61 protein-coding genes (2 of these 61 only partly in view) are annotated in these 54,304 nt (G+C 69.5%); 30 read left to right on the forward strand and 31 right to left on the reverse strand.

What is annotated here, in order from left to right; genetic code table 11:
- The 4 genes in view from ETO60_RS02885 to coxB are tightly spaced (at most 50 nt apart) and all read right to left on the reverse strand, a layout consistent with a single transcriptional unit that may run on beyond the window.
- Positions 1-1,323, reverse strand: the 5' portion of a protein-coding gene (locus tag ETO60_RS02885; protein ID WP_130002495.1) for a pyrroloquinoline quinone-dependent dehydrogenase. It extends 1,209 nt beyond the left edge of the window; 1,323 of the gene's 2,532 nt are visible here — the first part of the coding sequence; it begins with the start codon at positions 1,321-1,323; its stop codon lies off the left edge, out of view.
- Positions 1,324-1,373: 50 nt separating this feature from the next.
- Positions 1,374-1,721 carry a hypothetical protein gene (locus ETO60_RS02890; RefSeq protein WP_130002497.1) on the reverse strand — a complete coding sequence of 116 codons (348 nt, stop codon included), beginning with the start codon at positions 1,719-1,721 and terminating at the stop codon, positions 1,374-1,376.
- Positions 1,718-4,228: a cytochrome c oxidase subunit I gene (ctaD, locus tag ETO60_RS02895; RefSeq protein ID WP_130002498.1), complete on the reverse strand. Its 2,511-nt coding sequence runs from the start codon at positions 4,226-4,228 to the stop codon at positions 1,718-1,720. The genes ETO60_RS02890 and ctaD overlap by 4 nt, the downstream gene beginning before the upstream one ends.
- Complete coding sequence (gene coxB / locus ETO60_RS02900; RefSeq protein WP_130002500.1) at positions 4,225-5,079, reverse strand: cytochrome c oxidase subunit II; 855 nt, start codon at positions 5,077-5,079, stop codon at positions 4,225-4,227. Before coxB ends, ctaD begins: the two co-directional genes overlap by 4 nt.
- Positions 5,080-5,157: 78 nt before the next feature.
- Between coxB and ETO60_RS02905 the strand changes: the two genes are divergently transcribed.
- Positions 5,158-5,667 carry a DUF2231 domain-containing protein gene (locus ETO60_RS02905; RefSeq protein ID WP_130002501.1) on the forward strand — a complete coding sequence of 170 codons (510 nt, stop codon included), beginning with the start codon at positions 5,158-5,160 and terminating at the stop codon, positions 5,665-5,667.
- On the opposite strand, the gene ETO60_RS02910 is transcribed toward ETO60_RS02905, so the two are convergent.
- From ETO60_RS02910 to ETO60_RS02935, 6 genes are all read right to left on the reverse strand, one after another.
- Positions 5,631-6,125, reverse strand: a complete 495-nt coding sequence (locus tag ETO60_RS02910; protein WP_199798818.1) for a CopD family protein — start codon at positions 6,123-6,125, stop codon at positions 5,631-5,633. The genes ETO60_RS02905 and ETO60_RS02910 overlap by 37 nt on opposite strands.
- The gene (locus ETO60_RS02915) at positions 6,122-6,844 is read right to left on the reverse strand and encodes a cytochrome c oxidase assembly protein (protein WP_130002503.1); all 723 of its coding nucleotides are present in this window, start codon (positions 6,842-6,844) and stop codon (positions 6,122-6,124) included. Before ETO60_RS02915 ends, ETO60_RS02910 begins: the two co-directional genes overlap by 4 nt.
- Positions 6,845-6,946: 102 nt before the next feature.
- Positions 6,947-7,393 carry a response regulator gene (locus tag ETO60_RS02920; RefSeq protein ID WP_130002504.1) on the reverse strand — a complete coding sequence of 149 codons (447 nt, stop codon included), beginning with the start codon at positions 7,391-7,393 and terminating at the stop codon, positions 6,947-6,949.
- 7 nt (positions 7,394-7,400) lie between these two features.
- Positions 7,401-9,344 (reverse strand): sensor histidine kinase, encoded by a 1,944-nt coding sequence (locus ETO60_RS02925; protein ID WP_130002506.1) that lies wholly within the window; start codon positions 9,342-9,344, stop codon positions 7,401-7,403.
- A 17-nt stretch (positions 9,345-9,361) separates the two neighbouring features.
- The gene (locus ETO60_RS02930) at positions 9,362-10,012 is read right to left on the reverse strand and encodes a response regulator (RefSeq protein ID WP_130002507.1); all 651 of its coding nucleotides are present in this window, start codon (positions 10,010-10,012) and stop codon (positions 9,362-9,364) included.
- A complete protein-coding gene (locus ETO60_RS02935; RefSeq protein WP_130002509.1) occupies positions 10,009-11,100 on the reverse strand; it encodes a sensor histidine kinase in 1,092 nt (363 codons plus the stop codon). The genes ETO60_RS02930 and ETO60_RS02935 overlap by 4 nt, the downstream gene beginning before the upstream one ends.
- 168 nt (positions 11,101-11,268) lie before the next feature.
- On the opposite strand from ETO60_RS02935, the gene ETO60_RS02940 reads away from it, so the two are divergent.
- The 4 genes from ETO60_RS02940 to rpsI all read left to right on the forward strand — a co-directional run bounded on the left by ETO60_RS02940 (position 11,269) and on the right by rpsI (position 13,889).
- Positions 11,269-11,877, forward strand: coding sequence for a phosphoribosyl-AMP cyclohydrolase (locus ETO60_RS02940; protein WP_130003047.1), 609 nt, complete (start codon positions 11,269-11,271; stop codon positions 11,875-11,877).
- Positions 11,878-12,035: 158 nt separating this feature from the next.
- Positions 12,036-12,689, forward strand: a complete 654-nt coding sequence (locus tag ETO60_RS02945) for a DUF2490 domain-containing protein (RefSeq protein ID WP_234026287.1) — start codon at positions 12,036-12,038, stop codon at positions 12,687-12,689.
- Between the two features lie 193 nt (positions 12,690-12,882).
- Positions 12,883-13,362, forward strand: a complete 480-nt coding sequence (gene rplM, locus ETO60_RS02950; protein ID WP_130002511.1) for a 50S ribosomal protein L13 — start codon at positions 12,883-12,885, stop codon at positions 13,360-13,362.
- Positions 13,362-13,889 (forward strand): 30S ribosomal protein S9, encoded by a 528-nt coding sequence (rpsI, locus tag ETO60_RS02955; protein ID WP_130003051.1) that lies wholly within the window; start codon positions 13,362-13,364, stop codon positions 13,887-13,889. Before rplM ends, rpsI begins: the two co-directional genes overlap by 1 nt.
- A 94-nt stretch (positions 13,890-13,983) precedes the next feature.
- Here the strand turns inward: rpsI and ETO60_RS02960 are convergent, their stop codons facing one another.
- The 3 genes from ETO60_RS02960 to ETO60_RS02970 form a co-directional block, all read right to left on the reverse strand.
- A complete protein-coding gene (locus ETO60_RS02960) occupies positions 13,984-14,844 on the reverse strand; it encodes a metallophosphoesterase family protein (RefSeq protein WP_130002513.1) in 861 nt (286 codons plus the stop codon).
- A complete protein-coding gene (locus ETO60_RS02965) occupies positions 14,834-15,661 on the reverse strand; it encodes a diacylglycerol kinase family protein (protein ID WP_165362094.1) in 828 nt (275 codons plus the stop codon). Before ETO60_RS02965 ends, ETO60_RS02960 begins: the two co-directional genes overlap by 11 nt.
- Positions 15,662-15,740: 79 nt before the next feature.
- Positions 15,741-16,025: a hypothetical protein gene (locus ETO60_RS02970; protein WP_234026288.1), complete on the reverse strand. Its 285-nt coding sequence runs from the start codon at positions 16,023-16,025 to the stop codon at positions 15,741-15,743.
- A 177-nt stretch (positions 16,026-16,202) separates the two neighbouring features.
- Between ETO60_RS02970 and ETO60_RS02975 the strand changes: the two genes are divergently transcribed.
- The 5 genes from ETO60_RS02975 to ETO60_RS02995 are packed head-to-tail and all read left to right on the forward strand — an operon-like array spanning position 16,203 to position 21,608.
- Complete coding sequence (locus ETO60_RS02975; protein WP_130002517.1) at positions 16,203-16,805, forward strand: protein-L-isoaspartate O-methyltransferase family protein; 603 nt, start codon at positions 16,203-16,205, stop codon at positions 16,803-16,805.
- A complete protein-coding gene (locus ETO60_RS02980; RefSeq protein WP_130003054.1) occupies positions 16,805-18,325 on the forward strand; it encodes a TolC family outer membrane protein in 1,521 nt (506 codons plus the stop codon). Before ETO60_RS02975 ends, ETO60_RS02980 begins: the two co-directional genes overlap by 1 nt.
- A 36-nt stretch (positions 18,326-18,361) precedes the next feature.
- Entirely contained in the window at positions 18,362-18,967 is a 606-nt protein-coding gene (locus ETO60_RS11480; protein ID WP_130002519.1) for a DUF2497 domain-containing protein, read from the forward strand.
- A 56-nt stretch (positions 18,968-19,023) separates the two neighbouring features.
- Positions 19,024-21,228: a S9 family peptidase gene (locus ETO60_RS02990; RefSeq protein ID WP_234026289.1), complete on the forward strand. Its 2,205-nt coding sequence runs from the start codon at positions 19,024-19,026 to the stop codon at positions 21,226-21,228.
- Entirely contained in the window at positions 21,225-21,608 is a 384-nt protein-coding gene (locus tag ETO60_RS02995) for a (2Fe-2S) ferredoxin domain-containing protein (protein WP_130002521.1), read from the forward strand. Before ETO60_RS02990 ends, ETO60_RS02995 begins: the two co-directional genes overlap by 4 nt.
- Before the next feature lie 27 nt (positions 21,609-21,635).
- Here the strand turns inward: ETO60_RS02995 and ETO60_RS03000 are convergent, their stop codons facing one another.
- Positions 21,636-21,929 (reverse strand): hypothetical protein, encoded by a 294-nt coding sequence (locus ETO60_RS03000; protein WP_130002523.1) that lies wholly within the window; start codon positions 21,927-21,929, stop codon positions 21,636-21,638.
- 122 nt (positions 21,930-22,051) lie between these two features.
- On the opposite strand from ETO60_RS03000, the gene ETO60_RS03005 reads away from it, so the two are divergent.
- From ETO60_RS03005 to ETO60_RS03020, 4 genes are read left to right on the forward strand one after another with little or no spacing between them, the layout of a single operon-like run.
- The gene (locus tag ETO60_RS03005) at positions 22,052-22,483 is read left to right on the forward strand and encodes a CBS domain-containing protein (protein ID WP_130002524.1); all 432 of its coding nucleotides are present in this window, start codon (positions 22,052-22,054) and stop codon (positions 22,481-22,483) included.
- Positions 22,484-22,514: 31 nt separating this feature from the next.
- Positions 22,515-22,844 carry a HesB/IscA family protein gene (locus tag ETO60_RS03010; RefSeq protein ID WP_130002525.1) on the forward strand — a complete coding sequence of 110 codons (330 nt, stop codon included), beginning with the start codon at positions 22,515-22,517 and terminating at the stop codon, positions 22,842-22,844.
- 11 nt (positions 22,845-22,855) lie between these two features.
- Positions 22,856-23,629, forward strand: coding sequence for an exodeoxyribonuclease III (gene xth / locus ETO60_RS03015; protein ID WP_130003058.1), 774 nt, complete (start codon positions 22,856-22,858; stop codon positions 23,627-23,629).
- Positions 23,630-23,684: 55 nt separating this feature from the next.
- Positions 23,685-24,095, forward strand: coding sequence for an META domain-containing protein (locus ETO60_RS03020; protein ID WP_130002528.1), 411 nt, complete (start codon positions 23,685-23,687; stop codon positions 24,093-24,095).
- 11 nt (positions 24,096-24,106) lie between these two features.
- Here ETO60_RS03020 and ETO60_RS03025 read toward each other — a convergent pair whose 3' ends face one another.
- The 9 genes from ETO60_RS03025 to ETO60_RS03065 all read right to left on the reverse strand — a co-directional run bounded on the left by ETO60_RS03025 (position 24,107) and on the right by ETO60_RS03065 (position 30,042).
- Positions 24,107-24,766 carry a cell wall hydrolase gene (locus ETO60_RS03025; RefSeq protein WP_234026290.1) on the reverse strand — a complete coding sequence of 220 codons (660 nt, stop codon included), beginning with the start codon at positions 24,764-24,766 and terminating at the stop codon, positions 24,107-24,109.
- A 173-nt stretch (positions 24,767-24,939) separates the two neighbouring features.
- Positions 24,940-25,302, reverse strand: a complete 363-nt coding sequence (locus ETO60_RS03030) for a DUF1491 family protein (protein ID WP_130002530.1) — start codon at positions 25,300-25,302, stop codon at positions 24,940-24,942.
- Between the two features lie 17 nt (positions 25,303-25,319).
- Positions 25,320-25,802 (reverse strand): PaaI family thioesterase, encoded by a 483-nt coding sequence (locus ETO60_RS03035; protein WP_234026291.1) that lies wholly within the window; start codon positions 25,800-25,802, stop codon positions 25,320-25,322.
- A gap of 31 nt (positions 25,803-25,833) precedes the next feature.
- Entirely contained in the window at positions 25,834-26,403 is a 570-nt protein-coding gene (gene hpf, locus ETO60_RS03040; RefSeq protein WP_130002532.1) for a ribosome hibernation-promoting factor, HPF/YfiA family, read from the reverse strand.
- Between the two features lie 39 nt (positions 26,404-26,442).
- A complete protein-coding gene (gene dnaQ, locus ETO60_RS03045; protein ID WP_130002534.1) occupies positions 26,443-27,123 on the reverse strand; it encodes a DNA polymerase III subunit epsilon in 681 nt (226 codons plus the stop codon).
- Positions 27,124-27,162: 39 nt separating this feature from the next.
- Positions 27,163-27,756, reverse strand: a complete 594-nt coding sequence (gene coaE, locus ETO60_RS03050; protein WP_130002536.1) for a dephospho-CoA kinase — start codon at positions 27,754-27,756, stop codon at positions 27,163-27,165.
- Positions 27,753-28,610: a shikimate dehydrogenase family protein gene (locus ETO60_RS03055; RefSeq protein ID WP_130002538.1), complete on the reverse strand. Its 858-nt coding sequence runs from the start codon at positions 28,608-28,610 to the stop codon at positions 27,753-27,755. Before ETO60_RS03055 ends, coaE begins: the two co-directional genes overlap by 4 nt.
- Complete coding sequence (locus ETO60_RS03060; protein ID WP_130002540.1) at positions 28,607-29,194, reverse strand: Maf family protein; 588 nt, start codon at positions 29,192-29,194, stop codon at positions 28,607-28,609. The genes ETO60_RS03055 and ETO60_RS03060 overlap by 4 nt, the downstream gene beginning before the upstream one ends.
- Positions 29,195-29,199: 5 nt before the next feature.
- Positions 29,200-30,042 carry a pyruvate, water dikinase regulatory protein gene (locus ETO60_RS03065; protein ID WP_130002542.1) on the reverse strand — a complete coding sequence of 281 codons (843 nt, stop codon included), beginning with the start codon at positions 30,040-30,042 and terminating at the stop codon, positions 29,200-29,202.
- Positions 30,043-30,373: 331 nt separating this feature from the next.
- On the opposite strand from ETO60_RS03065, the gene hemE reads away from it, so the two are divergent.
- The 10 genes from hemE (at position 30,374) to ETO60_RS03115 (ending at position 39,735) form a co-directional block, all read left to right on the forward strand.
- Positions 30,374-31,396 carry a uroporphyrinogen decarboxylase gene (gene hemE / locus ETO60_RS03070; protein ID WP_130002543.1) on the forward strand — a complete coding sequence of 341 codons (1,023 nt, stop codon included), beginning with the start codon at positions 30,374-30,376 and terminating at the stop codon, positions 31,394-31,396.
- Between the two features lie 31 nt (positions 31,397-31,427).
- On the forward strand, positions 31,428-31,871 hold the full coding sequence (locus ETO60_RS03075; protein ID WP_130002545.1) for a CopD family protein: 444 nt from the start codon (positions 31,428-31,430) through the stop codon (positions 31,869-31,871).
- A 186-nt stretch (positions 31,872-32,057) separates the two neighbouring features.
- Entirely contained in the window at positions 32,058-33,323 is a 1,266-nt protein-coding gene (gene rho, locus ETO60_RS03080; RefSeq protein WP_130002547.1) for a transcription termination factor Rho, read from the forward strand.
- A gap of 113 nt (positions 33,324-33,436) precedes the next feature.
- Complete coding sequence (locus ETO60_RS03085; RefSeq protein WP_130002549.1) at positions 33,437-33,817, forward strand: BLUF domain-containing protein; 381 nt, start codon at positions 33,437-33,439, stop codon at positions 33,815-33,817.
- A 99-nt stretch (positions 33,818-33,916) separates the two neighbouring features.
- A complete protein-coding gene (locus ETO60_RS03090) occupies positions 33,917-34,198 on the forward strand; it encodes a DUF6489 family protein (RefSeq protein WP_130002551.1) in 282 nt (93 codons plus the stop codon).
- Complete coding sequence (gene mnmE / locus ETO60_RS03095) at positions 34,182-35,498, forward strand: tRNA uridine-5-carboxymethylaminomethyl(34) synthesis GTPase MnmE (RefSeq protein ID WP_234026292.1); 1,317 nt, start codon at positions 34,182-34,184, stop codon at positions 35,496-35,498. The genes ETO60_RS03090 and mnmE overlap by 17 nt, the downstream gene beginning before the upstream one ends.
- Positions 35,499-35,520: 22 nt before the next feature.
- A complete protein-coding gene (gene mnmG, locus ETO60_RS03100; protein WP_130002555.1) occupies positions 35,521-37,350 on the forward strand; it encodes a tRNA uridine-5-carboxymethylaminomethyl(34) synthesis enzyme MnmG in 1,830 nt (609 codons plus the stop codon).
- On the forward strand, positions 37,347-37,979 hold the full coding sequence (gene rsmG / locus ETO60_RS03105; protein WP_130002556.1) for a 16S rRNA (guanine(527)-N(7))-methyltransferase RsmG: 633 nt from the start codon (positions 37,347-37,349) through the stop codon (positions 37,977-37,979). The genes mnmG and rsmG overlap by 4 nt, the downstream gene beginning before the upstream one ends.
- A 2-nt stretch (positions 37,980-37,981) precedes the next feature.
- Positions 37,982-38,761: a ParA family protein gene (locus ETO60_RS03110; RefSeq protein WP_130002557.1), complete on the forward strand. Its 780-nt coding sequence runs from the start codon at positions 37,982-37,984 to the stop codon at positions 38,759-38,761.
- Entirely contained in the window at positions 38,758-39,735 is a 978-nt protein-coding gene (locus tag ETO60_RS03115; protein WP_130002558.1) for a ParB/RepB/Spo0J family partition protein, read from the forward strand. Before ETO60_RS03110 ends, ETO60_RS03115 begins: the two co-directional genes overlap by 4 nt.
- 18 nt (positions 39,736-39,753) lie before the next feature.
- Here ETO60_RS03115 and ETO60_RS03120 read toward each other — a convergent pair whose 3' ends face one another.
- Positions 39,754-40,236, reverse strand: coding sequence for a GAF domain-containing protein (locus ETO60_RS03120; protein WP_130002559.1), 483 nt, complete (start codon positions 40,234-40,236; stop codon positions 39,754-39,756).
- A 100-nt stretch (positions 40,237-40,336) separates the two neighbouring features.
- Between ETO60_RS03120 and ETO60_RS03125 the strand changes: the two genes are divergently transcribed.
- Positions 40,337-41,812, forward strand: coding sequence for a PQQ-dependent sugar dehydrogenase (locus ETO60_RS03125; protein WP_130002561.1), 1,476 nt, complete (start codon positions 40,337-40,339; stop codon positions 41,810-41,812).
- Positions 41,813-41,831: 19 nt separating this feature from the next.
- On the opposite strand, the gene ETO60_RS03130 is transcribed toward ETO60_RS03125, so the two are convergent.
- Positions 41,832-43,571: an acyl-CoA dehydrogenase gene (locus ETO60_RS03130; RefSeq protein WP_130002563.1), complete on the reverse strand. Its 1,740-nt coding sequence runs from the start codon at positions 43,569-43,571 to the stop codon at positions 41,832-41,834.
- Positions 43,572-43,642: 71 nt separating this feature from the next.
- Here ETO60_RS03130 and ETO60_RS03135 point away from each other — a divergent pair, with 71 nt between their 5' ends.
- Positions 43,643-44,599, forward strand: coding sequence for an L-threonylcarbamoyladenylate synthase (locus ETO60_RS03135; protein WP_130002565.1), 957 nt, complete (start codon positions 43,643-43,645; stop codon positions 44,597-44,599).
- Here the strand turns inward: ETO60_RS03135 and ETO60_RS03140 are convergent.
- From ETO60_RS03140 to ETO60_RS03160, 5 genes are all read right to left on the reverse strand, one after another.
- Positions 44,596-44,934, reverse strand: a complete 339-nt coding sequence (locus ETO60_RS03140) for a hypothetical protein (RefSeq protein WP_130002567.1) — start codon at positions 44,932-44,934, stop codon at positions 44,596-44,598. The two genes, ETO60_RS03135 and ETO60_RS03140, sit on opposite strands and share 4 nt — an antisense overlap.
- A 39-nt stretch (positions 44,935-44,973) precedes the next feature.
- Positions 44,974-45,507: a CarD family transcriptional regulator gene (locus ETO60_RS03145; RefSeq protein ID WP_130002568.1), complete on the reverse strand. Its 534-nt coding sequence runs from the start codon at positions 45,505-45,507 to the stop codon at positions 44,974-44,976.
- 230 nt (positions 45,508-45,737) lie between these two features.
- On the reverse strand, positions 45,738-46,076 hold the full coding sequence (gene fdxA / locus ETO60_RS03150) for a ferredoxin FdxA (protein ID WP_130002570.1): 339 nt from the start codon (positions 46,074-46,076) through the stop codon (positions 45,738-45,740).
- On the reverse strand, positions 46,073-46,414 hold the full coding sequence (locus ETO60_RS03155; protein ID WP_234026293.1) for a S4 domain-containing protein: 342 nt from the start codon (positions 46,412-46,414) through the stop codon (positions 46,073-46,075). The genes fdxA and ETO60_RS03155 overlap by 4 nt, the downstream gene beginning before the upstream one ends.
- Positions 46,411-48,972, reverse strand: coding sequence for a helicase-related protein (locus ETO60_RS03160; protein WP_315850262.1), 2,562 nt, complete (start codon positions 48,970-48,972; stop codon positions 46,411-46,413). Before ETO60_RS03160 ends, ETO60_RS03155 begins: the two co-directional genes overlap by 4 nt.
- 313 nt (positions 48,973-49,285) lie before the next feature.
- Here ETO60_RS03160 and ETO60_RS03165 point away from each other — a divergent pair, with 313 nt between their 5' ends.
- Genes ETO60_RS03165 through ETO60_RS03180 form a run of 4 tightly spaced genes read left to right on the forward strand, consistent with a single transcriptional unit; the run spans position 49,286 to position 52,778 of the window.
- Positions 49,286-50,614 carry a M23 family metallopeptidase gene (locus ETO60_RS03165; protein WP_165362095.1) on the forward strand — a complete coding sequence of 443 codons (1,329 nt, stop codon included), beginning with the start codon at positions 49,286-49,288 and terminating at the stop codon, positions 50,612-50,614.
- A gap of 49 nt (positions 50,615-50,663) precedes the next feature.
- Positions 50,664-51,665: a porphobilinogen synthase gene (hemB, locus tag ETO60_RS03170; RefSeq protein ID WP_130002574.1), complete on the forward strand. Its 1,002-nt coding sequence runs from the start codon at positions 50,664-50,666 to the stop codon at positions 51,663-51,665.
- Positions 51,658-52,212, forward strand: a complete 555-nt coding sequence (locus ETO60_RS03175; protein WP_130002576.1) for a GNAT family N-acetyltransferase — start codon at positions 51,658-51,660, stop codon at positions 52,210-52,212. The genes hemB and ETO60_RS03175 overlap by 8 nt, the downstream gene beginning before the upstream one ends.
- Entirely contained in the window at positions 52,209-52,778 is a 570-nt protein-coding gene (locus tag ETO60_RS03180; protein ID WP_130002578.1) for a gamma carbonic anhydrase family protein, read from the forward strand. The genes ETO60_RS03175 and ETO60_RS03180 overlap by 4 nt, the downstream gene beginning before the upstream one ends.
- A gap of 13 nt (positions 52,779-52,791) precedes the next feature.
- Here ETO60_RS03180 and ETO60_RS03185 read toward each other — a convergent pair whose 3' ends face one another.
- Positions 52,792-54,304: the 3' portion of a cisplatin damage response ATP-dependent DNA ligase gene (locus ETO60_RS03185; protein ID WP_130002579.1), read on the reverse strand. 98 nt of this gene lie beyond the right edge of the window; only the last 1,513 of its 1,611 coding nucleotides appear in the window; the start codon falls outside the window, past its right edge; the stop codon is at positions 52,792-52,794.

Genomic DNA, 54,304 nt, shown 5'->3' on the forward strand with positions numbered 1-54,304 from the left:
GCGCGGATAGATGGCGCCCGGCGCGAGGGGCGCCTGCGGATCTGGGCGCAGCGCGTCCCACGCCCAGCGCAGCTCGCCGGTCACCGCATCCCAAGCCCGCACGACTCCCGACGGAGCGTCGCGCCGCTGGTTGTCGCTGACCTGCTGTCCCAGGATCAGCAATCCGCCCGCCACCGTCGCGCCCGAGGTGTTGGAGGCAAAGCCGTCGGCCCGCAGACCCATGCCTTCGGTCATGTCGACCGTGCCGCCATTGCCGAACGAGCGGCAGACATAGCCGCCAAGCGCGTCGAGAGCGATCAGCCGCCCGTCGGCGGTGGCGACGAAGATGCGCCGGTGGCAATTGCTGCCCTCGCGCGGCACCGGGCCGATGACGCCCGGCACCGCGGGCATCCGCGACACCGCCTCATCCCGTCCGGCGGGATCGCCGTCATCATGGTAAGCGACGGCCCGGCAGGCGGCGGTGAACAGCGGCTCCTTGGCGCGGGACGGAACCTGCGGATCGAATTGCCACACCGCTTCTCCGGTGGCGGGGTCGAGCGCGAACACCTGGTTCGACGGCGTGCAGACGTAGAGCAGGTCGCCGATCTTCACCGGCGTGTTCTGCGACGAGTAGAACACCCGCCCTTCGGCCTCGTTGGTGTCGCGGGTCCGGAACGTCCATGCCTCCTCGAGATCGGCGACCGTGTCCGTGTTGATCTGGCTGAGGGTGGAGAAGCGGCGATTGGCGCTGGTGCCTCCGAAGGTGCCCCATTCCGCGCCCGCCTCGCCTCCTGCGCCGGGTGCCACGGGAGCAGACAGGGCAAAGCGGGTGGCAGGCGCCTGCGTCCGCTCCCACAGCGCCGCAAGGAGCGCCACCACCGCGACAAGCGCCGCCGCCACGCCGCCCAGCGCCCAGCGGCGCGCCGCCGCGCCCGGCGGCACCCGCCAGAACAGGTAGGCAAGGCCGGTCGCCACCACGAGCGCGGTGACAAGACCGGTGCGCCCCGCGAGATCGATGATCCATGCGGGCATCCACCCCTTGCCGGCGATCTCGACCAGCGCCCAGATGCCGGTCAGGACCACCGCGCCGCCCAGCAGCGCCAGAGCCGGCAGATGCCGGTCGCGCCACGCCAGCACACCCCCCGCCAGCAGCAAGGCTCCGGCGACGAGGTAGTACCACGTCCCGCCCATGGTGACGATCGCCACGCCAAGCGCGAAGGTCGCCAGCCCGAGCAGCGCAAGAAGCGCCGCCAGGGCAAGATAGGTCCAGCGCCAGCCGCGCCGCTGGCGCTCGCGGCGTGCCTTGGGAAGGGCGGGAGCGGAAGCGGCGTCGGCGGTGGTCATCGGTCAGCCTCGCGGGTCAGCCTCGGACAGGAGGTGGAAGGGAGCGCAGTTCACAGGCACACGCTGGTGAACACGACCGGGATCCCGGTCCAGACGGTTGCAACAAGGCCGCCGATGGCGCTGACGAGCGCGACGAAGCGCAGCAGGCGGGTCATGCCGGGGACCAGCGCGGCGCCGCCGAGGCGCCAGCACAGCCACCCCAGAACGGCGATGAACGCCAGCCAGATGGCGCAGAGCAGCACCTGCGCGAGCGAGGTTCCTGCCACGCCGATGGTGTTCCAGCGGTAGGCGCAGGACAGCCCCTGGACGCCGTAGAGCACGGAGAACGCGACCGCCCAGACGATCCAGCCTGTCGTGCTGGCCAGCAGCGCCCGGGCGGTGGCGGCCGGCGCGCTCACGGTCCCGCGACCCATGGCGCACCATGGATGACGAGGAGCGCCAGCGAGCCGGCAAAGGCGGCCCACGCCTGCCAGTGCAGCGTCACCCGCAGATCCAGCGTTCGCGCCGGCGAGACGAAGCCGCGCTTCACCCGAGCCCAGCAGAACAGCGCCATGATCGCCGCGACGGCGCAGTGGAACGCGCCATAGGCTGCCAGCAGCGCCGTCACCGAGGCGTAGGCGTGTCCCGAGGGCGGAGGAGCGAGCCACAGCGGCACCAGCGCCAGCATGACGCCACCGAAAATCTGCCCGGCCGCCGCCGCGAGCAGGGTGCCGCTGACCGAAGCTGTCCGGCCCGCGGACATCGCCAGCGTCGCCCGGCGCATGGCTGCCCAGCCGCCGATCACGCCGAGGAGGCCGAGCGCCAGGTTGGCGCTGTTCGGCTCCAGCAGGGCCGGCGGCGGCCAGCCGGGTGCGATGGTCCACAGATAGGCGTAACCGAACAGCAGGGATCCGAACAGCGAGGCGTCGGCGGTCAGCGTGAACAGGCTGCCCCAGTGACCCGGCGCCTCCCGCACTTCGGGATGGGGCGGCAGCACGAGTCCGGCGCCCGCGTCCTGCGCGCCCTCGTCCTGCCGCTGGCCGTTGTTCCATGCCCAGACGAGGAACAGCACCAGCGCCACCGCGACCCCCGCAAGGCTCAGCAGATACTGCTTGAGCAGGATGCCGAGGAAGAACGCCCCTGTCGGCAGCGCCGCGAAGAGCGGCAGGAACGTCGGTCCGGGCAGCAGCACGACCTGTTCGGCCGCGCCGCTGACCATGTCGACGCCGATGGTTTCCCGCCGCTCGCCGCGCCGGCGCCCGAGCGCGCCCTCGCCCCGCGCCAGCCGGACGGCGAGATCGGGATCGGCCTGCAGCGGGTCGCGTCCGGTGACGAGCGGCAGGCTGGCGAAGTTGTAGGATGGCGGCGGCTTGGGCCCGGCCCATTCCAGCGTGCCCGCGTTCCACGGATTGCGGCGCGCTTTCTCGCCCGACAGGAACTGCAGCACGACATCGACCAGCACCAGCGCGAAGCCGATGGCCGACAGGAAGCCGCCGATGGAGGAGACGAGGTTGAGCCCGGTCCACCCCATCTCGGCCGGGTAGGTGTAGACCCGGCGCGGCATGCCGAGCAGTCCCGTCAGATGCATCTGGAAGAACGTCAGGTTGAAGCCGATGAAGTTGAGCCAGAAGGCAACCTCGCCCAGCCGGAACAGACGCCGCCGTCCGCTGACCAGCGGCAGCCAGTAGTACAGCCCGGCCAGCAGCGGAAACACGAAACCGCCGACCAACACGTAATGGAGATGGGCGACGATGAAGTGGGTGTCGTGCACCTGCCAGTTGAACGGCACCACGGCCACCATCACTCCGGAAAGGCCGCCCAGCACGAAGATGGCGAAGAAGCCGAGGATGTAGAGCATGGGCAGCCTGAGCTGCGGGCGGCCCTGCACCATGGTCGCCAGCCAGGCGAAGATCTGGATCGCGGTGGGCACCGCCACCAGCGTGCTCGCGGCGGAGAAGAAGGCCAGCCCCATGTGCGGGATGCCGGTCGTGAACATGTGATGGACCCACAGCCCGAAGCTCAGGAAGCCGAGGCTGATGGCCGCCGCGACCACCCAGCCGTACCCGACGATGGTGGTGCGGCACAGCACCGGGATCAGCGTGGAAAGGATCCCGGCCGCGGGAAGGAAGATGATGTAGACTTCCGGATGGCCGAACAGCCAGAACAGATGCTGCCACAGGATGCTGTCGCCACCCCGCGCCGGATCGAAGAACGCCCATCCGAACGCCCGCTCGATCTCGAGCATCACCGACCCCAGAACCAGCGGCGGAAAGCCGATCAGGATCATGAACACCGCCACGAGCAGATACCACGCAAGGAGCGGCATGCGCGACAGGCTCATGCCGGGCGCGCGCAGCTTCAGGATCGACACGGCGATCTCCACCGCCCCGGCGATCGAGGAGACCTCGACGAAGGTGACGCCGATCAGCCAGACGTCGGCGTTGATGCCGGGCGAATAGGGCTGCGACGAGAGCGGGGTGTACATGAACCAGCCGGTGTCGGGCGCAAGGCCGAGCAGCATGGCGACGATGAGGATCGATCCGCCCGACAGGTAGCACCAGTAGGCGTAGGCGCCGAGCCGCGGAAACGCCATGTCGCGCGCGCCCAGCATCTTGGGCATCATGTAGATGGCCAGCCCTTCCAGCGCCGGAATGGCGAACAGGAACATCATCACCGTTCCGTGCATGGTGAAGAACTGGTTGTAGGCGGCCGGACCGGCAAAGCCGCTGTGCGGGGTGGCGAGCTGCGCCCGGATCAGCATGGCGAGAACGCCGCCGATCAGGAAGAACACGAAGGAAGTGACCAGAAACCGCTTGCCGATGTCGGTGTGGTTGGTCGCCGCCAGCCGGCCCCAGCCGGACGGGGTTCTGAACAGCGGGTCGAGCTGCTTGTGCAGTCCTAGCGCCGTCACCCGTCCGCCGCTCATCGCCCGCCCTCCAGCAGCGCCGCGGCCTGCTCCGTCTCCGCCTCCGTCAGCGGGCCGGCATGGAGCCGCACCCACGCGCGCAGCGCCTCGCCGGACAGCGCGTGCAGCGGGTGGCCGGGGGGCCAGGCGCGCGCGGACACGCCCGCAAGGCCCGGTGCGCCGGTGCCGTCGGCGTGACAGGCGGCGCAGTTCGCCGGCCACGGCGCGGCCTCGCTCCGCAGCCGCGCCAACGTCGCCGCGTACTCCTCGGGCGGGTGGGCGACCACGGTGAAGACATTGGCCGCGTGGCCGACGCCGCAGAATTCGGCGCAGCGGCCCTGGTACCGTCCGGGCGCCGCCGCCCTGATCCGCAGCACGTTCTCGAAACCGGGCACGGCGTCGAGCTTGCCGGCGAGTTGGGGCACCCAGAAGCTGTGGATCACGTCGGCGCTGGTGATCCGCACGTCCACGTCCCGCCCGGCAGGAATGTGCAGCTCCGTCGCCGTCACCGCCCGTCCCGCGCCGAGATCGGGATGGGTGAACCGCCACCAGAACTGATGCGCCCGCGCCTCCACCGTCACCACCTCGGGCGCGGGATGAGGCAGCAGGCGTTCGCCCACGATCAGCGCCGCCGCCGTCAGCACGCCAAGTACGCCCAAGGGGAACAGCAGCCCGCCGCCGACGATCCAGCGCGCCGCGTTGACGGTGGAGGCGGCGTGCCGGCGGCGCCATGCCAGCGCCAGCAACACGGCGACCAGCGCCGTGATGGCGGCCGCGCCGGCGAGCATCACCCACCACAGCACGGCGATGGCGCGCGCCGAAGGCCCGCCCGGCTCAAGCGTCGACAGCGGCGCGGCGCACCCGCCCAGCATCGCCGCGGCGGCAAGGGTGGCGTGCGCGCCCGCCCTTCTGTACGCTGGTCCCCGCCGCACACCAGTCCGGAGACGACCATGGCCCGCAAGCCGCACCAGCTGCGCGACCCGTTCCACGACAGCGATCACTACTACATGACCGACTCGTTCGTCGCGGTGGCCGGACACCCGCTCCACGCGATGTCGGTGGCCTTCCCCATCGCGCTTGCGTTCGCCACGCTGGGCGCGGACGTGTTCTACTGGTGGACGGGCGATCCGTTCTGGACCCGCGCGGCGCTCTACTCGAGCGGGTTTGGCTTCTGGCTGGGCGTCGCGGCCGGCATCACCGGCACCGGCGAGCTGGTGTTCGGCCCCGGCATCCGGCGGCGGATCGCGGTGTGGACGCATTTCATCGCGGCCGTGACCCTGCTGTCGATCATGGGCGCCAACTGGGGTCTGCGGATCGCCGATCACGAAGCGGCGGTGCTGCCCTACGGCATCCTGATGTCGCTCCTCGGCGCGGTCATGACCGGATTTGCCGGGTGGCACGGAGGCAAGCTGGTGTTCGACCATCAGATCGGTGTCTCCGCCGATCCGGGGAAGGGCTGACCGCGCGGTTCGAGCAGCCAGTCCGGCAGCGCGCCGCCGTCGAGCGGCGGCTTGGCCAGCACGAGGGCGAGGATCAGGGCGATCACGGTCACGGCCGCCGTCATCAGCGCGCCCGCCCCGAGCCAGCCCATCGCCGGACGGTGATCGGCGTATTCGAGCAGCAGGTGCCCCTGAAACGCGTGCAGCGCCACCATCAGCGCCACCACCGCCAGCTTCAGATACATCCAGCCGGTGAACACGTCGCGGGCGAAGATCAGCGCCGTGCCCGCCACGACCGCGACGATCGCGGCCGGCGTGACTGCGCGCACATAGATGCGGCGCACGAAATACCGCAGGGCGCCGAACTCCTCCTGCGTGCGCACATGAGCGTGCTGCACCAGCAGGGTGGGCAGCGCGATCAGCCCCGCGCTCCAGATCACCAGTGCGGCGATGTGGAGGGCCTTGAGGATCGCGATCACGCGGCCAGCCGCCAGCCGCGCGCCCAGCCCCGCAGCAGCAGGGCCAGCGCCGCACCATAGGGGATGGCCCCCGCAACCCACATGATCAGCCCGCCAAGCTGCTGATCCGTAACCGGCCCGAGGCCCCAGGGCGCGGTGGTGGCAAGGTGCGGCGCGTAAAGCGGTTCGGGCGCAAAGGCGAGGATGGCGCCGAGAAGGCCCATCTGGGCCACCGTCCCCACCAGCGCCAGCGTGGTGGCCAGAGGCTGCGCCTGCGCATCGAACACCGCGCGCCAGAACAGCAGCGCCGTGGCCGCAAGGCTCGCCTGCATCGCCCAGTACACCGCCGGATCGGCCAGCGCCGCCGCATAGGGTGGCGGCGCGTGCCAGAACCAGAACACCGCCACATGCGCGACCGCGGCGATTCCGACCGGCACGCGCCCGCCCGGCACACCGCGCCAGCCCCATGCCAGCAACGGCATGGCGACCGCCACCAGCAGGAGGTGGTGGACCACGCGGGCGGAGAACAGCGCCACCGTCAGGGCGCACAGCGGCGACACGAAGATGATCGCCAGCACGACCCAGCCCGCCACAAGGGCGCGACGGTCTCCCTTGCCCAGCGCGATCCCGCCCAGGAGCAGCGCCAGCCCCACCAGCAGCGGCGGATCGAAGTTCCAGCGCGTCGCCAGCAGCAGCGGTGTCGGCGCGATGCCGCAGTAGGTGATGGGGTCCGGTGGCATTGCTCCGGTGCTCCTTTGATCGCCCGTTCCGTGCGTTGCCCGAAACTGTGACGAACCAGGGGCGGGAAGTCCACCCCCGCCCGTGCCGAGCGCCGGCGCGGCCTAACCGTCGGCGCAGCGGCGCTGCCGCAGACGTTCGTAAAGGATGCGCGTTTCCAGCAGGTTGGCGATCCGCAGCGCCACTTCGACGACGTCAAAGGGCTTGGTGACAAAATCCTTGGCGCCCAGCGACAAGGCGCGCCGCCGCGCTTCGACGGCGGTGTCGGCAGTCAGCACCAGCACGGGACGGAAGTCATCGGCGCGGCTGTGGCGGGCGAAGGCCTCCAGCAGCTGGAATCCGTCGACCTCCGGCATCATGAGATCGAGCAGCACGAGGTCCGGCTTCAGGTCGACAAAGGTGTCGAGCGCCCGGCGCGGGTCGGTCAGCGCATGGATGTCGCGATAACCCTCCCGCTCCAGCACGCTGCGCAGCAGCAGCACGTTGGCCTCTTCGTCGTCGATGACGAGGATGCGCCGCGCCAGGATGTCGGCGCCGCTGACCAGATCCATCACCCTGTCACACCTCCGTCTCCTCGGATCGCCGCGGAGCCGGGATGTCGGGCGGGGCGAGCGGCAGGGTGAACCAGAACCGCGCCCCGCGGTCGGGACGCTCGTGCGCCATGGCGCCGCCCATCGACTGCACCATGCTGCGCGACAGGGCAAGGCCCAAGCCCGTGCCCTCGACATTCGAGCGCCGCTCCTGGCCCAGCCGGTCGAACGCGGTGAACAGCCGCGGCGCATGGGCGGGGTCGATGCCGACCCCGTCATCCTCCACAATGATGCAGGCGCTTGCGCCTTCCTGCCGCGCCGTCAGCGTGACGGTGGTGCCGTTGCCGTGATACTTGGCCGCGTTGGCGAGCAGGTTGAGGATCACCTGCACCACCCGGCGCCGGTCGGCCACCACCCGCAGGGGTCGTCGAGGCGGGTCGACCGTCAGCCGCAGTCCGGCCCCCGCCACGATGGGCGCGGCGAGACTGGCAGCCTGACGGCACACGGCCTCGAGGTCGAGTGCTTCGGCGCGCAGTTCGGCGCCGCCGGCCTCGATCGCGGAAATGTCGAGCAGATCGTCGATCAGCGCGAGAAGATGGCGGGCGGCGGCCATGATGTGGGTGACGGCCGCACGGTGGCGCTCGGGCAGGTCGTCCGCGTCCAGTTCGAGCAGCTGACCAAAACCGAGGATGGCGCTGAGGGGCGTGCGCAGCTCGTGGCTGGTGCGGGAGAGAAAGACGCTCTTGGCGTCGCTGGCCGCCACCGCCTCCTCCCGCGCCAGCCTCAGCGTCTCCTCGGCCCGGTGCCGCTCGCTGATGTCGCGGGTGACCTTGGCGAAGCCGCGCAGGGCGCCGTGCTCGTCGCGCAGGGCGGTGATCACCACGTTGGCCCAGAATCGCGACCCGTCACGGCGCACGCGCCAGCCCTCGTCCTCGGCGGTGCCGTGCCGCCTTGCCTGCGCCAGCATTTCCGCCGGGCGGTGCGCACGGGTTTCGGGCGGATAGAACCGGCTGAAATGCTGGCCGAGGATCTCTCCTGCGCGCCAGCCCTTGATGCGTTCGGCACCCTGGTTCCAGCTGACCACCAGACCGTCGGCGTCAAGGGCGAAGATGCCGTAGTCGCGGACCTGGTCGACCACCAGGCGAAACCGCTCCTCGCTCTCGCGCAGGGCGTGCTCGCGGGCGCGCAGCAGGGCGCTCGCCCGGGCAAGGCGCTGGGCAAGCCGGCCGATCTCGTCCGACTCGGCCGGCTGTTCGCCAAGCGCCTCGCCCCGCGCGAGGCGGGTCGCGTTGTGCTCCAGCACCCTCACGCGCCGCACGATGCCGGTGGAGAACAGGTACACCGCGGCCAGGCTGCCCAGGAGGCCCAGCACCGCGCTGATGGCGGTGACGACCAGAAACCGTCCGCGCACGTCCTCCACCCTCGCGGTGCGCTCGGCGAGAAGCACGCTTTCGCGCTGCTGGAGAGCGTCGATCTCCGCCCGCATGGCGTCGAGCACCTGCGTGTTCGCCCGCAGCGCGCGCCGCAGCTCCGCGGTGTCCGGCGATCTCTCCGCGAGGGCCGCAATCTGGCGCAGCCCCTCCTGCTTGCGGGCGGTGAGACCGCGCAGGCGCTCGAAACGGGCGCGCACCTGCGGATCACGGATCGCGCCGTCGAGCCGCGCCATGGTGGCCGGAAGCTCCGCCTCTGCCTGCCGGTACCGGTCGAGAAACTGCTCTTCGCGGGTCAGGGCATAGCCGCGCACACCCGCCGCCGCTTCGGCGAGCAGGGCGTGGACCCGATGGGTGTCGCGCTGGATGGCAAAGGCCCGGCGGACATCGTCCTCGGCCTGCACCTCCGCGGTGCTGGCGCCGTAGAGGGAAACAAGCGCCGCCAGCAGCACCAGCAGCGGCACGGCCACGACCACCACCCCTTTGAAGGTCAGCGGCCGGTCCGTCCACAACCGGGTGGGGAGGCGAAAGGGTGCAGGCATGGCGGCGGACGGCGCCTTCAGCCGCCGGGTGCGTGACGCGCTGCCAGCACGGCCGCCTCGGTCCGGTCGGCCGCACCCAGCTTGGCGATGATCCGCTCGACATGGGCCTTGACGGTTGCCGGGCTGATCCCGAGGCTGCGGGCGATCTGCTTGTTCGTCATGCCCCTGGCGATCAGGCCGGTGACGTCCAGCTCGCGCGGCGTCAGCATGTCCGCGGGAGCACGCACCGCCGCCGCCGCAGGCGGTGCACGCATGGCGGCGCCCACCAGCCCGAGCGGCACGGCGAGGCGCCCCTCGGCCACCTGCCGGATGGCCGCGCGCAGCTCGTCGAGCCCGGTGTCCTTCAGCACATAGCCTGCCGCCCCCGCGGCCAGCGCCTCGCGGACATAGGCGGGCAGATCGTGCAGCGTCAGCATCAGCACCCGGCTCGGCACGTCCAGCTCGGCGATCTGCCGGGTGGCTTCAAGGCCGTCCATGCCCTCCCCGAGGCGGATGTCCATCAGCACGACGTCCGGCACGAGCGTCCGCGTCATCGCCACCGCCTCCTCGCCGGTGGCCGCCAGCCCGACCACCGCGATGCAGCTGTCGCTGAGAACTGCGGCCAACCCCTCGCGGGCCAGCTGATGGTCGTCGGTGATCAGCACCCGGATCGGGGGCTGGCCGGTCATGACACCGGCAGGCGCGCGGTGACGCTCACCCCCTTGCCCGGCGGCCCGCACCAGTCGAGCGAGCCGCCGATCATGGCCATGCGCTCCTTCATCCCGTCGATGCCGAGGCGCGCCCCGCCGGCGTGACCGCGCGCCGGGTCCGGCATCGGCTCATCGCCGGCCCCGGCCCCGTCATCCGTCACCCGCAGCACGACCCCTGTGTCGTCCCGGCGCAGCACCACCGCAACCGCCGCCCGGCCGGCATGCTTGCGGATGTTGGTGATCGCTTCCTGGGCCACGCGGAACAGCGCCGTTTCCGCCGCACCCGTCAAAGCGCAGCGCAGCGGTTCGACCGTCATAGCGACCGTGTAGCCGTCCTCCTGAAGCTGCTCGGCCAGCGCCTGCACCGCCGCCTCGAGTCCGAGGTCGTCGAGCAGCGTCGGTCGCAGGCCGGCAATGACCCGGCGCAGTTCGCGCACCAGGCTCCGGGCGATCTGGGCCGGGCTTGCCTTGTCCTTCCCGCCCCCGACACGCTGATCCGCGGCGTCGAGCATGCGGAACAGCGCGGTGGCGGTCTGCGCAACTCCGTCGTGCAGGTCACGCGCCACGCGCCGCCGCTCTTCCTCCTGCGCGGCCAGCACTTGTCCCACCAGGCTCTCCAGCCGTCCCTCGCGTTCGCGGAGCGCATCGAGAAGGGCCGAACGCTCGTCATCCCGCCTGATCCGGTCGAGCGTGGTGCCCATCAGCTCGAGCAGCAGGGCCGCCGCGGCACGGTCTTCGGCATCGGCGATGTCCGCCAGCCTACCCACGCCCCGCAGTTCCAGCCGCGCTAGCACGGCATCGGAACGGCCGGGCGCGGCAACGGCCAGCCCGCTGGCTGAGGGGTCGAGGTGGAGACGCGCCTTCGAGACGCCGACGAAGAGCGCCAGCCGCTGCGCACAGCGTTCCAGAACGGGTTTCGCGGTGTCGCTCGTGACACCGGCCAGCTCGCGTCCGGCTTCCGTCAGCAGGCGCAAGCGTGCCGCGCGGGCCTCGGCGGCACGGTAGAGCGCGCGAAGCTCGGCCACATTGTCGAGCGGCAGCGGCACGGGTGCGGGCGTGGACTGCATGGGCGCGGTTTTATCGCCCCGGGCAAAGCGTGCATAGGCCGGGCGGCCTAGGCCGACCCGCCGTCCAACCGGCTGATGCGCGCAGATCGGGCCGTTTCTAGCTGAGGTGCGTCCATCGCAAGGCTGCCAGGGATTGCGCCCGGCGGCCGTTCAAGGGGTTCTTCGATGATGCTTGCCAGACCGCTTGCCGCTGTTTCCGCGCTGTCCCTCGCCGCGCTTGCCGCGTTCCCCGCCACGGCGCAGATGCAGCCGCGTCCGACCACGGTCGAGACGGACCGCGCCGAGGTCATCGCCCTCTACGCACCCATCACTGTCGCCGAGGTCGAGGCGGCGCAGAAGGCGTGGGGCGACGCGCTGGTCGCCATCTCCACCACGCATGACCGCGAAGGGCACGCGGCCGCTCGGCGACTCGCCGAGCAGGTCATCGACAGCGCCTATGCCTATGACATGGGCAAGGTGCTGTTCAAGCCGACGCTGACCGTGGCGCCGCAGACCTTCCGCACCGACCGCGAAGGGGCGCTCGCCTATTTCGTTGGCGGCAACAGCCGGTTTGCCGGCGACACCGGCTTTGCCCTTGGCAGCTGGCGGCAATACGCCGTGGAGAATGCCGGCATCGTCATCACCGGCAACACCGCCATCTCGATGGGCAACGTGACACTGACGAACGCGCGTGGCGAACAGACCACGGTCGACAAGACGTGGGGCTTCGTGCGCGGGCCGGACGGACGGCTGCGGATCATGCTGCACCATTCGTCGCTCCCCTACCGCCCGAACTGAGGGCGCGGAACGGGCGATGGGTCCGGGTGGCGGTCGAAGGCGGCTGCCGCCCGGAGCATGCGCGCGGGAGCGGGGGCGTGACGCTGCCGCCCGCATCCGCTCCGGCCCTCGCGAAAGGGCCTTGAGCTATCCGTCCGCTGGCGTCAGGGAGCCTGCGCATGCGTCTTCTTCTGAACACCGCCATCGCCGCCCTCGCCTGCACCGCCGCGCCGCTCACGGCCGGGGACAGCGACTTCGAATTCTGGCTGAACCCGTCGGCAAGCTGGGAGCTGGACAGCAACACTGACCTCGAGGTCGAGACGGCGCAGCGGTTTCGCGATTCGCGCCGCGGGCGCGTCGACACCTATTTCGCCCGCCTGTGGATCCATCAGGGTATCAGCGACGCCTTCACCCTCAGCGGCGCGTTTGAAAAGAGGATCAACGACGGCGGACGCGACGAGACGCGCCTCATCCAGCAACTGAGCGGACGGCACGGCGTGCTGCGGACCCGCCTGCGCTTCGAGCAGCGTTTCATCGAGGACGCCGACCGCCTCGCGCTGAGGCTGCGACCGCGCCTAGGTGTCTCGGTGCCGCTGGATGCGGACGGGCGGTGGAGTTTCGATTCCAACGCCGAGCTGTTCTTCACCCTGCGCGGAACCAGCGCCAGCAGCGACACGGGCCTGACCGGGCTGCGGACCCAGATCGGCGTCGGCTACGAGGTGAACGACCGCCTCGCGCTCAGCGCCACCTACCTGCGGCAGCAGGACATCGCCCCCGGTAAACCGGACACCATCGGCCACGCGCCGGTGATCGGCGTGGAGCTGTCGTTCTGAGCGGCCGTCCTCTAGGGTATCATTTTACCGTTTCCAGGAGGGGCGGTTTTCCTTGACTTTTGCGCTCTCGCCGAACACATGAGCGCCCGTTGCGGGGCGCCCGGCGGGCGCGCGCCGCGCGCGAGTCACTTGTTTCGACGGGCGGCCTTGTGTCCGGTCCGGGCGGAGCACAAGAGCACGGGAACATTCAGCCATGAAGGCGCTGCACAAGACCACGCGGTCGATCAAGCCGGCCGAGGTCGAGAAACAATGGCATCTCATCGATGCGGAGGGGTTGGTCGTGGGCCGGCTGGCCAGCATCGTCGCCAACATCCTGCGCGGCAAGCACAAGCCGAGCTACACACCCCATGTGGACTGCGGTGACCATGTCGTCGTCATCAACGCCGACAAGGTGCGCTTCACCGGCAACAAGCTGCAGGACAAGCGCTACTACCGCCACACCGGGCACATCGGCGGGATCAAGGAGACCTCGCCGGCCAAGGTGCTGGAAGGCCGCTTCCCCGAGCGCGTTCTGGAGAAGGCGGTCGAGCGCATGGTGCCGCGCGGACCGCTCGGCCGGCGTCAGATGAAGGCCCTGCACCTGTATGCCGGAACCGAGCACCCGCATGGCGGGCAGAACCCGGTGACGCTCGACGTTGCCGCAATGAACCGCAAGAACAAGGCGAGCGCATGATGGCTGACCAGGCAACAACCGTGTCCAATCTGGCGGACCTCAAGACCATCGCGGGCGATGCGCCCGACGCGCAGTTCTCCGGCGACACGCCGACCGCGCGCGGCAGCGACACTCCCCTGCGGGAGCAGCAGCTCGACGCGCAGGGTCGCGCCTACGCCACCGGCCGCCGCAAGGACGCGACGGCGCGCGTGTGGATCAAGCCGGGCAAGGGCACCTTCACCATCAACGGCAAGGACCAGGCGGAGTACTTCGCCCGTCCGACGCTGCGCCTCGTCATCAACCAGCCTTTCGCCATCACCGAGCGGGAAGGCCAGTACGACGTGATCTGCACCGTGAGCGGCGGTGGCCTGTCGGGGCAGGCCGGTGCGGTGAAGCACGGCATCAGCCAGGCGCTGGCCAAGTTCGAGCCGGCGCTGCGTTCGACGGTCAAGGCGGCCGGCTTCCTGACCCGCGACCCGCGCGTGGTGGAACGCAAGAAGTACGGCCGGGCCAAGGCGCGTCGCTCGTTCCAGTTCTCCAAGCGCTAAGACCGCACACGGCGGACGGCCGCCGCAGCGGTGTTCGGACAGGGGCGGCCCGGGCAACCGGCCGCCCTTTCCTGTTGCAGCGCAAAGGGCGTCGTCAGTGCACAGGCGGGTCGACCGCCGGAACCGCGCCCACCGGCGCCACCGGTTCGCCGGGCTGGCGCGGCGGGAGCGCATCCTTGGGAACGTCGTCGATCTGCATGTCGGCGGTGGGGACCGCGTCGAGCGTTCGGACCCGGACATGAAGCCGCGCGCCGTCCCAGTGCAGCTCGTTGAACGACGGCGGCGTCGAGCGGAGCCTCTGCGACAGGGTGCCGGCACCGATCATGCGGACAGACCCGCTTCCCGTCTGCTCCTCAAGGTCGAAGGGGTCGTGGACATGACCGCTCAGCACACCCACCACCCCGCGCGAGGCCAGCGCCTCCAGCGCGGCGGTGCCGCCATGCGTCAGCAGCCGGCCTTCGCGGTCCCGTTCGACCAGCGGATGATGCGCCGCGACCAGCGTCCGTGTTCCGGCAGGCAAGGCGTCGATGCGGGCAAGGCACTGCGCCAGCGCCCGCGGCGTGATCCAGCCTTCCGACCACGGCCAGCGCGGCTGCCAGCGGCGCACGGTCTTGAGCGGCACGATCGCGAGGTTCGGCAGTTCGATCACCCGCTCCACCGTGCTCCGCACCCGCTGGAACCGGCGGTAGGGATCGACGAATCGCTCCACCGGGTTGAAGTACGGAAGATCGTGGTTGCCCACCTCCACCGTGACCGGCAGATCGAGCGCATCGATCCAGGCGGTCGCGGCGCGGAACTCGCGGTGGCGGGCGCGCATGGTGAGGTCGCCGGTGATCACGACGGCGGCCGGGCGCAGCCGCTCCATCTCGGCGCGCGCCCATGCCAGCGCCCGGCGGTCCTCCAAACCCCAGTGAATGTCGGAAATGTGGAAGAGCAGCGTTCCGTCAGTAGCCATGGTCACTCGCCAGAAACAGGGTGGGGTGTTCCACCAGCGTGAAAGCGGAACGGTCCGCAACCTGATGCGCCTCGCCGTCGAGGAGGACGTCGATCGGCGTGCAATCCGCCTTGGCGAGCGACACCTCGTCGACCAGCCCGAGCCGGTCGTGCGGACCGGAGCGGAACTCGCGTCGCAGCAGCGCCCAGCCTTGGGCGAGGTAGTCGCCGAGCCCTTCCGCATGGTAGGCGTCGATCTGGATCCCGCGGTGCGTCGGCATCAACTTGAGCAGAGGATACCCCTCCTCGGCGCCGAGCGGCGGCTCCAGGCAGCGCACGCCCGGTCCCGCGGTCGTGACGCCGATGGCCTCGCTCGCCGAACCGGCAATCGCGGCCAGATCCCTTTCGCGCATCGCTTCACGGACCGCCTGCCAGCTGGCGCCGGGTCCGGCGAGCAGGTCGACGAGCGCGATGCCGGCGTCGGTGGCGATGACCTTCAGCGGGACCGGGCGCATGGCGCCCCGGCCGAAGCGGGCAATGATCTCGCCGGCATCGGCTTCGCCATGCAGGCGCTGCGCCAGCAGGTTCTTGGTCCCGCCGGGCAGAACCAGCACCTGCCCCTCCCACCCGTCAAGCGCGCCCACCATTGAATTGACGGAGCCATCGCCGGTGTAGATTGCCAGAACCGGGTTTCCGGTCTCCGCGAGCGTCTCCGCTGCGGGCGCGGCATCGTCGGGAAAGCTGCTGACCCGCACCGTCTCCACCCCCGCCGCGGCGAAGGATTGCAGCAGCCGTTCCTGCGAATCGGCCGCGTTGCTGCCGCTGCGGCTGTTGGTCACGAGCCAGACTCTGCGGTGCGCTGCTGCCATGACGGGTGTTACCGCTGCGGGGGGCAGGTTGTTCCCCGCCGCTTGTGCGTCACACCCGCCTTGAGACGATCAGCCACGCGGTGACGAGGTTCAGCGTGCTGTAGATCGCGTAGGCGAACGCCACTTCCGGCCACGCTCCGGCGGCCAGCAACATCGCCGCCGTCAGCAGCAGGAACTCGACCGCCAGCAGCACGCCGCCGCCGCGAAACCCCCGTCCCCGGGTGATCTGGAGCACCAGCGGGTGCCCGCTGTCGAGAACGGCGCGGTGCAGCGCGAAGTTGCCGATCCCGAGCAGGAAGATGAACAGCACCGCCACCGGGTCATCATCGCCCATCGGCGGCGCGCATCCAAGCGCGAATGCCGCCCCTTGGCACATGCGCGCCGCAGCCCTATTGCAGATGCGGCGCATCGGGCCGCGCCGGCGACAGCGCCCTGCTCTCCGCTTGACACCGGCCTGGCAAGCTGTATTGCGAAGATAAGACACCAGAGGTCGAGCGACCCTACGAGGCCCATGCAGAGTTCCACTGAACACGCCCCGGACTTCGCGCTGGCGAGAACGGCCATGATCAACAGCCAGCTGCGCACCAGCGGGGTGACGGGTCCGTTGGTGCTGGAGCGGATGAACACCGTCCCGCGCGAGGCCTTCGTGCCTGCCGCGCAGCGCGCCGCCGCGTACATCGACCGGTCGTTGCCGCTCGACGACGCGCATCAGCTTCCGCCACCGCTGTTCCATGGGCTGATGTTGCAGGAGGCACGCCTGGACCCGCAGGACCGCGTGCTGGTCGTGTCGCCGGCTCCCGGCTACCTCGAGGCCTTGGTGGCGCCGCTGGTCAATTCCGTGACGGCCATCGCCCCGTCGGCCGCAGCCGCGGGCGAGGTGCCGGAGGGTGGATATTCGCTCCTGCTGATCGACGGCGCTGCCGAGCAGGTGCCTGCGCCTCTCCTCGCCGCATTGACTCCCGCCGGGCGGGTGGTGACCGGGCTGGTGCAGGGCCAGGTGCAGAGGCTGTGCGTCGGCCGCGTCGTCGATGGCCGGCTGGCGGCGCAGCCGGTGCTGGAACTCGGCATTCCGCGCATCCCCGAATTCGATCAGCCTCGCGTGTGGCGCTTCTGATGCGCGCCCGCCTGTGCCGAGTCCTGCTGCTGTCCGGGCTGGTCGCAGCGGGCCTCGTCCCGGCAGCCGTCGCCGAGGCGCAGACGCTGCGCGAGGCGCTGGCGCAGGCCTACCGCTCCAATCCGAGCCTCCTCGCCGCCCGGTCGCAGCAGCGCGCCACCGACGAAACCGTGCCGATCCAGCGGGCGGCCGGTCTGCCCTCGGTGGACGCGAACGGCCGTTTCACCGAATTCCTGGTGCAGGATCAGGCAAGCTTCCTTGCGCCGGAACGGGCGCTGAACGCCGGCATCAGCCTTGCCGTCCCGCTCTACCGCGGCGGCGCCGTGCGCAACGCGGTGCGCGCCGCCGAACAGCGGGTGGAAGCCGGCCGGGCCGATCTGCGCGGCGCCGAGAGCGCCTTGTTCACCCAGGTGGTTGCGGCCTACATGAACGTCCTGCGCGACGAGGCGGTGGTCGGGCTGGCGCAGAATCAGGTGCAGGTGCTGGACATCAACCTGCAGGCGACCCGCGACCGCTTCACGATCGGCATCCTCACCCGCACCGACGTGGCACAATCGGAAGCACGGCTCGCCCTCGCGCGCGGAGAACTTCAGTCCGCACAGGCCAATCTCATCGCCTCGCGGGAAAACTACATCGCGCTCGTCGGCGCGGCGCCCGTCGACCTGCAACCGCCGCCTCCTCTTGGCGGCCTGCCCGCGACCGCGGCGGAGGCCGTGGCCGCGGCGCTCGACGCCAATCCCGACCTCGTCGCGGCGCGCGACCGGGCCGAAGCGTCGGCGCTCGACATCCGTGTCGCCGGCGCCGCGCGGCTGCCGCAGGTGTCGCTGGTGACGGGCTACACCTACCAGAACTTCCTCGGCACGCTGGGCGGCGCGGGCGGCGTGGCCGTGCCTCAGGCATCGGACGGTCTGCAGGCCGGGGTGAACCTGTCGCTCCCGCTGTTCCAGGGCGGACGTCCCGCCGCGCAGGAGCGGCAGGCGCAGGCGCGCGCCTCGGTCGCGCTCGAACAGATCGTGGAAGCCGAGCGCAACGTCATCGCGCAGGCCCGCTCCGCCTTTGCCAGCTACACCGCCGCGCTCGGGATCATCCGCTCGTCCGAAGCGGCGGTCAGCGCCGCGGCACTCAGTCTCGAAGGTGTGCGGGCGGAAAACACGGTCGGCAACCGCACCATCCTCGACATCCTCGACGCGGAGCGCGAGCTGCTCAATGCCCGGGTCCAGCTCGTGCAGGCACAGCGCAACGCTTATGTTGCCGGCTTCTCCCTGCTGGCCGCCATGGGCCGGGCCGAGGCGCGCGACTTGGGGCTTGCCGAAGCGGGACCGCTCTACGACCCGGCCGAGAACTACGAGCGGGTGCGGGGCCGGTGGTTCGACTGGAGCCGCGAGCCCGATCCGGTGACCGGCGCCACCCGCACGATCGACGTTCCCGCAGCCGATGCGGCGGCCCGTCCCATTGCGCCGCTCGACGACGGCACGCAGAGTGTGCGCGAGATTGGCGATCTGCGTCCCGCTGGCCTATAGTCCCCGGCCGCAGGGAGCCAGCACAGGGGCAGCAGCATGCATCAGCCGGGTGAGCCGTCGGTGGAAGTCATTCTGGACAGCATCAAGCGGGTGATCGCCCGCGAGAACCGCGCTCTTGAACGGCGGCGCGGCGACCCTGTCGGCGGCGCGGACTGGCACCCGGACCGCTCTCCGGCCGCGGTGGAGGTGGAGCCGGCCAGCGCGGACGAAGCGGCAGAAGTTCTCGACCTCGAGGAAGACGAGATCGTGACCGTCCCGGATTGGGCGCCGCAGGATAGCGAGGCGGCAGCGATGCTGGACGAAGAAGACCTGGCACCTGCGGAGGACTGGCCGGCGGCCGAGGCTGCCGGAGCGACCGCGGCTGAGGACGATGCCGGATCCCCTGCGCGAACCGGATCCGGCGAGGAAGAGGACAAGCCGCTGATGAGCGGCGCGGCGCGCACGGCCCTGCGCGACAACTTCGCGGCCCTGCAGCTCCTCAGCACCCTTGCGCGCGAACGCGCCGGCGATGGCGGCGACATGGAGTCCATGGTGCAGGCGCTGCTGCGGCCCATGCTGGCGCGCTGGCTCGACGAGCATCTGCCGCCGCTGGTCGAACGCCTCGTGCGGGACGAGATCCGCCGGATCGTCGGTCAGGGCTGAGACCGGCTGCGCTGCGCGGTCTTAACATGCGCGCGGCTTGTCCCTAAGCAGGACCGATGACGCATCGGCCCTCCCTCCTCTCCACCCGTGTCTCTGTCCGCAGCGCCCTGCTCGCCGGATTGCTCACGCTGGTTGCCGGCACGCCGGTCGCCGCCGAAGAGCAGCGCGCCGGGACCGCGCAACGGGACGCCTCCGCGACCGCCGCCCGGCCGCCGATGAGCGCCCGGGATCTGGTCACCCTCCCCCGCCTCGGCGCGCCGGTCGTTGCGCCCGATGCGGCGGTCGCCGTGGTGCCGGTGACGATGACCGACAGCGAGACGCTGGCCCGCTCGACCCGCCTTCAGGCCGTGCCGCTGGCTGGGACGCCAGGCGCACCCGTCGATCTGGCCCTGCCCGCCGGGGCGAGCAGCCCGGCGTTCGCCGGTGACGGGTTCCTCTACTTTCTCGCTCCGGGTGGCGCGACCGGCCAGCAGGGCACCGGCAGCCAGGTCTGGCGCGTCCGCGTGACCGCCGCAGGTCTGGCCGGCACGCCCGCCCAGGTCACGCGCTTCGCGTCGCCCGTGGCCGGCTTCTCCGTCGCGCCGCAGGGCAATGCGATCGCGGTCTGGCGCGAGCTGCCGCGCGGATGCGTCACCTTCGACTGCACCGAACTGCCGGCCCCTGCGTCCTTGGGGAGCGCCACCACCTACGATGCGCGCGACGGCTTCGTACGGCACTGGGATCGCTGGACCGTGCCGGGTTCCGTGTCGCGGGTGTTCGTGCACCGGCTGGCGGACGGCGTCGCGACGGGCGAGGCGGTCACGCTCGACGGTCCGGCGGGTGACGGCGCTCTTGTCGGCCACACCCCCACCCGCCCGTTCGGCGGCGCCGAGGATGTTGCCTGGGCGCCGGACGGACGCTCGGTGTACTTCGTTGCGCGGCGGGCCGACGGGAACGAGCCGCGCTCGACCAATCTCGACATCTGGCGCTCCGATCTCAGCGGCCGCGCGCCGGAAAACCTCACCAGCGCCAACACGGCCAGCGACACGCTGCCGGTGCCATCGCCCGACGGACGCTGGCTCGCCTATCTCGCCATGGCGCGGCCGGGCTATGAATCGGATCGCCAGGTGATCACGCTGCGCGACCTGCGCAGCGGCGCCGTCCGCGCGCTGACCGGCGGCTTCGACCGTTCGTTCGGCTCGATCGCATGGACACCGGATTCGCGCCACATCCTGGCCACCGCACAGGACGTGCTCGACACGCCGGCGTTCCGGATCGTCGTCCGCACGGGCCGGGTGGAGCGGCTGGACCTGTTGCCCGGCAACGAAGCGCATGTCGGGACGGTGGTGCCGCTGCCGGGCAATCGCCTGCTGTTCACGCGCGATTCCATCGCCGCACCGCCGGAGCTGTTCCTGCACGCCAACCGGCAGACGCGCCAGCTGACCGACGTCGCGACGACGCGCATTCGGCAGCTCGCGCCGGTGACCACCCGGCGCTTCAGCTTCGCGGGCGCCGGCGGGGCGCAGGTGTGGGGGCAGATCACCAAGCCGGAAGGCGCGAGCCACACCCTGCCCGCCATTCTCTACATCCACGGCGGACCGCAGGGATCGTTCAACGACGCCTGGTCGAACCGCTGGAACCCGCGGGTCACCGCGGCGCAGGGCTATGCCGTCATCTCCATCGACTTCCATGGCAGCACCGGATACGGACAGGACTTCGTCGATGCCATCAACCGGGACTGGGGAGGAAAGCCGCTCGCGGACCTGCAGAAGGGGCTCGCCGCGGCGCTGGCGCTCGATCCCCAGATCGACGGCAGCCGCGCGTGCGCCATGGGGGCGTCCTACGGCGGCTACATGGTCAACTGGATCGCCGGACAGTGGCCGGACCGCTTCCGCTGTCTCGTCAACCACAACGGGTTGTTCGACATGCGGTCCTTCTATTACGCCACCGAGGAAACGTGGTTTCCGGTGTGGGACTTCGGCGGCACCTACGAGGAGCAGCGCGAGCTCTACGAACGCTGGAACCCGGTCAATCACGTGGGCAGCTGGCGCACCCCGATGATGGTGGTGATCGGCCAGCGCGACTTCCGCGTTCCGTACACGCAGGGGCTGGGCGCCTTCCACGTGCTTCAGGAACGGCAGATCCCCGGCAAGCTGCTGGTCTTCCCGGACGAGAACCACTGGGTGCTCGGGGCGCGCAATTCGCTGCGCTGGCATGACGAGGTGTTCGCCTGGCTCGACCGCTGGCTGAAGCGCGACGGTCAGGACGCCGGCCACCCGTGAACGGCAAGGCGCTCGACAAGGCCCGCGCGAATCTTGCCAAGACCGGCGGCGCGCAGGCGCAGCGTCACATCTTCCTGTGCGCGCTCGCGGAAAAGCAGAAGTGCTGTTCTCGCGCCGACGGCAAGGCCTCGTGGGACTACCTGAAGCGCCGGCTCAAGGAGCTGGGGCACACGGGTCCGGCAGACAGGCAGCCACCTGGCGCGGGCATCAACCGCACCAAGGCGGACTGCCTCCAGCTGTGCGCCGCTGGTCCGATCGCCGTCGTCTGGCCCGACAATGTCTGGTATCACTCGTGCCATCCGCCGGTGCTGGAAAGGATCATCCAGGAGCACCTGATCGGCGGCTGTCCGGTCGAGGATTTCCGCCTCTACCCGGCCTGAGGCCGGACGGGGCCGCTCGGGAAGGCGTCAGCGGCGCCAGTGCTCGCCGGTGTGGTCCTCGATCGCCTCGTCATGTCCGGTCCCGCTCGACAGGAACACCAGCCCCATGAGCGCACCCGTTAGCATCACCGTCAACCCCAGGCCGAGGGCCAGGGCGATGTAGAAATGCACCGACACCGGCTCGCCCGCCCAGTAGGTGAACAGCCATGCCGCCAGCACGACCGCCAGCGCCAGCGCGCCCAGCCATTTGAGGATGCGGCGATAGCGCGCCCAGGCGAAGCGGGCGACCTCGGCATCGTCGAGCGGGCTTCTGCGGGCCATGGCGCGCGATGTGGAGCATGGCATGCCGCTTTGCAAGGCGCACGGCACCCGGCTGCGTCCGGGTGGCGTTGACGGGTGATCCGTGACACACTCCGCGAACGGATCATCAGGGAGCCTGCGCCATGACGATTGCCCGTCTCATCGCCGACCGCGACCCCGCCGCCATCATCACCTGCGCAGCCGACGCCACGCTGAAGGAGGCGGTCGCCTGTCTCGCCGAGCGCCGGATCGGTGCCCTGCCCGTGATCGACGACACGGGCGTCTGCGGCATCCTGTCCGAGCGGGATGTGATCTACCGGCTGCGCGACGAGGGGGCGGCCTGCCTCGAACGCCGCGTGGCCGAGGTCATGACCGCCCCGGCCATCACCGTCACCCGCGCCACCACCGTGGACGAGGCGCTGCAGCTCATGACCCGGCGACGGGTTCGTCACCTGCCGGTGATCGAGAACGGCGCCATGGTGGGCTTCGTGTCGATCGGCGATCTCGTCAAGGCGCAGGTCGACGAGGCGCAGCGCGAGGCGGCCTTGATGCGCGACTACATCACCCACGCTTGAGCGGCCCGCCGCCGGGTCCTATCTTGGCGCCATGACGGCTTCAGCCACCCTCACCGCCGCCGCCGCCGCGCGGGTCGCCCAGATCGCCCGCCGCCAGCAGCGCGAGCCGATCCTGCGCCTCGCGGTCGATGGCGGCGGCTGCTCCGGCTTCCAGTACCGCTTCGCGCTGGCGGACGGGATCGAGGCCGATGATCTGGTCAGCGAGACGGACGGTGTGCGGCTCGTGATCGATCCCGTCAGTCTCGATCTCGTCGACGGATGCCGGGTGGATTTTGTCGAGTCGCTTGGCGGCGCGGCGTTCCGGGTCGAAAATCCGCAGGCCGCCGCCGGATGCGGGTGCGGCTCGAGCTTCGCCATCTGAGCGCCGCCGCCGTGCGCATCGCCACCTTCAACATCAACGGCGTGAAGGCGCGCCTGCCGCGTCTGCTGGAGTGGCTGGAGGAAACACGTCCTGCCGTCGCGTGCCTGCAGGAAATCAAATCACAGGATGACGGCTTTCCCGCCAAGGCGTTGCAGGCGATCGGCTACCACGCCATCTGGCACGGGCAGAAGGGGTTCAACGGGGTGGCCATCCTTGCCGACGGCGCGGTGCCGCGCGAGGTCCGCCGCGGGCTGCCCGGCGATCCCGATGACGCGCAGGCCCGCTACCTCGAGGCCGAGGTGAACGGGGTGCGGGTCGCCTCGATCTACCTCCCCAATGGCAATCCGCAACCCGGCCCCAAATTCGAGTACAAGCTCGCCTGGTTCGCGCGTCTGCGCGTCCATGCGGCCAGCCTCTGGGCCGAGGAGGTGCCGGTGGTGCTGGCTGGCGATTTCAACGTCGTCCCGACCGATGCCGATATCTGGGCCGCCGATGCGCTTGCCGAGGATGCCCTCACCCAGCCGGAGTCGCGCGATGCATGGGCGCGCCTGCTTGGCGACGGGTGGACCGATGCGGTCGCCACGCTTCACCCGCGGGGCGGCGTGTGGACCTTCTGGGACTACCAGGCCGGAGCATGGCCGCGCGATCACGGTTTCCGCATCGATCACCTGCTGCTGTCGCCCGAATGCGCCGATCGGCTCTGCGCCGGGGGCGTGGACAAGGGGCACCGCGGCCGCGAGCGGGCGAGCGACCACGCGCCCGTGTGGATCGAAATGACGGGCTGAGGCGTTGCAGAGGGCGTTGAGCGGCTCACGGCCGCCCTGCCATGGAGAACTGCCGATGCGCGCCCTGAACGCCCTTGCCGCCTGCTCCGCTTTTGCCGCTCTGGCGGCCTGCGCCACACTGCCCGGCGGCGAGAACGCCCGCTCGGCCCTTGCGGGCGCCGACTGGACGGTGATCAGCATCGACGGCCGCGACGTCGTGTCAGGCACGCCGCCGACGCTGACCTTCGGCTCCGACGGGCGCGTCACCGGCACCACTGGCTGCAACCGGTTCTTCGCCAGCTACACCGAAGGCACCGACACGGTGACCATCGGCCAGGTCGGCGGCACGCGCATGGCCTGCGCCGCCCCGCTCATGGAGCAGGAGCGGACCATGCTGGCCGCCCTGCCGGGCACGCACCGCTTTGCCGTCGCGGCGGGGCAGCTGACCCTCACCACGCAGAGCGGAGCGGTCATCCGCGCCCGCTGAGAAGGCGCCGATCAGCGGTAGAAGATGTGGCGGTTGATGGTGGCGGCCGCAACCCGGCGGCGCGCCCAATCCGGGCGCACGTAATTGGCGTGGAAGTACAGCGCCTCGTCCGCCGCGCTGTCCCAGCTGTCGTAATGCGCGATCTGGGCGATGGCCTTGGCCTGCGCCCATGCCGGTGAATGCTCCGGGATCGGCGGCATGCGCCCGTTGCGCACGAAGGAGAACTGGGCCCGCTGATACACCACGCCGCAGTAGCTGTCGGGAAAGCGGGAGGATTGCTTGCGGTTGATCACGACCTTGGCGACGGCGAGCTGCCCGTGCAGGGGTTCGCCACGCGCCTCGAAGTAGATGGCCCCGGCGAGGCAGCGCATCTCTTCGGACAGGGTGTCGGTCACGCGGGTCTGCGCCACGAGATCGCGCAAGGATGCGGCGGTGCGGTCAGCTGCGGGCGCATCCCGCTGCTCCTCGGCTGCGGAAGGAGCCAGCGGCTGCACCACCTCGCGGCTCAAGAACACGGGAACCGGATCCGCAACCGGTTGTTCGGGAAGGAGAATTTGGAACGTGCCCGGCGCTTCCTGAGCGCGGGCGGTGCCCTCGTCGGGCGTGAAAAGGGTGGCAAGAACAGCCATGACCGGCAAGGCCGTGGCTGCGGTAAACGTGCGTTTGGTCACTCAGGTCCGTCCAAAGGCGGTGAGCGTTCCTGCGCAGGCCGGGTGTGGTGCGCCTTGGCGCCCGCACCTTCCGTATCAATCAAATGCCTGCCGGCCGCCCCCCGTCTGCGCGCCAGCACCGCCGGCTGTCAGGCCGTGGTCGATGCCGCCTTCGCTGTGGGAGAGCCGCCCCGTTACGGACGAGTGGGGTCGGGGTCAACACATTCTCGCCGCATTTCGATGAACCGTTCGGGACGCGTGGTGTCCAGTTCGACGATCCACAGGTCGGGATCGCCTGCTGTACGCCGCCGCAGATAGTCGGGATCGATCGCGCCGCCGGCGGTGACGGGGGCCGACACCGGTGTGAAGCCGCGCCACCCGTCGGCACGCGGCAGCCGCTCCCACAGCCGCTGGGCACCGCCGCGCTCCGTCGTGACGATCAGGATGGTGCCCGCATCCGGGTCGCCGCGGTGCAGCACAGTGGCAAAGCCGCCCTCGCTCTCGACCGCCCGACGCCAGGCGCCGATCTCGAGTCGCGGCGGAAGCCGGCCCTCCATCGCCTGCCCTCCCGCTCTCACCCCGCCTGCGCGCCGTAGGCGGGAAGGCTGGTGAGCGCGATGCGCGAGCGCATGAACGTGCCGGTGCCGCGCCCCACCTCGTCCCCCTGCGCGTCGATCAGCCGCGCCTCGGCCACGAGAACGCGGCGTCGCCCGGACACCCAGCTGCCATGCGCCTCCACCGGTCCTTCCCGCACCGGCTTGCTGAAATGCAGATTGAACGACGTGGTCAGCAGGAAGCAGTCGGTCACAAGCGTGTTCGCGGCGTAGAACGCGGCATCGTCGAGCATCTTGAAGTAGACCGTTCCGTGCGCCGCGCCGGCGGCGTGATACACGTCGGGGGACAGGGTGGCGCGGATGATGGACCGCCCCTCGCCGGTGATGGTGAGGACCGATGGGAACAGCCGGTTGATGGCGGCTGCGCTGTAGAGACGTTCCAGCGCCCGATGGTGGCGGCCATCCTCCGCCGGCCCGGCACGGAGCGAGGGTTGCGTGCTCACCTCGGCCGGTCCGGCGCCGGCACGTGCCCGGTCATCGCGGCTCGACCCAGCCGACCGAGTGGTCGTCGCGGCGATACACCATGTTGTGCCGCCCGGTTCCGGCGTTCTTGAAAAACAGCGCGTTGGTGTTGCGCAGGTCGAGCATCATCACCGCATCGGCCACGCTGCACTCGGGAATGTCGACCCGCGTTTCGGCGATCACCGGCGGCGCTTCGGGTGCATCGTCCGGGCTTTCGTCCTGCTGCTCGGCGGCGAAGATGCGGTAGGCGGCCTCTTCCTCCTCGCGCGGGGACAGCACCCGCTCGCTGCGCGCCTTCAGCCGGGTCTTGTAGCGCCGGAGCTGCTTCTCGATCTTGCCGGTGGCCTGATCGAAGGCAAGGTGCACGTCGTGGGCCGTGCCGCTGCCCTTGAGGATCAGACCCTGCGTCACATGGGTGATGATGTCGCACGAAAAGGCGCCGCCCGGCTGCCGGCCGAACGTCACGTGCGAGGACATGGCGCGGCTGAAATACTTGTCGACCATCTCGCTCAGCCGGTCGTGCACCTGCGCCTGAAGCGCCGCGCCGGTGTCGATCTGATGACCAGAAACCCGGATGTCCATGGCTTGCCTTCTCCCTTGTTCGCCCTCCGGCCGCGCCGTTCAGGCCAGCCAGAGCGGATTGCTCAGCGTCTCCACGAAGGCCCGGTGGCGCGCCAGTTCCTCCGCGGTGGCGGCATGCGGGCGCGGCGGGCGCACTCGGCGTGACGGGGCCGCCGGCTGGAGGGACGCGGCGTCGGATGGTTCAACTGAAGCAAGCTCCAGCCCGATCTGCCGCCCGCCGGTCAGCTCGACATAGACCTGCGCCAGCAGTTCGGCATCGAGCAGGGCGCCATGCTGCACCCGGTGACTGCGATCGATGCCGTAGCGGCTGCACAGGGCGTCCAGCGACAGCTTGGCACCGGGGTGCCGACGGCGGGCGATCTGCACCGTGTCCACCATTCGCGACTCGCACACCGGCTGATGCCCGCTCCGCGCCAGTTCGGCATTCAGGAAGCCGAAGTCGAAGCCGGCATTGTGCGCCACCAGCGGCGAGTCGCGCAGAAACGCCAGCAGCTCGTCGGCGAGATCGGCGAAGAGCGGCTTGTCGGCAAGGAACTGGGCGGACAGCCCGTGGACCGCCTGCGCTCCGGCGGGCATGTCGCGTTGCGGATTGAAATACGCGTGAAACACCGCCCCCGTAGGAACGCGGTTGACGATCTCGATGCACCCGATCTCCACCATCCGGTCGCCGGCCGCCGGGTCGAGGCCGGTGGTTTCGGTGTCGAAGACGATCTCGCGCATCGCCATGGTTATCGGTCCGCCATGCCGCCTTGGCAAGGCTCAGCCGGGGTGCAGCGTCCGGATCAGTTTCTGCACCGCGGCGCGGGTCTCCGCCAGCGGCACCCCTGTGTCGATGACGTGGTCCGCCCGCGCCCGCTTGTCGGCATCGGGGAGCTGCAGAGCCAGGATGCGGGCAAAGGCTTCGGGGGTCATGCCGGGCCGCGCCAGCACCCGCCGCCGCTGCACCTCCGGCGGCGCGCTGACCACGAGCACCCGGTCGACCAGCGCATCGCCCTTCGTCTCGAACAGCAGCGGGATGTCGAACACCACCAGCGGGCATCCGCCATGTTCCAGCAGAAAAAGCTGCCGCTCCGCCCCGACGGCCGGGTGGACGATCGCCTCCAGTGTCCGCCGCGCCGCATCATCCATCAGCACGCGGTCGCGCAGGCTGGCGCGGTCCACACCCTCGCGGCCCGTGCTCCCCGGAAAGGCGGTCTCGATGGCGGCCACCAGTGCCCCGCCCGGTCCCTGGAACCGGTGAACCACGGCGTCGGCGTCGAACACCGGCACGCCTTCCTCGCGGAACATCTGGGCAACAGTGGACTTGCCCATTCCCACCGAGCCGGTGAGACCAAGGACCAGCGGCCGGGTCATGCGGCGAGCAGCGCGCGCAGTTCGGCATCGTGCTCACGGGGCGCAGGTTGACCGAAGAACAGCGCGAACGCGGCAGCAGCCTGCGCGATCAGCATGTGAAGGCCGTCAAACGTCGCGTGCCCCGCTGCGGTGGCGCGGAGCAGCAGCTCCGTTTTAACCGGATCGGTGACAATGTCGTAGAACAAGGAACCGGGAGGGGCATGGCTGAGGTCGAACCGGAGCGGGCCGTGTCCTCTCATGCCGAGGGGCGTGGTGTTGACCACCAGATCAAGACAGCCCTCGCGCGCGTCGAAGGCGAAGTCGGTCGGCTGCGCGAAGCACGCAAGGTCGGCGGAGTGGTGCCCGCCCTCCGGCGCCAGCGAGTCCAGCACGCTCTGCGCCTTCGCCGCATCCCTCCCCGCCAGCACGAGGGTGAAGCCCGTCCCCGCCAGCGCATAGACGACGGCCCGTGCCGCTCCGCCCGTGCCCAGCACCCGCGCCATGCGGAACCAGTGGCGCTGCGCCAGCAACGGGCGCAGCGGGTCGAGAAACCCTGCCGCATCGGTGTTGCAGCCTGTCAGCCGGCGCTCCTCGCCGCGGACGACCGTGTTCACCGCTCCGATGGCGCGCGCCGTCCTGTCGAACGCGTGAAGATGCGGCTGCACCCGCTGCTTGAGGGGCATCGTCACATTGCAGCCACGCCACAGGGGATCGGCCGCCCGTGCGGCGAGGTAGTCCGGCAACGTGTCCGCCGTCACTCTGGTTGCGCGGTAGTCGGCCGCGATTCCCAGCCTGGACAACCAGAAGCGGTGAATCGCCGGTGACTTGGAACGCGCGACGGGATCGCCGATCACTTCGGCATAGGGCACGGTCATGCCGGCAGCTCGCCCATCTCGCGCAAGGCGCGCAGCACCGCCAGCAACGGCATGCCGAGAACGGTGAAATGGCTTCCGGCGATGCGATCGAACAGCTGCACACCCCGCCCTTCGATGCGGAAGCACCCGGCGCATGCGCCAACGTGCGGCCATTCCGCGTCGAGATAGGCGCTGATGAACGTGTCGCTCAGCGAGCGCACCCACAGCCGGGCGACGTCGTGCCCGACCCATTCCACCCGCCCGCGCCGCACCAGCGCGGCGGCGCTGTGCAGGTCCATGACCCGGCCGGAAAACCGGCGGAGATGCGCGGCCGCCTCCTCCCGGTCGGCCGGCTTGTCGAAGCGATGGCCGTCCACCACCACCAGCGAGTCGCTGCCGAGCACCAGCCTCTCGCCGGCCATGGCAGCCGGCACGGCCGCCGCCTTGGCCGCAGCCAGCGCCTGCGCCACCTCGTCCGGGGAGGAATCCTCCATAGCCGCTTCGAGCGCCCGCTCGTCGACGGCGGCAGGCCACGTGTCGAACGCCACGCCGGCTGCGGCGAGCATGGCCGCCCGCGACGCGCTGCGCGAGGCAAGCAGCAGCATGCCGCTCAGGCCGCGCCGCCGACGCGGCTGGTCGACGGCACCCGGTCGCGTTCTCCCAGAAGCCGGATCACCGCCGCGGCCGTCTCCTCGATCGAGCGCCGGGTGACGTCGATGACCGGCCAGCCGTGATCGGCAAACATCCGCCGGGCATAGTGCAGCTCCTCGCGCACCCTCTCCTCGTCGACATAGGCGGTGTGTTTCTCCTCGCCGAGATGGAGGAGCCGGTTGCGGCGGATCTGGATCAGCCGGTCGGCCGCCGTCGTGAGCCCCACCACCAGCGGCCGGGAGAGCGTGAACAGGGCCGGGGGCGGCGGCGTCTCGACCACGATCGGGATGTTGGCGACCTTGTAGCCGCGATTGGCGAGATAGATGGCCGTCGGGGTCTTTGACGAGCGTGAGACGCCCGCCAGCACGATGTCGGCCGCTTCCCAGTTCTCGTGCCCCACCCCGTCGTCGTGGGCGATGGTGAACTGGATCGCCTCCACCCGGTGGAAATAGGCGTCATCCATGATGTGCTGTCGTCCCGGCCGCCCGTGCGCCTCGCGCCCGAACTGCCGTTCGAGCGCGCGGGTCACCTGGTCGAGAACCGGGACGGCGGGGATGCCGAGCTGGCGGCACTGCTCCTCCAGCCTTGCGCGGGTGTCCGGATTGACCAGCGTGAACAGCACCATGGTGTTGTCCGCGCCGAGTTCGGGCAGGATGCGGTCGAGATGCTGGCGCGAGCGGACCATGGGCCAGAAATGCCGCACCACGTCCGCCCCTTCGAACTGCGCCAGCGCCGCCTTGGCGATCATCTCCAGGGTCTCGCCGGTGGAGTCGGAGAGAAGGTGCAGGTGCAGGCGTGCCATGGCGCTCCGGTCGGGGGCTCCCACAATGGCTGTGGACGACCCGTCCCATAAACCACGGGAGAGCAGCGTGGACAAGCGGCACGGCCGCGGTGCGTGCCCGCAGCGGCGGTGTCCCGCACCCGCTTCTCGACACGCGCCGCGACGTGTCCACAGGGTGTGGACTGCGGGAACAAAGGCTGCTTGACGGCAGAAGCGCGCGAGTCCGAAGCGCGTGTGCCCCTGTTCAGCAGTGGAGCTTTCGGGCAGAGCGGCGTTGTGCTCCTTTTCCACAGGACCAACAGACTCCTTCATCCTTTAAGAAAAGATTCATTGTTATGGACCTGGACCGCTGATGCCCTTTCTGCTCGACACGCTGGCTGGCCGACGGGCGGATCGCGTGCCCCTGTGGCTGATGCGGCAGGCTGGCCGCTATCTGCCCGAATACAGGGCGCTCCGCGCGGAAAAGGGCGGGTTCCTCGCGCTGGTCTACGACAGCGCAGCGGCCGCCGAGATCACCGTTCAGCCGATCAGGCGCTTCGGCTTCGATGGCGCGATCCTGTTTTCCGACATCCTCATCGTGCCGCACGCGATGGGACAGGATCTGGCCTTCCTGGCTGGCGAGGGGCCGCGCCTGTCCCCCCGGCTCGCGGACGCCGCGCTGGACGCGCTTCAGGCGGTGCCGGAGCGCCTGTCGCCCATCTACGACACCGTGGCCCGCGTCCGGGCCATGCTGGCGCCGGACACCACCCTGCTGGGCTTTGCGGGCTCGCCGTGGACGGTCGCCACCTACATGATCGCCGGCGAGGGGAGCCGCGATCAGCACGAGGCCCGCGTCCTTGCCTACCGCGACCCGGGCGCCATGAGCGCGATCATCGCCGCGGTCGAGGCGGTGACGCTTGACTATCTTGCCGGCCAGATCGCTGCCGGGGCGCAGGCCGTGCAGCTGTTCGACTCCTGGGCCGGCAGCCTTGCCCCCGCCGAATTCGAGCGCTGGGTGATCGCCCCCACGGCGCGGCTGGTCGCCGCCTTGGCGGAGCGGTGCCCCGGCGTGCCGGTCATCGGTTTCCCAAAAGGGGCGGGCGCCAAGCTCCCGGCCTATGTGAGAGAGACGGGCGTGCGGGCCGTCGGCGTGGACGAGACTCACGATCCGGTCTGGGTCGATGCGAACCTGCCGGACGGAGTCTGCGTGCAGGGCAATCTCGACCCGCTCCTGCTGCTGTCGGGCGGGGAGGAGCAGGACAGGGCGGCGGAACGGATCCTCGCCGCCTTCGCCGGGCGTCCGCATGTCTTCAATCTCGGGCACGGGATCGACCGCCGGACGCCGATCGCCCATGTCGAACGCCTGGTGGCAAAGGTGCGTGCATGGAGGGGATGACGGGGCGGGACGGAGCCAGTAAACCGCGCGCATGCAGGACGTTCTGGCCTTGACCTATCTGTGGCTGAAGGCCGGGCACGTCATCTTCGTCATCTTCTGGATGGCGGGGCTGTTCATGCTGCCGCGTTTCTTCGTCTATCATCAGGAGGCGCCCGCCGGCTCCGACGAGGCGGCGCGCTGGATCGACCGCGAGCGCAAGCTGCTGCGCATCATCCTGCTGCCCTCGATCCTGGTGGTCTGGGTGCTCGGGATTGCGCTTGCGTCGGCCGTCGGCGCATGGAGCGAGGGCTGGCTTCATGCCAAGCTGCTGCTCGTGCTGCTCCTGTCGGGCTATCACGGCTATCTGGCGGCTTATGCCCGCCGGCTGGCGCGCGGGGAGGCGCGGCTTTCCGGACCGGCGCTGAGGCTGCTCAACGAGGTGCCGGGCGTTGCCGCCGCGCTGATCGTCATTCTCGTCGTCGTGAAGCCCTTCTGACTCTGCCTTGGCGCAGAGCACCCGCGGCCGATTGACGCGGCCGCCGGTGCGGCTTATCTGCGGAGGCGGTCCGGCGCCGGCTCCGTGCGACTTGCGCCAGTCACCCGGTCTGCTTTCTCCAAGCGTCACGACCCCGGCCGTCCGCGCCAACCGCTTTCGAACCTTCACACCAGGCGAACACGTGTCATGCACCTCAAGGAACTGAAGGCAAAAACCCCTGCCGAACTCGTCCAGATGGCCGAGGAGCTGGAGGTGGAAGGCGCGTCGACCATGCGGCGCCAGGACCTCATGTTCTGCATCCTGAGGGAACTGGCCGAGGACGAGGACTACGAGGAACAGATCATGGGGATCGGCACCATCGAGGTGCTGTCCGACGGGTTCGGCTTCCTCCGCTCGCCCGAAGCGAACTACCTTGCCGGGCCGGACGACATCTACGTCTCGCCCAACCAGGTGCGCCGCTGGGGCCTGAGGACGGGGGACACGGTGGAGGGCGAAATCCGCGCGCCGCGCGAGGGCGAGCGCTATTTCGCCCTGACCAGCCTCTCGCGCGTCAATTACGACGAACCCGACGCGGTCCGGATGCGGACGAACTTCGACAACCTGACGCCGCTCTACCCGGACGAGAAGCTGAGGCTCGACACGCTCGACCCGACGGTGAAGGACAAGTCGGCCCGGGTGATCGACATCATCGCGCCGCAGGGCAAGGGACAGCGCGCGCTGATCGTCGCGCCGCCGCGCACCGGCAAGACGGTGCTGCTCCAGAACATCGCCAAGGCGATCACCGACAACCATCCGGAAGTGTTCCTGATCGTCCTGCTCGTCGACGAGCGGCCGGAGGAGGTGACGGACATGCAGCGGTCGGTGAAGGGCGAGGTCATCTCCTCGACCTTCGACGAGCCCGCGACCCGGCATGTGCAGGTGGCCGAGATGGTCATCGAGAAAGCCAAGCGACTGGTCGAGCACAAGAAGGACGTGGTGATCCTGCTCGACTCCATCACCCGGCTGGGCCGCGCCTACAACACAGTGGTGCCCTCGTCGGGCAAGGTGCTGACGGGCGGGGTCGACTCCAACGCCCTGCAGCGGCCCAAGCGCTTCTTCGGGGCGGCGCGCAACATCGAGGAGGGAGGCTCTCTATCGATCATCGCCACGGCTCTGATCGACACCGGCAGCCGCATGGACGAGGTGATCTTCGAGGAATTCAAGGGCACCGGCAATTCGGAGATCGTGCTCGACCGCAAGGTCGCCGACAAGCGCATCTTCCCCGCTCTCGACGTGGGCAAGTCCGGCACCCGCAAGGAGGAGCTGCTGGTCGAGAAGGACAAGCTGTCCAAGATGTGGGTGCTGCGCCGCATCCTGATGCAGATGGGGACGGTCGACGCGATGGAGTTCCTGCTCGACAAGATGAAGGATTCCAAGACGAACGAAGACTTCTTCGCCACCATGAACCAGTGAGGCAGAGCCGGAGCACCCGACGCGCGTTGGTGTGGCCGCGAAGGGCATGCCAAGCAAGCGTTTACCTTTAGGACCTAGGAACTGCGGCGAGGAAGCCGGACAGGAGACAGCGCATGCGGCAGATGGTGTACACCAGCCGGGCCGTGCGATCGCTTGATCAGGCGGACATCTTCGCCATCGTGCAGCAGTCGGCGCACAACAATCTCGCGCGCGACGTGACCGGGTTCCTCATCTATGCCGACGACAGGTTCCTGCAGCTGATCGAGGGCGAGCACGCGGTGATCGGCGATCTTCTGGCCATCATCAGCGCCGATCCGCGGCACACGCAGATCAACGTCGCCGTGGATGTCCCGATCGCTGAGCGCAGCTTCCCTCGCTGGCGCATGCACCGCGTCGGGCGAACACCGGCGAGCATTGCCGAACTCCGGGCGACCTTGTCCGCACGTCCCCAGACGCATCCGGCTCTTCGCGAACTCGACCTTTTCCTCGGCTGATCCGCTGCGCGGTCGCGGCGCATCGACGCCTTGTCCCTTGCATTGACGGGCGCCGGGGCCCACGTGAAGGCGAACACGTCAGCACAGGATGCGCCGGCCATGAAGCTTCATGTGGAGATCGACTGCACGCCTGAAGAGGCACGGCGGCTGATGGGATTGCCGGATCTGGCGGCGGCCAACGATCTGTATGCCGGCATGCTCGCCGAAGCTGCCCGCAACAGCAAGACGCCCGATCAGTGGCGCGATCTGGCGCAGCATTTCGCGCCGGCAGGCAATCTCGGCCTCAAGATGGTCCAGGCGTTCATGGAGAACGCGGCGCGTGGCTCCGGCAGCAAGCCGGCGGATGCCTCCTCCCCGGACGCGGGTGACCGGGCACGCTGATCCGCGGTTCCGTGTGACGAATGCCGAGACGATCGTCGCCGTGTCCAGCGGCAGCCCGCCTGCGGCAATCGCAGTGCTGCGGGTCAGCGGCCCGGCCGCGCTTGACGTTGCGCGACAGCTGACGGGAAAGCCGCTGCCACCTGCGCGGTCTGCGACGCTGCGGGAATTGCGGGACGGGCGCGGCGAGATCCTTGATCGCGCGATCCTGCTGGTTTTCCCGGGGCCTCGCAGCGCGACCGGCGAGGATCTCGTCGAGCTGCATTGCCACGGAGGGCGGGCGGTCGTGGCGGCGGTCGAACGGGCGGTGCTCGCCCAGCCGCGCGTGCGCCGCGCGGCACCGGGCGAGTTCACCCGCCGGGCCTTCGTCAACGGTCGCATCGATCTGGGCCAGGCAGAAGGTCTTGCCGATCTGCTCATGGCGGAAACGGAGCTGCAGCGGCAAGCGGCCCTTTCCCTCACCGAAGGGAGGTTCTCCGCCCAGGTTGAACAATGGCGGACCGCAGTTCTAAACTTGGCAGCCCAGGTGGAAGCGGTGCTCGACTTCGCCGACGAGGAGGACGGGGAGGCCCTTCACGCGGGTTGGGTCGAGAATGTGCGACGGTTGACAGGCGAGATCCGCGACTGGCTGGCGCGACCCCGGACGGAGCGGCTTCGCGATGGCGTGCGAGTGGTTCTTGCCGGACCGCCCAACAGCGGCAAATCGACCCTGTTCAACGCGCTGCTCGACGAGGATGCGGCGATCGTGTCCGAACAGGCGGGAACCACGCGTGACGTTCTTGAGCGTTCGGTCGCGCTTGGCGGTGTGCCCTTGGTGCTTGTCGACACCGCCGGGATCAGGGACGATGCTGGCGATCCGCTGGAGCGCGAGGGGATCGCGCGCACGCGGCAGCGCCTGTCGCGCGCCGATGTTGTCCTGTGGCTCGGCCCGGAAGGCGAGGGGCCGGCTGGCGCGCTGGAGGTCGAGGCGCAGATCGACCGCGCCGAGGCGACGCGCAAACGCGCTCCCTGGCATCGTCTTTCGGCACGGACTGGCGAGGGAATGCAGAGCTTTGTCAGCAAGCTGCGCGAGCATGCCGGCGGCCTTCTGCCGCAGCCTGGAAGTTTCGGCGTGAACGAGCGGCAGGCGCGTCTGCTCTCCGGGGCGGTGGATGCACTTTCGGACGCGGAGCAGGCTCAGGACGAACTTGTCATCGCCGAGCATCTGCGGCAGGCACGGCTCGCGTTTGATCAACTGCTCGGGTCGGCAGCAACAGAGGACATGCTTGACGCGCTGTTTGCGCGGTTCTGCATCGGGAAGTGAATGTTTCACGTGGAACAGCGCCATGAGCCGCTTTGACGTCGTTGTCATCGGCGGAGGTCACGCCGGCGTGGAGGCGGCCTGCGCAGCGGCGCGGCTTGGACTGAGCACCGCCTTGCTGAGCTTCGATCTCGATCGGATTGGCGTGATGAGCTGCAATCCGGCGATCGGTGGCCTCGGCAAGGGTCATCTGGTGCGGGAGGTCGATGCCTTCGATGGCGTGATCGGCCGGGCTGCGGATGCGGCGGCCATTCACTACCGCATGCTCAACCATTCGAAGGGCAGCGCGGTCTGGGGTCCTCGGGTGCAAGCAGACCGGACGCTCTTTCACCGCTTTGTTCAGCGGCATGTCCGTGCGCAGCCCGATCTGACGCTCATCCCGGGCGAAGCGCAGGCGCTGCTCATCCGGCATGGCGAGGTTGCGGGTGTGACAACGGCAACCGGAGACACCTTGCGGGCGGACCGGGTGGTTTTGTGCACCGGTACCTTTCTCGGCGGTACGCTTTTCCGCGGCGAGGAACGATTCAGCGGCGGCCGGGTGGGCGAGGCGAGCGCAACCCGGCTTGCGGCGCAGCTTCGCGAACTTGCCTTGCCCATGGGGCGCCTCAAGACCGGAACGCCTCCGCGCCTCGATGGGCGCAGCATCGACTGGGTACGGCTGGAGGAGCAGCACAGCGACACCGGCGAGTGGACCATGTCACCCATGACGTCACGGCGTCAGAATCCGCAGGTGTTCTGCGCGATCACCCGCACCAATGCGCGGGCGCACGAGGTCATCCGCGCCAACCTCCATCGTTCGCCGCTGTTCTCCGGTGATATCCAGGGCACCGGTCCCCGATATTGCCCGTCGATCGAGGACAAGATCCACCGCTTTGGTGACCGGGACGGCCATCAGGTCTTTCTGGAGCCGGAGGGGCTGTCCACCCGCACCGTTTATCCAAACGGCATCAGCACGTCGCTGCCGGCCGATGTTCAGGAACAGATGCTGCGCTGCATGCCGGGTCTCGAACAGGTTGTCGTCGAGGAGCCGGGCTACGCTGTCGAATACGACTTCATCGATCCGCGAAGCCTTGACGCCACCTTGCAAATGCGCGCTCTGCCGGGGCTGTACTGCGCTGGTCAGATCAACGGCACTACAGGATACGAAGAGGCTGCTGCTCAGGGCCTTGTCGCCGGACTGAACGCGGGACTGGCCTTGCGTGGACGGGCTCCGCTGCCAATCGACCGGGCGAACAGCTACCTCGCGGTCATGGTGGACGACCTGGTGCTGCAGGGCGTCACCGAGCCGTACCGCATGCTGACTGCACGTGCGGAATATCGCCTTCGCCTCAGGGCCGCGAATGCCCACACGCGCCTGACACCGCTGGCGATTGAGACGGGCTGCGCATCAGCGAAGCGGGTGTCCTGGTTCAACAAGCGCGAAGAGGCGCGTACGGCGTGCTCGGACTGGCTCGCCGGGTCGGCCGAGCAGGTCAGTCGCCGCGACGGCTCTGTTCCGACCCGCTTGCAGCAGCTGATGCGGGACGGTGACGTGTCATCCGCGCTACCGCCTCCTCTGGCGGCAACGTGCGACGCTCATCCCGGCCTGCTCGACGAGCTGATCGAGGACGAACGCTACGCTCCCTATCTCGAGAGACAGGATGCCGAGCTTCGTGATCTGCGCGCGAGTGACGCGGTGAGTTTGCAAGCTGTTGCGTATGAAGCAGTTCCGGGACTGTCGCTCGAAATGGTCGAGCGGTTGACTCGGGCACGCCCCGCGACGCTGGGTGCAGCCGCCCGGATCCCAGGCATCACTCCCGCAGCATTGGCGGCTGTGCTCGTTCACGCCCGGCGCCAGACGGCGAATGCCGCGTGATCACATCGGAAGAGGCTGCCCGCGCGTTCGTACTGTCGATCGGCGGCGAGGACGGCTTCAAAAGGATCGAGGCGTTCGTGGAGGCGCTCGTCGCCGCCAATGAGACGCAGAACCTCGTGTCCCGCCACAGTCTCGACCAGGTATGGCGGCGCCACGTCGCGGATTCGGCGCAGCTCCTTCAATACGCCCCTGACCACATGGAGACTTGGCTGGATGTGGGAACAGGAGCTGGCTTTCCGGGCCTGATCGTCGCTGCCCTACGGCCTGACATGAAGGTCACGCTTGTGGAACCCCGCCGCTTGCGGGTGGAGTGGCTGGAGCGGATGTGTGCGTCTCTGTCACTCACAAGGTGCAAGATCCTCGGGATGAGGCTGGAAGCGGCTCCCGCCACCCAACAGGACGTGATCACCGCGCGCGCGGTGGCCAGCCTCAGCCGCCTTCTCGAAATGACACAGAGGAACTGCGGTCGCACCACCACACTGATGCTGCCGAAGGGGGCAAAGGCTGAGGAGGAGCTGTCCGCGCTTCCGAAGAAGGCTCGTCGCCGCTGGGTGTTTCACGTGAAACACTCGTTGACCTGCGAAGAAGGGCGCATCATTATCGCGCGGCCAAGCGAAGGTTCACGTTAAGCATGTTCACGGTGGCAATTGCGAACCAGAAAGGCGGGGTTGGGAAAACGACCACCGCCATAAACATCGCGACGGCGATGGCGGCGTCGGGCTGGCGCACTCTGCTCATCGATCTCGATCCTCAGGGCAATGCATCGACCGGATTGGGTATTCCGGTGGAGCAGCGGGAGCGCTCCAGCTACGATCTGCTCATCGGCGACAAGGCTGTTGCCGAAACCGTTGTCGAGACAGGGATCGCGCGCTTGATGATGGTGCCTTCGACCGTCGACCTCAGCGGGGTCGAGGTCGAACTGGTGGGTTTGCCACGCCGGACGCAGCGCTTGTCCGACGCGCTGCGCGCCGCGGGAGCGGAGCACGACGTGTGCTTCATCGATTGCCCCCCCTCGCTGGGCTTGCTCACACTCAATGCGCTTGCGGCGGCGGATACGTTGCTCGTGCCGCTTCAATGCGAGTTCTTCGCTCTTGAAGGGCTGAGCCAGCTTCTCCGAACGGTGGACGGGGTGCGTTCGACGCTCAATCCCGATCTGGGCATCATCGGCATTGCCCTGACCATGTTTGATCGCCGCAACCGGTTGACCGACCAGGTCGCCGATGACGTGCGCGAGTGTCTCGGATCGCTCGTCTTTGATGCCGTCATCCCCCGCAATGTGCGCCTGTCCGAAGCGCCGAGCCACGGTCTGCCGGCCCTGCTTTACGATCAGACGTGTTCGGGCAGCCGTGCCTACATGGCCCTCGCAAGCGAGTTGATCGGCCGGCTGCCGCAGATGCGGCGCGCGGCATGAGCGGCACGCAGCCTGCCGCGGAGTTCGCGCTTCCCCATCGCGAACCGATCGACCGTCGCCGCAAGCTCGGGCGGGGGATCAAGACGCTGCTCGGCGATCTTGATCACGAGGAGCCGGTCAGCCGGAAGGGCGAGGAGGCGGCCGCTGGTCTCCCGGTAGCGGATGGCGGGCTGGCGCAGATTCCGCTCGACGCCATCTCGCCGCTGCCCGGTCAGCCGCGGACTGTTTTCGACGACGAGGCGCTGGAGCAGCTGGCCGCATCGATCGCGGCGCGCGGCGTAATCCAGCCGGTGATCGTGCAGCCGGTAGGTGACGGCGCGTACCGGCTGGTGGCGGGAGAGCGGCGCTGGCGGGCGGCCCGGATCGCCGGCCTTGGGTCGATTCCGGCCATCGTGCGCACGCTCGAACCACGCGAAGTGATGGCGCTGGCGCTGATCGAGAACCTGCAGCGTGAGGATCTCAACCCTCTCGAGGAGGCGCGTGCCTATCAGCGTCTGTCCGAGGAGGAGGGCATGACCCAAGCCGAGATCGCCGCCCTCGTCGACAAGTCGCGCAGCCATGTCGCCAATCTTCAGCGCCTGCTTACCCTTCCCGAAGCTGTCCAGCAGATGATCGCCGACGGGCGCCTGTCCATGGGGCACGCCCGCCCGCTCGTCGGCCGTCAGGACGCCGAGACACTGGCGCGCCGGATCGTCGACGGTGGCCTGTCGGTCCGCGATGCCGAACACGCGGCGCGGCGGCTGGACGGAGCGGCGACGAATAAGAAGGCGAAGGGTCGGCGGCAGCTGGACGTGTCCGCAGGTGCGCAGGACAGTGATCTCGCCGCGATCGAAGCGCATCTCCAGGAATTTCTCGGCATGCCGATCCGCATCCGGGCGGATGGCGATCCGCGCAGCGGAACGGTCAGCGTTCAGTACCGCACGCTCGACCAGCTTGACCTCATCTGCCAGCGGCTGACGGGCGGCGACATCTGACGCCCACGTGACGGCCTGTCAGATTCGCTCCGAAAGCAGCGCCGCCAGCCGCTCGACCCCGCCCGCATCCTCGTCGTCGAAGCGGGCCGGCAACGGGCTGTCGAGATCGATGACGGCGATGACCTCGCCTCCGCGCATCACCGGCACGACCAGCTCCGACCGCGTGTCGCCGTCGCAAGCGATGTGACCGGGGAAGGCATGCACGTCGGGCACGATCTGTGTTCCCGCCTGCGCGGCCGCTGTGCCGCAGACACCCTGTCCGATCGGGATGCGGATGCAAGCCGGCCGGCCGACGAACGGGCCGAGGACGAGCACGTCGCCCTGCCGGCGGTAGAAGCCGGCCCAGTTGAGGCTGTGGAGCCACCCGCTCAGCAGCGCCGCCACATTGGCCATGTTGGCCACCCCGTCGCTCTCGCCCGCCGTCAGAGCGTCGGCCGCCGCCACCAGCTCGTCGTAATGTTGCGTCTTGCTTGCGCCGGGGCTCGGATGAAAGTCGTACATGCGCCCGCTCGTGGCACGCACGGGCCGCTGCCGCAAGAGCGGGACCGTGCGTCCAGTGCCCGCTTGCCGGTGCCCGTCGTGCCCCCTACAACCCGCGCCCATGACGAAGGCGCGCAAGGCAGTGCTGATCGTGATTGCCCTTCTGGTGGTGATCGCGGCTCTGGCATACTGGATGAGCAGGGGGCAGACGGCGACGCAGTCGGTGGATGCGGTCAGCGGAGTCGATCCGGTGCTGGTCGAGCCGCGCCCCGAACGCATTCCGACGGTCCGGATCGCAAGCCCCATCGGCTGGCGGGAGGGCGAGGCGCCCACGCCGGCATTCGGCCTCGTCGTGAGCCGCTTCGCTGAGGGGCTGGACCACCCGCGCGTCATCTACACCTTGCCGAACGGGGACGTGCTGGCGACGCTCGCCCGGGCTCCGGCTTCGGCCGGCGAAGCCGATGCCGGCCTTCTTGCTCGCCTGCGGCAGAGCGTGGAAGGTTATTTCCGCCGGCGCTCGGGCGCCGACGGCGTGTCCGCGAACCAGCTCGTGCTGCTGCGCGATGCCGACGGAGATGGCCGGGCGGACGCGCGCGTGGTGCTGACCGACCGGCTGGACTCGCCGTCGGGGATTGCCTGGCACGCGGGCACGCTGTTCGTCGCCAATCACGATGCCGTGCTCGCCTACTCCTTCCAGCCGGGAGAGACGCGCCTGAGCGGCGAGCCGCGCCGGATCATGAGCCTTCCGGCAGGAGGCGGACACTGGATGCGCAATCTCGTCGTCGATCCGGACGGCGAGGCGCTGTTCGTCGCCGTGGGTTCGGCGTCGAACATCGGCGAGCGCGGGATGGAGGCGGAAGAAGGCCGCGCGGCCATCTGGCGCTACGATCTGCGCACCGGGCGCCAGGCGCCGTTCGCCGCCGGCCTGCGCAACCCCAATGGTCTGGCGTTCAGCCCATGGTCGGGCGACCTGTGGACCACCGTGAACGAGCGCGATCTGCTCGGCCCGGATCTGGTGCCGGATTATCTCACCGACGTTCCCGTCGGGGCGCAGTATGGATGGCCCTGGCTCTACTGGCGCAACACGGTAGACCGGCGCGTGAAGGCGCCCATGCCGCAATTCCTGATCGAGTACACGCGCCGCCCGCGCTATGCCCTCGGACCGCATGTCGCGGCGCTTGGTCTGGTGTTCGCGCAGGAAGGACATCGAATCGGCCCTGCCTTCGGAAGCGGCGCGATCATTGCGCGACACGGATCGTGGAACAGACGTCCGCCATCAGGGTACGACGTGGTCTACGTGGACTTCGACGCGCGAGGCAATCCGCAGGGCTTGCCCATTCCCCTGCTGACCGGTTTTCTCACGCAGGATGGCAGCACGCGTGGCCGCCCGACCTGGGTGGCATGGGCCAAGGACGGCGCCCTGCTGGTCAGCGACGACACGGCCGGGATCATCTGGCGTGTCATCGCACCGGACGCCGCCCCGGCTCCGGCCATTGCGCGGCTGACGGGGGCGCGCCTGCCGGCCCGCGCCGAGCTTCGCGACCCCCGCGACGTGGCGGAGGAAAATTTCGTCCGTGAGCAGGGGCTGCTGCGCTGAAGCCGGGCCACGCCCCGCTTCAGCCGAGTAACACCGAGGTCGGCACGGCGTAAAGCGTGCCGGCGCCTGCGCGCACCGCTGCCTCAAGACCACAGGCCTCGGGCACGATGCAGTCGAGAAAATAGCGCACCGTCGCCCGCTTCCGGGCGGCGAACGGCGTCTTGTTCCCGCTCAGACACGCCTGCTGGCGCAGCAGCTGTGCGCCTGCAACCGCGACCGCGCACATGGTCGTGAACGGCACGCTCCCGGCGAGACGGTCGTCGACGCTGGCCCCCGAACGCATCCAGTCCGCCGCAGCGATGATGCGGTCGCAGAGCTGGCGCAGACCGGCTTCCTCTCCCGCTTCCCCGCGCGCAGCCGCGACAACGCTGTCAAACGGCCCGCCGCCGCCGAGAAGAAGCTTGCGGGTCACGAGGTCGGCGGCCTGGATGCCGTTGGTTCCTTCGTAGATCGGCGCGATGCGTGCGTCGCGCCAGTGCTGGGCGGCACCCGTCTCCTCGACATAGCCCATGCCGCCATGCACCTGGATGCCGAGGCTGGTGACCTCGACCCCGATGTCGGTTCCCCACGCCTTGATCAGCGGCACCAGCACCTCGGCCATGGCGCCAGCCTCCGTGTCGCCCAGCGCGCTCCGGTCGACGAGCCCCGCCGTGTAGTAGAGCAGCGCGCGAGCTCCTTCCGTCAGGCTCCGCATGCGCAGCAGCATGCGGCGCACGTCCGGGTGTTCGGCAATCGCGACCGGGGCACGGTCGGCGGCGCCCGCGCGCGGCGACTGGATCCTCCCCGCCGCATAGGCGCTCGCCTGTTGCAGGGCACGCTCTGCGATGTGCACGCCCTGGTTGCCGACATTGATCCGGGCCGAGTTCATCATCGTGAACATGGCCGCAAGACCGCGGTTCTCCTCTCCGACGAGCTCGCCATAACAGGCGTCGTTGTCCCCGTAGCTCATCACGCAGGTGGGGGACGCGTTGATGCCGAGCTTGTGCTCGAGGCTGACGCAGCGCAGATCGTTGCGCGGACCGAGCGAGCCGTCGGCGCGCACATGGAACTTGGGCACGACGAACAGCGAAATGCCCCGGCTGCCCTCCGGAGCACCGGGCGTGCGCGCAAGGACGAGATGCACGATGTTCTGCGCCAGTTCGTGCTCGCCCCAGGTGATGTAGATCTTCTGCCCGCGGATGAGATGCTTGCCCGCGTGTTCGCCTTCGGTGACCGGCGTTGCCGTCGTCCGCAGGGCACCGACATCGCTGCCCGCCTGCGGCTCGGTCAGGTTCATGGTTCCAGACCATTCCCCGGTTACCAGCCGGGGCAGGTAGAGCGCCTTCTGTTCGGGCGAACCGTGATGGTCCAGCGCCTCGATCGCCCCGACGGACAGGATCGGGAGGAGGGTGAAGGCCATGTTAGCGCTGCCGAGGTTTTCGAGCACGTTGCAGGCGAGGGCGAAGGGGAGGCCTTGCCCCCCGTGTTCGGCCGGCGCTCCGATGGCGTTCCAGCCCTGCTCGACATAATGCGCGTATGCTTCGGCAAATCCGTCCGGTAGCCGCACCACGCCGTTCTCGAGCACCGCGCCCTGCGTATCGCCGACGCGGTTGAGCGGCGCGAACTCTCCGGCCGCGAAGGCGCCGATGCCGTTGACGATGGCTTCGACAAGGTCGGCGTCCGCGGCGGCGAAACGCTCTGACCGTGCAAGCGCGCCGATGTCCGCGTTGGCTTCGAGGGCGAGCAGCTGATCCTGCGTGGCGGGCGTGAAGATGGTCACGATGGCTCCTGTCTGACCGCTGGCGGGGCCGAAGCGTTGCAACGCCCGCGTGCAGCGATATGGCTTGCACCATGGCAGAGGGCAAGGATCGGGCGCCGCCGCGCTTCACGCGGGTGCTGACTGCGGACGCCGACGGGATCGGCGAAGCGGCGCGGCTGCTGCGGGACGGCCGGGTTGTGGCCGTGCCGACGGAAACCGTGTACGGGCTGGCGGCGCGGGCCGACGATGCGGAGGCGGTGGCGGCCATTTATGCTGCAAAGGGGCGTCCGCCGGTCAATCCGCTCATCGTGCATGTCGCCTCGCTTGAGGAGGCGAGGCGACTGGCTGTCTTCTGCCCCCCCGCCGAAGCGCTGGCCGCGCAGCATTGGCCGGGCGCGTTGACCCTCGTGCTTCCGCGTCGGCAAGATGCCCAGGTCGCGCCGGCCGTCGTCGCCGGACTTGCGACGATTGCCCTCAGGGTTCCTGCCCATCCGGTCGTGCAGCGGCTGCTGCGGGAGAGCGGACTTGCCCTGGCGGCGCCGTCCGCCAATCCCAGCGGTTCTCTCAGCCCGACCACAGCGGCGCACGTGCTGTCCGGGCTTCGCGGACGGATCGACGCCGTGCTCGATGGCGGCCCAAGCGGTGGCGGGCTGGAGTCGACCATTGTCGCCGTGCGCTCGGACGGCGCGCTGGAGGAGCTGCGACCCGGACCCGTGGTCGTCGCGGACGCTTCGGCGAAGTTGCGCGGCGCAACCTGCCCGGCGCCGATCGAAGCTCCGGGGCAGATGTTCCGGCACTACTCGCCGGGGAAGCCGCTTCGGCTGAACGCCCTGTCTCCCGAGCCGGACGAGTTCTACATCGCCTTCGCCGGGGATGAGGGGCATTGCGTCCTCTCCCGAAGCGGGGATCTGAGCGAAGCCGCGGCGCGTCTGTATGCCTGCCTGCACGAAGCCGCGGCCGCGCCTCAGCCGCGCATCGCCATTGCCCCGGTTCCCGATCGTGGCGTGGGCCGCGCCATCAACGAACGGCTGCGCCGGGCGGCGTCCTAGCGGCGCGGCTCGGCAGGGAGGCCGGGAAGCAACGCCTGAATCTCCGCATAGTCGCGTCGCGCCGCGTCGCAGGCGCGCTGATCGCCGCTGTCGCAGCGCTGGCGATGGCGGGCGTAGCTGCGCTCGAGCGCGCCGAGACGCTCTTCCCGCCGACGCAGCTCGCGCCCGCGCTTTTCGTCAGCCTCGGACTGGCTGGTGGTGGCAAGGTCCACCGCTTTCGCCGCGACCCGCACCGGCGCCGTCGCCACGTCGAAAGCGGCTTTGGCCAGGCACCCCTGCAGCAAGGCCGCCGCCAGCCCGACGGTCAGCAGCTTGCCGGCGGCGACCGTGCGCATTTGCCATTCCGGCCGGGCTGTGCCGTTCAGCGCCCGGTCCTATTCGTCGGAGCCCTGGCCGTAATACTGCGGCGCATGCTCCCGCAGCACACCAAGGATCTGTTCCAGCGCGGCTGCCTCGTCCGTCTTTTCCATGGCGGCAAGTTCGCGCGCCAGCCGGCTGGAGGCGGCCTCGAAGATCTGCCGCTCGGAATAGGATTGCTCGGGCTGGTCCTCTGGCCGGAAGAGGTCGCGCGTCACCTCGGCGATCGACACGAGGTCGCCCGAATTGATCTTCGCCTCGTATTCCTGTGCCCTGCGGCTCCACATGGTGCGCTTCACCCGGGGACGGCCCTTCAGCGTCTCCATGGCCTCGCGCAAGGTCTTGTCGCTCGACAGCTTGCGCATGCCGATCGCCTCGACCTTGTTGAAGGGCACCCGCAGCGTCATGCGCTCCTTCTCGAACCTCAGGACATACAGCTCCAGCTGCATTCCGGCGATCGTCTCGTTCTGCAATTCGACGACCCGGCCGACACCGTGCTTGGGATACACCACATAGTCACCGACATCGAAGGCGGCTGCGTTGCTGGCCATGGACACTCCTTCAGTTGCGGGCGCCGTCCGGATCAGGGTTCTCGCGCCCGGAGGCGACGGGAAAACCCAGCATCTGCGCGGAAGATCGTCAGGATGGCAGGCGACCGCTTTGCGTGTGGATTGAACCGCCAGCCGGCACTTCGTGCGCCGTCCGGCGTGGATGTCGATGGTATATAGTCACAAATGTTCCACAAAGCGAGTCGAAATGCGTCCGACGCAGTGTGGCGCCGCTAGTCTCCGGAGCCGGGATTGGGCGAGAAGTACTTCTCGAACTTGCCTTCTTCGCCCTTGTGCGCATCCGCGTCCGCCGGCGGCTCCTTCTGCTGGGTGATGTTGGGCCATTCGGCGGAGTAGCGGGCGTTCAGCTCGAGCCACTGCTCGAGACCGGCCTCCGTGTCGGGAAGAATGGCCTCGGCGGGGCACTCCGGCTCGCACACGCCGCAGTCGATGCACTCGGACGGGTTGATGACCAGCATCGTTTCGCCCTCGTAGAAGCAATCGACAGGGCAGACCTCGACGCAGTCGGTGTACTTGCACTTGATGCATGCGTCGGTGACGACGTAGGTCATGAGCCTTGATCCTTCGGCCAGCGGGTGATCGGCCCCGGTGCTATGGCGCTTTGCCCGGACCGGTCAAGGGGCCGGTAGTGTGTCTGCGCCTCCGCCGCCGGCCCCCGGCGAAGCGGCAGCGCGAGGATCTGAACGACCCGCACCTGCCCGTCGCCGGCCATGAACGTCAGCACGTCGCCCACCCTGACAAGGTGGCTCGTCCGGGCGACATGCGCGCCGTTGCAGCGCATGACGGTGTTCTCGACCATGTGCCGCGCCGTGCTGCGCGTCCGGGCAAAGCGCAGGCGGCACAGCAGCAGATCGACGCGCAGGCCGGGCGCTGCGGCGGCCGCGGTCATTGCACCAGCGTCTCGAGCGCGGCAAAGGCGTTTCCAGGTCTGGGCGCCCGGTTTTCCCGCCGCGGTGTTGCGCGGCGCTGAGGCCGCCACGACCAGCGGTCGGGCTGCGGCGGCCCTGCGGCGCCCGGTCGCGGTCCCTGACCCCGGTGCAGGCGGAAACCGGCCTGCTGCAGCAACTGATGCCAGCCCGCTTCGGTAAGGCCGGCCGAAATCGCCCGCGCCCTGTCCAGCACCGGGCGGCCGCCGCGCGACGCGGCGCGGGCATCGTGTGCGGCGCGGATGAGGCGTTCCGCGACGTCGACCCGCACCAGCTGCGATCCAGCGGCACGGTAGCCCGCGAACAGCTGCTCAGGCCCGGCAAGGACCGGCGGCATTGTGCGCTCTGTCGGCCGCGGATCAAGCCCCAGTTCGTGCAGCAGACGGCGTGCGCGTGGCTTGAGGAGCGCCGGCATGAACAGGTCGAGAGCGCCGAGGTGCACGCCATGGCGGCGCAGCATGGCGCGGGTTTGGCGATCCTGCGCTGCCATCACCAGACCCTCGCGCGGGGCATGGCCGAAGCCGGACGCCACACGGGTGAAGGCCGCCCGTGCGGCGGCGGGAACACCCGGATCGCTGGCGGCATCGAGCACGCCTTGCAGCGGCGCCAGCGCCGCCGTCTCGGCCTCGAGCCAGCGTTGCAGCGCGCCAAGCAGCCGCTCACGTGCCGAGGGGCTGAGCAGGGTCATGCCGGAACCGGCCCGGACTCGCGGAACAACCCGGCCGCCACGATGATCCAGATCCGCGACCGGAGCATCGTCGAGCCAGATCCGGCCGCCGCGAAGGTGGACGCCGGGCAGCCCTTGAGCGATCAGCGCATCCACCCGGCGCGCAAGGAGGTGTGGCAGCGCCTTCTCGGCGGCGGCGACCCGCATGCGCCGTTCGGCAAGACCGGCCGCCGCCTCGACGTGAAGAGTGAACCCGTGCAGACGCCCGAGCAGTTCGTCGTCGATGAGCACGGTTCCGTCGTCCGACAGCCGCACGGGCAGAAGCTCGGGCCGCGTCGTCATGCTCCGAAGGAGCACGGATGTGCGCCGGTTGACGAAGCGTTCGGTCAGCCGGGCGTGGAGAGCGTCGGACAGCCGCGTTTCCGCCGCGCGGGCGCGGGCGGCCATCTCCTCGCGCGCAAGCACCCAGTCGGGGCGCTGACAGATGTAGGCCCAGCTGCGGATCGCCGCGATGCGGCCCTGCAACGTGTCGATGTCGCCCTGCGTGTTGTCGAGTTCGGCAATCCGCGCCGCGACATAGTCGGCGCCCAGATAGCCTTGGCGCAGATCACGCCAAAGCCGGGCGACGAAGCGGGCGTGCGTGTCGAGTCCTTGCTGGCGGAAGTCCGGCAGGGAGCACACCTCCCAGAACGCGCGCACGGCGCCGTGTCCGGTCAGGCTCTGCGCCCACGGTTCACCGGCGAGGTGCTTCAGCACGGCCAGATCGAGAGCCTCGGGCGCAGGCGCCAGCGCCGAATGCTCGGGCCGCTGCTCGAGGTCGCCGATCAGCGTCTGCAGCGTGTCGAAACGCGGCTCCCCGTTGCGCCAGAAAAGGTGCGGCAAGGGCGCGAACCGGTGTTCCTCGACACTGTAGATCTCCTCTTCGGTGAACTCGGCGCCCGTCCGCTCCCCGTCACGGTAGCCGCTGAGCACGCCGAAGGTGCCATCGCGCTGGTGCCGGCCCGCGCGACCCGCGATCTGGGCGATCTCGGCCGGGGTCAGGCGTCTCCGCCGCCGCCCGTCGAACTTGCTCAAGCCCGCAAATGCGACATGGTCGATGTCGAGATTGAGCCCCATGCCGATGGCATCGGTGGCGACGATGTACTGGACCTCGCCGCTCTGGAACAATTCCACCTGCCGGTTGCGTGTCTCCGGCGACAGCGCGCCCATGACGACCGCCGCACCGCCCCTGTAACGGCGCAGCGTTTCCGCCACGCCGTACACCTGTTCGGCCGAGAAGGCGACGATCGCCGAACGCGGCGGCAGGCGCGAGAGCTTGCGCGGCCCGAGGTGCCGCAGCGTGGAGAAGCGCGGCCGCTCGACCAGCTCGACCTTTGGCGCAATCCGGCGCAGCGGCGCGGCAAGCGTGGCCGAACCCAGCACCATCGTCTCTTCGCGCCCGCGGGCATGCAGCAGGCGGTCGGTGAACACATGCCCGCGCTCGGGGTCGGCGGCGAGCTGCGCCTCGTCGAGCGCGACAAAGGCGACCTGCCGCTCGCCCGCAGTCAGGGAGGCAGGCATCGCCTCGACGGTGCAGCAGACATAGCGCGCATCCGGCGGCTCGATCCTCTGCTCGCCGGTCACCAGCGCCACCTGCCGCTCGCCCTTCAGCGCCACGAGGCGGGCGTAGACCTCCTGCGCGAGCAGCCGCAGCGGGAAGCCGATGACGCCGCTCGAATGGGCGCACATCCTCTCGATGGCCAAATGGGTCTTGCCGGTGTTCGTGGGGCCCAGAACCGCCCTCAAATGTGCCTGCATCCGCGGCAAGATGGCCGCGCCGCAGTCGAGCGACAACGGCTTTTCCCGAAGTTCCATCGGCTTGCCGGTGCCAGGCAACGCTTGACCGCAAATTAACCGCGTATTTATTCAATTCTCCCAAGCTCCGCAGCACAAGCGCGACGGGTGTGGCGGGTGGCAAGGCCTGCCAGCGGGTCGTCAGGAGGGACGGGGAGAAGCCGTGGTCGCGAAGCTGCAGGTGCGCGCCGCTGCACATGGCGGACGCTGTATGGGCGCAGAGCGCGGGCCTGGTGCCGGTCCGGCGCGGCCGGGATCGCTTCTGCGGCAGACCTCGTGGACCAAGGGGGCGGCGTTGCTTGCGGCGCTCGGGACCGCCGGTTGGTTCGGCTACATGACTTCCTCACCGCTCGAGGCGGCCGTTGTCGACGGCTCCGCCGCTTCGGTCGGCGACGAATACCGCAGCCACATGATCATGCCGCTCGCCCTTGGCGGGGACTCGGGGCGGCACATGGGGGCGACCGGCCGGGTGCGCACGCTGTCGAGCGCGCCCGAGCGGCCGGTCGAGAACATCGTGGCGACGTTCCGCGAAGCGGACAGCCTGCCGGCCCTGCTCGGCCGCGCCGGATTGTCCAGCCGTGACGTGGCGGATGTCACCGCCCTCCTTGCTCCGGCCATGGACGAGCGCGCACTTTCTCCGGGCACAGCGTTTTCGGTGACCCTCGGTGAACGTCCCGAGGGTGCGGCGCACCGGCCGCTCCAGTCCCTCGAATTCCGTGCCGCGCTGGACCTTGCCCTGGCGATCGAACGTGATGGCGAGCGCCTCGTGCTGCGGCGGCAACCGATCGCCGTCGACAGCACGCCGCTCAGGGTGCGCGGCCGGGTCGGCGCCAGCCTCTACCGCTCGGCACGGGCGGCCGGTGCGCCGCCGGAGGCGGTGCAGGAATATCTCAAGGCGCTGAAAGCGCACATCGACATCGCCGCGCTCGGCGCCAACGACACCTTCGACCTGATCGTCGCCCACCGGCGCGCCGCCACCGGCGAACGCGAGGCGGGCAAACTGCTTTACGCCGGGCTTCAGCGCGACTCAGGAGGAGCCGTGGAACTGATGCGCTGGGGACCGCACGGGGCGTTCTACAATCCGCGCGGGCTGGGCGAGGAACGCGGCGGCTATGTTCAGCCGGTGGTCGGCCGGGTGAGCTCGCATTTCGGCTACCGGGTCCACCCGATCCTGCGCTACAAGCGGATGCATGGCGGGATCGACTTCGCCGCTCCGACGGGTACGCCGATCCGCGCCGTCAGCGAGGGGCGGGTCACCGGCGCCGGACGCATGGGCGGGTGCGGCATCGCCGTCGTTCTGGATCACCCGGGCGCGCTGTCCTCGCGCTACTGCCACATGAGCCGGATGGCGGTTCGCCATGGCGAGCGGGTCACCCGCGGCCAGATCATCGGCTATGTCGGTTCCACCGGCATGTCGACAGGGCCGCACCTGCATTTCGAGATCTACCGCGGCGGACAGCTGATCAATCCGCAGCAGGTGAGGTTCACCACCCGCGACGCAATCAGCCCTGCCGAGCTTGCGCGCTTCCGCAGCCAGCTGCAGCAGCTCACCGCCACGCCCGTCGGCGCGGCGCTGAAGCCGCTTCCGAGCGCGCCGGCAGCCCGTGAAGGCGAACCGCTGCGAGAAATCGACCGGCTGGTGGAGCAGCGCAAGACCGTTTGACGGCGGGACTTGCGCCGGGTGCGGGCTTGAGGCACCTGCCATGCAAGAGATGAGCATTCTGCCGCGCTACCCGGCGCTGCGCCTCCGGCGCACGCGCGCTCACGGCTGGAGCCGCGCCCTGTTCCGCGAGCATCGCCTCTCGCCCGCAGACCTCGTCTGGCCGTTGTTCATCGGCAGTGGCGATGCCGACGAAGAGCCCGTCGCCACGCTGCCGGGCGTGTCGCGCTGGTCGGTGCCGCAGATCGCCGCGCGTGCCCGGGAAGCGGTCAGCCTCGGCATCCCGTGCATCGCCCTGTTTCCCAACACGCCGCACGATCGCCGCACGGCGCGCGGCGAAGAAGCGCTGAACCCGGACAACCTCATCTGCCAGGCGATCCGGGCGGTGCGGGACGCCTGCGGCGATGCCATCGGCATCATGACCGACGTCGCGCTCGATCCCTACACCAGCCACGGGCAGGACGGCGTGCTGGATTCGCGCGGGCGCATCGCCAACGATGCGACGGTGGAGATCCTCGCGCAGCAGGCGCTGGTCCAGGCACGTGCGGGGGCCGACATCATCGCGCCGTCGGACATGATGGACGGCCGGGTGGGCGCGATCCGGCGCGCACTCGAGGAGGAAGGGTGCCACGATGTGCAGATCCTTTCCTATGCGGCGAAGTTCGCGTCGGCCTTCTACGGCCCGTTCCGCGACGCCGTGGGATCCGGGGGGCTGCTGAAGGGCGACAAGAAAACCTACCAGATGGACCCGGCGAACGGAGACGAGGCGCTGCGCGAGATTGCGCTGGACATCGCCGAGGGCGCCGACGCGGTGATGGTCAAGCCAGGTCTGGCCTATCTCGACATCATCTGGCGCGCGCGCGAGGCCTTCGGAGTGCCGGTTTTCGCCTATCAGGTCAGCGGCGAATATGCGCTCACGACGATTGGTGCTGCCGCCGGGGTGGGGGACCGTGACGCGCTGATGATGGAGAAGCTGCTGGCATTCAAGCGGGCCGGAGCGACCGGCATCGTGACCTATTTCGCCCGCGACGCGGCGCGGCTGCTGAGTGACTGAGTTCCGCCATGAAACGACGCGCCTGATCCTGCGCGACTGGCGCGAGGAGGACTGGCCCGAATTCTTCCGAGTCACCAACTCGCCCGCCGTGATGCGCTGGCTCGGCGGTGTCATGGATGGCGAAGGCATGGCGCGGCAGCGGGCCCGGGTCGAGGGCTGCCGCGCCGCGCACGGCCACTGCTTCTGGGTTGTCGAGCGGCGCGAGGACCGGGCGCTGCTCGGCTTCTGCGGCATCAAGCGCGCCGACTCGCCAGGGTCGAGCATCGCCGGGCGGCACGAAATCGGCTGGCGGCTGCGCGAGGATGCGTGGGGTCGCGGCTATGCCCGCGAGGCGGCGACGGCGACGGTCGCGCTCGCCTTCGACCATTTCGCCGCGCCCGAAGTCTTCGCCACCACCATTGCCGAGAACACGCCGAGCTGGGGCCTGATGGAGCGTCTGGGCATGCGGAGACGACCCGAGCTGGACTATGCCGACATCCGCTATCCGCCCCCGTGGCGGCAGGCGATCGTCTATGCTCTCGCAGCGGCAGACTGGAGACCCGCATGAGCCTTCACCCCGGCGTCCGCCTCATCCCGTTCGGCGGCAAGGCGCCCTGCATCCACCCTTCCGCCTTCATTGCTCCCGGCTGCACGCTCATCGGCGATGTCACCATCGGGGCTCAAAGCTCGGTGTGGTACAATTGCGTCCTGCGCGCCGACACGGCGTCCATCCGCATCGGAGAACGCACGAACATCCAGGACGGCTGCGTCCTTCACGGCGACCCGCCGCGCCCCGGCGATCCCGACGGCGCGCCGCTGGTGATCGGGGACGACGTGCTGGTCGGCCACATGGTCATGCTCCATGGCTGCACGATCGCCGATCGCGGCTTCGTGGGGCTGGGCGCGATCGCCATGAACAAGGCTGTGATCGCGTCCGACGCGATGCTGGCGGCCGGAGCCATGCTGACCGAAGGAAAGGTCATGGCTCCGCGCGAGCTGTGGGGCGGCCGCCCGGCGCGCAAGATGCGCGACCTTGACGACGCGGCGGTGGCGGGGATGCGGCTGGGCGTCGCCCACTATGTCGAGAACGCCCGTGCGCACCGCGAGGCCATCGCGCGGGCGGAAGGGGCCTGACGGCGCGCCGCTCTCAGTCCCGCACCAGCGCCCGCAGGGCCTCGATCCGGTCGGCCTCGTGCGCCGGCTTGTCCCAGCGGATGCGATGGACCCTGGGGAAGCGCATGGAGAGGCCGGACTTGTGCCGCTTCGACAGATGCGCGGAATCGAAGGCGATTTCGAGAACGAGGCTTCTGTCCGTCTCCCGGACCGGACCGAAGCGGTTCACGGTGTGCTGGCGCACATGGCGGTCGAGCCGCACCAGCTCCTCGTCGGTGAAGCCGGAATAGGCCTTGCCGACCGGCAGCAGTTCCGCGCCCGCGTCGGGATCGCCGTCCCAGCAACCGAAGGTGTAGTCCGAGTAATAGCTTGACCGCTTGCCGGAACCGCGCTGGGCATACATCAGCACGCAGTCGATCAGCAGCGGATCGCGCTTCCACTTGTACCACAGCCCGGCACGCCGTCCTGCGACATAGGGGCTGTCGCGGCGCTTCAGCATCAGCCCTTCGATGGCGTCGTCTCGGGTGCGGGCGCGGATCTGCGCCAGCTCGTCGAAGGTGCCGGCGGCGATGATCTGCGACAAGTCGAAGTGGCTCGGCGGCAGCTCCGCGAACAGCGACTCGAGCCGCCGGCGCCGCTCCGACCACGGCAGGGCGCGCAGATCCTCGCCGCGCCAGTGCAGCACGTCATAGAGCCGCACGAAGGCCGGATAGTCGGTCAGCATCGTCCTGCTCACCGTCTTGCGTCCCAGACGCTGCTGCAGCGCGTTGAAAGAGGCTGCGCCCCCTTCCTCGCCGCCCTGATGCGAGCCGCGCACCATGCATTCGCCATCGACGATGCCCGGAATCTGAAAGGCCGCGGCGAGTTCGGGAAAGGAGCGCGTGATGTCGTCGCCGGAGCGTGAATACACCCGTGTCTCGCCCGTCTCTCCCGGCGGACCGGCATGGACGAGCTGCACGCGGATGCCGTCCCACTTCCACTCCGCGGCGTACTCGTCGAGGCTGACGGACGCATCCTCGAGCGGATGCGCCAGCATGAACGGCCGGAACAGCGGGAGGTGGCGGGCATCGGGAGCCGGTGCGCCGTCAGCGGCCCAGGCGAACAGCTCTTCATACGGAGGGGCCTGCCCGTGCCAGTGTTCCTCCACGTCGTCGACGGCCACCCCGAACGCGTCGGCAAAGGCGACCTTGGCGAGGCGCGAGGACACGCCGATCCGCATCTCTCCGGTGGCGAGCTTGAGCAGGGCATACCGGCCCGCCGCATCGAGCCGGTCGAGGAGACTCGCCAGCTCGCCCGCAACCGAGGCACGGGTCATGCGCGACAGGTGCTCCACCGCTTCGGCAAGCGTCGGGGCGGCGCCCGTCGCCTCCGCGGGCTCGGGCCACAACAGGCTCGCGGTTTCTGCCGTGTCGCCGACGAAGTCGCGCGACAGGGTCCAGAGCACGGGATCGACCCGCTCCATCAGCAGCCTGCGGATGGTCGACGATTTGACCGCCGGGAAGTCGAGGCTGCCGGTCAGCGCCGCGAGCGCCCAGCCCCGGTCCGGA

This window comes from Qipengyuania thermophila (assembly GCF_004153605.1).
In the GTDB taxonomy this organism is placed as follows: Bacteria; Pseudomonadota; Alphaproteobacteria; order Sphingomonadales; family Sphingomonadaceae; genus Qipengyuania_B; species Qipengyuania_B thermophila.

Excerpts from the sequence above, each read along its gene's own strand:
- ETO60_RS02970 (WP_234026288.1), bottom strand. The coding sequence starts at position 16,025 with ATGGGCGATGATGACCCGGTGGCGGTGCTGTTCATCTTCCTGCTCGGG.
- ETO60_RS03155 (WP_234026293.1), bottom strand. The coding sequence starts at position 46,414 with ATGACCGCGGCCGCCGCAGCGCCCGGCCTGCGCGTCGATCTGCTGCTG.
- ETO60_RS03110 (WP_130002557.1), top strand. The coding sequence starts at position 37,982 with ATGTTCACGGTGGCAATTGCGAACCAGAAAGGCGGGGTTGGGAAAACG.
- ctaD (WP_130002498.1), bottom strand. The coding sequence starts at position 4,228 with ATGAGCGGCGGACGGGTGACGGCGCTAGGACTGCACAAGCAGCTCGAC.
- ETO60_RS03180 (WP_130002578.1), top strand. The coding sequence starts at position 52,209 with ATGAGCCTTCACCCCGGCGTCCGCCTCATCCCGTTCGGCGGCAAGGCG.
- rplM (WP_130002511.1), top strand. The coding sequence starts at position 12,883 with ATGAAGGCGCTGCACAAGACCACGCGGTCGATCAAGCCGGCCGAGGTC.
- ETO60_RS11480 (WP_130002519.1), top strand. The coding sequence starts at position 18,362 with ATGCATCAGCCGGGTGAGCCGTCGGTGGAAGTCATTCTGGACAGCATC.
- ETO60_RS03010 (WP_130002525.1), top strand. The coding sequence starts at position 22,515 with ATGACGGCTTCAGCCACCCTCACCGCCGCCGCCGCCGCGCGGGTCGCC.
- ETO60_RS03075 (WP_130002545.1), top strand. The coding sequence starts at position 31,428 with ATGCAGGACGTTCTGGCCTTGACCTATCTGTGGCTGAAGGCCGGGCAC.
- ETO60_RS02915 (WP_130002503.1), bottom strand. The coding sequence starts at position 6,844 with ATGCCACCGGACCCCATCACCTACTGCGGCATCGCGCCGACACCGCTG.
- ETO60_RS02990 (WP_234026289.1), top strand. The coding sequence starts at position 19,024 with ATGACGCATCGGCCCTCCCTCCTCTCCACCCGTGTCTCTGTCCGCAGC.
- ETO60_RS03085 (WP_130002549.1), top strand. The coding sequence starts at position 33,437 with ATGCGGCAGATGGTGTACACCAGCCGGGCCGTGCGATCGCTTGATCAG.
- ETO60_RS02935 (WP_130002509.1), bottom strand. The coding sequence starts at position 11,100 with ATGCAGTCCACGCCCGCACCCGTGCCGCTGCCGCTCGACAATGTGGCC.
- coxB (WP_130002500.1), bottom strand. The coding sequence starts at position 5,079 with ATGCTGGGCGGGTGCGCCGCGCCGCTGTCGACGCTTGAGCCGGGCGGG.
- ETO60_RS02940 (WP_130003047.1), top strand. The coding sequence starts at position 11,269 with ATGCTTGCCAGACCGCTTGCCGCTGTTTCCGCGCTGTCCCTCGCCGCG.
- ETO60_RS03120 (WP_130002559.1), bottom strand. The coding sequence starts at position 40,236 with ATGTACGACTTTCATCCGAGCCCCGGCGCAAGCAAGACGCAACATTAC.
- ETO60_RS02960 (WP_130002513.1), bottom strand. The coding sequence starts at position 14,844 with ATGGCTACTGACGGAACGCTGCTCTTCCACATTTCCGACATTCACTGG.
- ETO60_RS03005 (WP_130002524.1), top strand. The coding sequence starts at position 22,052 with ATGACGATTGCCCGTCTCATCGCCGACCGCGACCCCGCCGCCATCATC.
- ETO60_RS03145 (WP_130002568.1), bottom strand. The coding sequence starts at position 45,507 with ATGGCCAGCAACGCAGCCGCCTTCGATGTCGGTGACTATGTGGTGTAT.
- hpf (WP_130002532.1), bottom strand. The coding sequence starts at position 26,403 with ATGGACATCCGGGTTTCTGGTCATCAGATCGACACCGGCGCGGCGCTT.
- ETO60_RS03160 (WP_315850262.1), bottom strand. The coding sequence starts at position 48,972 with ATGGAACTTCGGGAAAAGCCGTTGTCGCTCGACTGCGGCGCGGCCATC.
- ETO60_RS02905 (WP_130002501.1), top strand. The coding sequence starts at position 5,158 with ATGGCCCGCAAGCCGCACCAGCTGCGCGACCCGTTCCACGACAGCGAT.
- ETO60_RS03135 (WP_130002565.1), top strand. The coding sequence starts at position 43,643 with ATGGCAGAGGGCAAGGATCGGGCGCCGCCGCGCTTCACGCGGGTGCTG.
- ETO60_RS02930 (WP_130002507.1), bottom strand. The coding sequence starts at position 10,012 with ATGACCGGCCAGCCCCCGATCCGGGTGCTGATCACCGACGACCATCAG.
- ETO60_RS03090 (WP_130002551.1), top strand. The coding sequence starts at position 33,917 with ATGAAGCTTCATGTGGAGATCGACTGCACGCCTGAAGAGGCACGGCGG.
- ETO60_RS03115 (WP_130002558.1), top strand. The coding sequence starts at position 38,758 with ATGAGCGGCACGCAGCCTGCCGCGGAGTTCGCGCTTCCCCATCGCGAA.
- coaE (WP_130002536.1), bottom strand. The coding sequence starts at position 27,756 with ATGACCCGGCCGCTGGTCCTTGGTCTCACCGGCTCGGTGGGAATGGGC.
- ETO60_RS03165 (WP_165362095.1), top strand. The coding sequence starts at position 49,286 with ATGACTTCCTCACCGCTCGAGGCGGCCGTTGTCGACGGCTCCGCCGCT.
- ETO60_RS03020 (WP_130002528.1), top strand. The coding sequence starts at position 23,685 with ATGCGCGCCCTGAACGCCCTTGCCGCCTGCTCCGCTTTTGCCGCTCTG.
- ETO60_RS03060 (WP_130002540.1), bottom strand. The coding sequence starts at position 29,194 with ATGCTGCTGCTTGCCTCGCGCAGCGCGTCGCGGGCGGCCATGCTCGCC.
- ETO60_RS03055 (WP_130002538.1), bottom strand. The coding sequence starts at position 28,610 with ATGACCGTGCCCTATGCCGAAGTGATCGGCGATCCCGTCGCGCGTTCC.
- ETO60_RS03030 (WP_130002530.1), bottom strand. The coding sequence starts at position 25,302 with ATGGAGGGCCGGCTTCCGCCGCGACTCGAGATCGGCGCCTGGCGTCGG.
- mnmG (WP_130002555.1), top strand. The coding sequence starts at position 35,521 with ATGAGCCGCTTTGACGTCGTTGTCATCGGCGGAGGTCACGCCGGCGTG.
- ETO60_RS03065 (WP_130002542.1), bottom strand. The coding sequence starts at position 30,042 with ATGGCACGCCTGCACCTGCACCTTCTCTCCGACTCCACCGGCGAGACC.
- fdxA (WP_130002570.1), bottom strand. The coding sequence starts at position 46,076 with ATGACCTACGTCGTCACCGACGCATGCATCAAGTGCAAGTACACCGAC.
- ETO60_RS02925 (WP_130002506.1), bottom strand. The coding sequence starts at position 9,344 with ATGCCTGCACCCTTTCGCCTCCCCACCCGGTTGTGGACGGACCGGCCG.
- ETO60_RS02980 (WP_130003054.1), top strand. The coding sequence starts at position 16,805 with ATGCGCGCCCGCCTGTGCCGAGTCCTGCTGCTGTCCGGGCTGGTCGCA.
- ETO60_RS02975 (WP_130002517.1), top strand. The coding sequence starts at position 16,203 with ATGCAGAGTTCCACTGAACACGCCCCGGACTTCGCGCTGGCGAGAACG.
- ETO60_RS02945 (WP_234026287.1), top strand. The coding sequence starts at position 12,036 with ATGCGTCTTCTTCTGAACACCGCCATCGCCGCCCTCGCCTGCACCGCC.
- ETO60_RS03140 (WP_130002567.1), bottom strand. The coding sequence starts at position 44,934 with ATGCGCACGGTCGCCGCCGGCAAGCTGCTGACCGTCGGGCTGGCGGCG.
- ETO60_RS02920 (WP_130002504.1), bottom strand. The coding sequence starts at position 7,393 with ATGGATCTGGTCAGCGGCGCCGACATCCTGGCGCGGCGCATCCTCGTC.
- rho (WP_130002547.1), top strand. The coding sequence starts at position 32,058 with ATGCACCTCAAGGAACTGAAGGCAAAAACCCCTGCCGAACTCGTCCAG.
- hemB (WP_130002574.1), top strand. The coding sequence starts at position 50,664 with ATGAGCATTCTGCCGCGCTACCCGGCGCTGCGCCTCCGGCGCACGCGC.
- rpsI (WP_130003051.1), top strand. The coding sequence starts at position 13,362 with ATGGCTGACCAGGCAACAACCGTGTCCAATCTGGCGGACCTCAAGACC.
- ETO60_RS03000 (WP_130002523.1), bottom strand. The coding sequence starts at position 21,929 with ATGGCCCGCAGAAGCCCGCTCGACGATGCCGAGGTCGCCCGCTTCGCC.
- hemE (WP_130002543.1), top strand. The coding sequence starts at position 30,374 with ATGCCCTTTCTGCTCGACACGCTGGCTGGCCGACGGGCGGATCGCGTG.
- dnaQ (WP_130002534.1), bottom strand. The coding sequence starts at position 27,123 with ATGCGCGAGATCGTCTTCGACACCGAAACCACCGGCCTCGACCCGGCG.
- ETO60_RS03125 (WP_130002561.1), top strand. The coding sequence starts at position 40,337 with ATGACGAAGGCGCGCAAGGCAGTGCTGATCGTGATTGCCCTTCTGGTG.